Raw genomic sequence first — 57,671 nt, 5'->3', positions numbered from 1 at the left:
CAATAAATTCGGTTAGAAAGGGTGGGGTGACTGCGCCCTTCCCTGCGACAGTTTCACGCCAACGGACAGCACCAACAACGCCATCAATTTCTAATAGGGATTCAAAAGGTATGGGTGTAGACATAAAATTCTCCTAAAGTCTTGAATGAGTATACTTTGATGTTATTGACTACAGAGGTTAGCGCACGATCTAGGACTAAGGCAACCGCTTATTTTGTTTTTATTGGCTAAAGCGGGGCTGACTTAAAAGGAAGTGACTTGGGTCATTTATTAATGGCAAATGATTCAAAGATAATGCTATGCTAATATTTGGAATTGTAATTTTTTTTAGACAAGTATCAGGGTTATCTTAAAAATGAGTAAAAAACCAATTGTAGCAACAATGATAGGGGATCCAGCTGGAATTGGCCCCGAAGTGACGGCGAAGTCTTGGGCGACCGGTGAATTACACCAATACTGCAAACCGGTGTTGGTAGGCAGTGTCGAGGTAATGGAGCAGGCCGTTAAGGTTTGTGAGTTAGAGTTGAGGGTGAATAAAATATCATCTGTCAGTGATCTTAATGATGACCCCGCCATTATCGATATTATTGATTCGGGCAAATTTGATATGAACAGCTTTCAAATGGGAATAGATAATGCGTCTTGTGGCCAAATTAGTGCTGATTGGTTAGATGAAATGGACGCGTTGGCCCGTGCTGGTGAGGTCGATGCAAGCGTTATGGCACCGATAAGTTCAGTGTCGATGAAAATGGCTGGTGTGCTTGATAAGGTTATTAACATGGAGCCAGGGCACAGCTATTTGTTTCTAATCAGCGGGCCGTTAAGGGTCATGCATTTAACGGATCACTTGCCTCTTCGTCAGGTGTGCGAATTAATTACCGCGGAGTTAGTCAGTAAAGCGATCAGCCAGTTAAATGATGCACTCATTAGTTGGGGTATCAGCAAGCCAAGAATTGCGGTGGCTGGGTTAAATCCACACGCTAGCGGCAAAGAAGAAGATGAAGAAATACGCCCCGGTGTAGAAACTGCAAAGCAACTCGGCATCAATGTAGATGGGCCGCTTCCGCCGGATTCGGTTTTTCGCCAATGTATAGAAGGTAAATACGACGTGGTGTTGGCGATGTTCCACGATCAAGGTCATATTGCAGTAAAAACATGGGGCTTTTCTGGTAATTGCGCGTTGATTATGGGGCCGCCGTATTTGCATATGTCTGTTGCCCATGGCACCGCATATGATTTAGTTGGAACGGGTAAGGCAGATCATACGATGATGTTAGAAGCGATCAAATTGACCGGGAATTTAGCCGCTGAACAGGGCTTTTTTGAATAAAGCGAGGTTACCAGATGGGATCACAAGCGGAGCTAAATAAGATCGATTCGGAGGGCAACCATGCGCCCTATTCGGTGTATTTGGATGAAGGCATCTATAAGCTAGAGCAAGAAAACCTCTATCGCGGCCCCATCTGGTGTTATATCGGGCTTGATGTTGAGGTGCCGAATGCCGGCGATTATAAATCCACGTTCATTGGCGATACGCCCATTGTATTAACGCGTGGCGAAGATGGAAAGTTAAATGCGTGGGTTAATCGCTGTGCCCATAAGGGCGCATTAGTGTGCCGAGAACGGCATGGGCACTCTGACGATGGTGTGTTTACCTGCGTTTATCATCAGTGGGCCTATGATGCCAAGGGTGACCTCAAAGGCGTTCCTTTCCGTCGAGGCTTGAAGGGGCAAGGCGGCTACACTAAAGATTTTGATATGCAGCAGCATGGATTGCGTCAATTGCGAGTGCAAACCATAGCGCAGATGGTGTTTGCTAGCTTTGATGAAGCAGCGCCCGAACTGGCGAGCTTCTTAGGTGAAAAAATGTGTGCAAATATTAATCGTATTATGCACAAGCCGATAAAAGTGATCGGTTATGCACGTCAATTTATGCAGGGCAACTGGAAAGCCTATTCTGAAAATAGTAGGGATAGCTACCACGGTGGGTTACTGCACCTGTTCTATCCAACATTTGGGATCTATCGCCAAGGTCAAGAAAGTATAGGGATAACCGATAGTGTTGGTTGCCATAATTACTTTAATGTTTCAGCCCCGAAAGGTGATGTTGATTACACTGAGTATCAAAGTGAAGCCAATAGGGAGATGACGGGAACTCATCAATTGCAAGACACTCGAGTTTTGGACTTTATTCCAGAAAGGGATGATCGTGTTGCCCTGAGTATTCAGTCGTTATTCCCATCGGTGGTCTTACAGCAAATACAAAATACCTTAGCGACTCGCCAAGTATTACCTAAATCGGTTAATGAAACAGAATTGGTTTGGACATATTTTGGCTATGAAGACGATGATGAGGCGATGACCACCCACCGTCTGCGTAATATAAATTTGGTGGGCCCTGCAGGGTTTATTTCTATGGAGGATGGCGAAGCCGTAGAAATAGTGCAGCAAGGCGTGCACCGCGATGAAAGTGAGAAGTCACTGATCGAGATGGGTGGAACCGATGTCAGAGATATGGTGTCACCAATGGGAATGGATGAAAATGCAGTGCGTGGGTTTTGGAAGGGTTACCGTCAAATAATGGCGGATTGATAAAATACTTTAATGAGGTGAGAGATGATTGATATGGATAAACTGGTGGATCTTGATAAATCCACTCAGTCCAAACAGGTGTTTTGGGATCAAGATATTTATGATCGTGAATTAGAGCGAATTTTTGGTCGTTGTTGGTTATTTTTAGCGCATGAAAGCCAGCTTGAAAAGCCGGGCGATTTTTTCAGTACAAAAATGGGTGAAGACGGTGTGATCGTGGTCAGGCACACAGACGGCTCATTAAAAGCGTTTGTTAACTCCTGTACGCACCGAGGCAATAGTGTTTGTAGTGCGGATAGTGGTAATACAAGGTCATTTGTTTGTAACTACCATGGCTGGGTATATGGTACAGATGGGGCGCTAGTTGATGTGCCGTTAAAAGAGAAGTGTTATCACGATGATATAGACATGTCAGCAATGGGCTTGCCTTCGGTTCGTGTAGAAAGCTACCGTGGTTTTGTGTTTGGTTGTTTTGACGAAAGCGCACCTCCACTCGCCGATTTCTTAGGTGACTGGGGCTGGTACTTAGATACTTGGATGGTGGGTGCTGGCGATGGTGTTGAACTGATTGGGCCACCGATGAAATCAATCCTTAAATGTAACTGGAAAGTACCCGCAGAGAATTTTGTGGGTGATGGTTACCACGTCGGGTGGACGCATGCCTCTGCGCTAGAAATGTTAGGCGGTGAGTTGGGTGGCTTGGCAGGGAATCGTGCTGATATGCCGTTTGATGACTTAGGTATCCAAGTAACAATGCGCCATGGCCATGGCTTTGGAGTTATTGATAACGCAGCGATTGCTATTCATAAAAAACGTGATGGGTATGCCAAGTTTATGCAAGAAACAACACCCGGGGTGGCTGAAAAAATGGGTGGGCCAAGGGCTGCTTTATATAACGGTCATTGGAATTGCACGACCTTCCCAAATTGTTCTTTCTTGTATGGCACCAATATTTTTAAAGTATGGCACCCTAGAGGCCCACATGAGATTGAAGTTTGGTCGTGGGTTATTGTGCATAAAGACATGGATGACGAGACCAAAAGAGAAATTGTTAAGGAGGCGGCGAGAAGTTTTGGCACAGCCGGTACGCTAGAAAGTGATGATGGCGACAATATGGTTAACGCCACACACAATAATCAAGGCCGTTATACACGATCCAATACAATGGATTCGCGTATGGGCGTGGGTTACGAAGGTCCGCATCCGGATTACCCAGGTATTGTAGGCTCAAGCTTTGTCGGCGAAACGTCGTATCGAGGGTTTTACCGTTTTTATCAAGAAATCATGTCGGCAGAGAGTTGGGAAGCGATTCGCGCCAAAGACTCGCAGTGGGCGGATTGCTTTCCCAATAAAGACTACTGGAAAGACCGGCTTGCGGCTAAAGCGAAAGCAGGAGAACAGTAATATGCATACTATAGAAGCGCAAGAACGGGTGTCGATGCAATTGCACTATGACGTGACTCAGCATTATTACCAAGAAGCAACGCTGTTACAAAATGGTGATTTTAGTGCTTGGTTAGAGAGCATGGTGGCAACAGATATTCATTATTGGATGCCCGTTGTTGAGCGGCGCTACGTTAAAGACAAGCGGCAAGAGCCCACACCAAACGATATGGCTATTTTTAACGATGACTATGATGAGGTGAAGCAACGTGTGGATCGATTGGGTACAGGCACGGTTTGGATGGAAAATCCACCGTCATCAATTCGATATTTAATTACCAATGTCGAGGCTTTCCATACAGATAAAGCAGATGAATTTGTTGTTTTGAGTAATTTTGCTATCATCAGGAATCGTGCGCAATTAGAGCATTCTGAGCACGTAGGCTGCCGGCGAGATGTATTACGTAAGGTAGATAATGGTTACCAGCTTGCGCGTAGAAAAATTACGTTGGATGCCAGAGTAACGGAAGATAAGAATTTATACATATTCTTTTAAATTTGAATTGTATTGATATTAATTAAACTAGAAAAGAGGATTTAAAAAATGTCTAAAGTAACAGAATTAGGTTACATGGGTTTTAACGTGACGGATCTTGATGCGTGGCGTAAGTTTGCAACAGAATGTGTTGGACTTGAAATTGAAGAAGGCGATCGTGATGACCGTTTCTACTTAAGAATGGATGGTCAGCACCACCGTTTTACTATTCACCAATCAAACGAAGATGATTTGGCATATGCGGGTTGGAGAGTACGTGGTTTTGAAGAATTTAAGGCAATGCAGCAACACTTGAAAGATAACGGTGTTGAGTTTCGTGTTGCTTCAGAAGAAGAATGTGAAGAGCGCTTTGTATTAGGCTTGTTAAAACTTGAAGATCCATCAGGTAACCCGACAGAAATTTTCTACAGTCCTCAAATGGACGTGATGAAGCCTTTTCACCCTGGCCGACCTATGTACGGTAAGTTTTTAACGGGTAACCAAGGTATTGGTCATTTTATTATTCGTTCACTGGATGATGAAGCGACGTATGACTTCTATTCAATGTTGGGACTTGTTGGTTCGGTAGAATATAAAATCAAACTGCCAAACGGCATCATCGCTAAACCGGTCTTTATGCATTGTAATGATCGCCAACATTCATTGGCATTTGGTCTTGGCCCAATGGATAAAAAAATTAACCATATGATGTTGGAATACACAGAGCTTGATGATTTAGGCATTGCACATGACACGGCTCGCAGCAGAGGTATTGACGTTGCGATGCAATTAGGCAAGCACTCTAATGACCAAGCGTACACCTTCTATTTTGCAACGCCATCAGGTTGGCTTCTAGAGTTAGGCCATGGCGCTCGCACAGCGATGCGTGAACAGGAACACTACACGGGTGATATCTTTGGTCATAAGCCTGAAGCAACAGGTTATGGTATGAACATCGATATTTGATTGTAGTCATATTTGATTGATCAAGGGCGCACTTTTAAGTGCGCCCTTTTTTGTTGTATGGTTCAATTAAATCATTTGTTGATATTGGGGAAAGCTTGTGGAGCAAGGGTTACAGTTTGATGTTGAATTAATCAGCCGGTATGACAGGTCTGGGCCGCGTTACACCTCTTATCCTACTGCGCCAAATTTCACGGAGTCGTTTAAAGAAGCCGATTATTGGCAGCAGATTGAGCTGTCTAATAATAGAGGCGGCCCGCTTTCGTTATATTTTCATATACCGTTTTGCGATACGGTATGTTTTTATTGCGCCTGTAACAAAATAATTACTAAAAACAGGCGGCATGCTGACACATACTTAAAGAGTTTGTTCAAAGAAGTAGCCCATCAGGCCGAGTTGTTTGATTCGTCACGGATAGTAGATCAGTTGCACTGGGGAGGCGGCACACCTACTTTTTTAAGTACTGAGCAAATGCGCCAACTGATGGCGGTTACGCGACAACATTTTAACTTGCATACGGATGATAGCGGCGAGTATTCGATCGAAATTGATCCTCGTGAAGCAAACGCAAAGATAATAGCCGAGCTTAGAGAGCTTGGGTTTAACCGTATCAGTCTCGGCGTGCAGGATTTTGATAGCGCTGTGCAAAAAGCAGTGAACCGTATTCAGTCTGAAGAGGAAACGTTTGCTGTATTAGACGCGGCTCGTTCAGAGGGTTTTAAGTCGGTTAGTATGGATCTAATTTATGGCCTACCATTGCAAACAGTCGCATCGTTTGAAAAAACCTTGGATAAGGTGCTTGCGGTTGAGCCAGACCGCTTATCTATTTTTAACTATGCACATATGCCGGCCCTATTTAAGGTGCAGCGGCAAATAAATGAACCAGATTTGCCCAGTGCAGCCAGTAAGCTGGAGATCTTGCAGATGACGACGCAGCGACTTATATCGGCAGGTTATGTTTATGTCGGTATGGATCATTATGCGAAACCAAGTGATGACCTAGTGATCGCGCAACAGCGTGGTGAGTTATATCGTAACTTCCAAGGTTATTCGACACATGCCGATTGTGATTTGATTGGCTTTGGTGTGAGCTCTATAGGTCGGGTAGCGGATGCTTACGTGCAAAATGCCAAGGATCTAGAGTCCTACCAAACAATCGTTGAAAAAGGCTCATTGCCAATTCAAAAGGGCTATGTGTTAAGCCTAGATGATCAAATAAGACGGATGGTTATTAATGAGTTAATCTGCCATTTTGAAGTTGACTTTACGGCGGTTAATAAACGCTATGCCATTGATAGCCATCAATATTTTTCCAAAGAAATCGAGCAGCTGAAAACAATGGCGGTAGATGGCTTGCTGGAATGTAGGCAAGAAGGCGTACGTGTTAAGCCGATTGGGAGAATGTTAATTCGAAATATCTGTATGGTGTTTGACGCGCATTTAGCTCAAAAAAACACGCAGTACTCAAAAGTTATTTAGGCCCTTTGCCCAGTGATTCTATGCACGCGGAGAGTCGCTGGGTTTTGCTTTATGTTGGATTGCTTAGAGTGGAAATTTGCAATAAAAAGGCATCGATAAAGTAGAGGGAATTACCGCTTGATCGCAATTGATCACGCGTTCGAGTTTTAAGCAAATGGCTTTTCCTGATCCTTAATAATTTAATAGGGTGTCACACATACGTTGAAATGCAGGGGTTAACATCTCGCGATATTTCTCTTCAATATCAACATCTATCATGGCTTTATTCATGCAATGCATCCAAGCATCGGCGGCTTGTTGGTCAATTTTAAAGGGTTTGTGTTGACTGCTGATGCAAGGGCTTCCATGTTTCATAATAAACAATGGTGGGCCGCCTAACCAGCCGGATAAGTAGTCAAATAAACCGGCACGAATATCGGATAAGTCTTCTTTATGCATGGCTCGTACGGTTTTCGCTTGAGCTTCTTGGTCCATTAATTCGTAAAACCGTTCGACGAGCCTGCGAACACCCTCTTCGCCGCCAATCCAGTCGTACATAGTGCCTTGTTTGTTTTCTGCTTGGGTTGCTGTAGACACTTTTTTTACCAATAGTTATTGTGTTGACTAACTTTCTCACTTATTTCCACTTTGTGCCATGATTTAAATCAAGGGTGGCTACTTTTGTGGCTATTTTTGGGGTAGCCGTTGACGGGGTTATTGATTAATAATAAATTTAACCAGCAAACTAAACGACAAGGAACTTAACGTGATGCAAGATATTCCAATGCCAGACGAGCGAGGTTATTTCGGTGAATACGGTGGTCAAATTATACCCCCGGAACTAGTGTTGATAATGGATGAGATAAAAGACGCTTATTTAGAGATCTCGCAAACGAAGGAATTCCAAGATGAGTTAAATGATCTGTATGCCAATTATGTTGGCCGTCCTAGCCCTATCTACTATGCCAAGCGGTTAAGTGAGCAATTGGGCGGCGCTAAAATTTTCCTTAAGCGTGAAGATCTAAACCATACGGGTGCGCATAAAATTAACCATTGCCTCGGTGAGGCGCTGTTGGCTAAACACATGGGGAAAACCAAGGTGTTGGCCGAAACAGGGGCGGGTCAACATGGGGTTGCGCTTGCGACCGCCTGTGCCTTAGTCGGTATTGATTGTGAAATCCATATGGGTGAAGTGGATATCGCTAAAGAACACCCAAATGTTACCAAGATGAAAATTCTAGGTTGTAAGCTGATTCCAGTGAGCCGTGGCACAAAAACGTTGAAGGATGCGGTAGATAGCGCATTTGAAGAATACTTAAAGGACCCCGTTAATTTTATTTATGCGATTGGTTCGGTGGTGGGGCCGCACCCATTTCCGATGATGGTGCGTGACTTTCAAAGTATCGTTGGCGAAGAAGCCCGAGCGCAGTTTCTTGAACAACAAGGAAAACTACCGGATGTGATAACAGCCTGTGTGGGTGGTGGCTCAAATGCGATAGGGCTGTTCACAGCATTTTTGGATGACGAATCAGTGGAAATGGTTGGGGTAGAGCCGGCGGGGCGTGGATTAGAGACGGGTGACCATGCGGCGACCATGAGTAAGGGCGTTAAAGGGGCTCTGCATGGGTTTGAGTGTTACAACCTACAAGATGAGTCGGGTGAGCCGTTGCCGGTTTATTCTATTGCTTCAGGCCTAGATTACCCCGGCGTAGGCCCGCAGCATTGCTTGTTAAAAGACCTAGGTCGTGTGGAATACATTGCAGTAGATGATGATGAATGTGTTGATGCGTTTATGACCTTGTCTCGCGTTGAGGGGATCATTCCTGCCTTAGAAAGTGCGCACGCAGTGGCCTATGCGATGAAAAGGTCGACAAGGATGAGCCCTAGCGAGTCAATTTTGGTCAACCTATCGGGTCGAGGTGATAAGGACGCGGACTTTATTGCCGATAAGCTGGGTTTGTAAGTATTGAGTTTTCCCCATAGGAGTCTATGGGGCATTTAATGCGGCTCTGGGAGCTTCTTTTTTTGCGTCCCTTAAAAGGAACTTAACCAGATAAGCAGTGTTGTCGAAGGTCAATGGCATTCAACAAAATACTTTAGTAAGGCAATTCCAGTGCGTTGCAAAGGTAATCCATCAGCTCACTGGCAATCTTAAAGCGGTGATGAATCGTTTTTACAAGATCGGGGCTTAACACTTCATCACGGCTTAATGGGTGGATCGCAATAAAGTCTTTTCGTTTTAAATCGTCAATCATTGGGTGATCTTTCGCATAACCACGCGGGTAGGTTTTCAACGAATCGCCAGCAAGCGTGTAGTAACGACTGAAGGTTTTATTGCGTGTGATGTTTTTCCAACCGTTTGGGCTGTCGCTGATCATTTCTCTGATGTTGCTGAGGGCTTTGCTGTCGGGGCGCCAAATGCCGGCACCTACAAAGCACTCGTCAGGGGCGATATGTAGATAGAACCCCGGTGCGTGTACGTCTTTGCCGGCAACGTGTCTAAACTGAATGCCAATATTGGTTTTATAGGGTGTTTTATCCTTGCTAAAACGCGCATCGCGATAGATTCGCATCAGCGATCCGCCTGTTTTTTTTGGAACGGCGGTAAAGTGCTGTGAGAGCGATTTGATATTAGGCTCCATGGCGTCAATAAAATCGAGCGCCGGTAGCCGAACAGTGTCTTCATACAGGGGCTTGCGCTCATTAAACCAAGGCCTGTTATTGTTATTGGATAATTGCTGGAGAAAATCAAACGTTTGTTGATTAAAAAAACGGGTACTCATAGGATTAACGGTCCTCAAATTTGATTTAAAACACAGCTTGTTTGTTTAGGTTGAATATAATAACCTTATTATTAATTAATGGTATTTGAATAAAAGGGGTTGCATGACAAGTTTTAACGTAAAGATAAGCGAGCAGGAGTTTGAGTTTCAGTGTGAGGAAGGCGATACGATTTTACGTGCTGCATTGCGCGCTGGACTAGGTATGCCTTACGAATGCAATTCGGGTGGTTGCGGTTGTTGTAAGATTGAAGTGTTGGACGGTAATGTGGACGATATTTGGGAAGGGGCGCCTGGACTATCCCCTCGTGATATCAAAAAAGGACGTAAATTAAGCTGTCAGTGCATTCCAACCGAAGACTGTGAAATAAAGGTTCGTTTAAGCCCTGAGGCGATGCCCGTGCATAAGCCAATTAAGTCTGTAGCCGTTTTATATGAAATAAATATGTTGACCGATGACATGGCTGAATTTCGTTTCAAAACAGAGCACGCAGCGCGTTTTGAGGCAGGACAGTTCGCCTTATTAGACTTCCCTGGCATTACCGGCTCACGTGGTTACTCAATGTGTAACTTGCCTAATGAAGAAGGCGAATGGCATTTTATTATCAAAAAGATGCCAGGTGGCAGCGCAACCGGGGTTCTATTTGAAGAATACGAAGTAGGTGCTGAAATTGTGATTGATGGGCCTTATGGCTTGGCGTATTTGAGACCTGAAATTCCTAGAGATATTGTTTGTGTTGGTGGTGGTTCTGGTTTGTCACCTGAAATGTCAATTATTAAAGCAGCGGCGAAAGATTCTCGCCTGAATGATAGAAATATCTATTTGTTCTATGGAGGCCGTGCTCCGAAGGATATCTGCCCTCCTGCACTGATTGAGGCAGATGCAGATTTAAAAGGCAGGGTTCAGAATTTCAATGCAGTATCAGATAAAGAAGCCGCTGAAGCCGCTGGTTGGGATGGAGATATTGGTTTTATTCACGAATTATTAGGCAAGACGCTGGGTGATAAGTTGCCAGAGCACGAATTCTATTTTTGTGGCCCACCTCCGATGACTGATGCGTTAACGCGTATGTTGATGATGGAGTACAAAGTTCCATTTGATCAAATCCACTACGATCGTTTTTATTAAGCTTAAGCAGAGCAAAGTGAATAACCGGCGGCTTGCCGCCGGTACTGAATATTATGGTCTGTGATCATAAGAAATATTTTTTATTAATGAATAAATAAAGAGCTAAAACTATGAGCAATATAATTTTATGTAAAACAGAAGAGGTTAAAGACGAAGCACCTATTTCTGTAGCACCAGATGGTTTCCCAGCACTAGCAGTTTATGTGTTTGAAGATGAGTATTTTGTCACCGATAATTTATGTACACATGGCATGGCGATGTTAACCGATGGCTACCAAGATGGTGATGAGGTCGAGTGCCCATTCCATGGTGGTGCATTTTCAATAAAATCAGGTGAGGCGACATCATTCCCTTGCCAAATACCGATTAAAACATACCCGGTTACCATTGAAGACGGCAATGTTTGCATTCCCGCTGCTGAATAAGTAAGAGCATTTAAAATGCAACAAGGCATAGATTTTTATTTTGACATGATGAGCCCGTTTAGTTATTTGGCGCATACTCAATTACCTGATTTGGCGAGGAAGTATGGTTTGACGGTGAATTATTTGCCGATGGATATTCCACAGGCAAAGGTTGCCGCGGGTAATTATGGGCCGTCAAATCGAGAGGTGCCAGCTAAAATAAAAATCATGATGGCCGATATAAAGCGCTGGGCTGCCCACTATAAAGTTCCCTTCACGTTCCCGCCAAACTTAGACGTTGAGCCTTGGAACGTCGCTGTGCTTTATGCCAATGATAAAGACCAGGCAGAAGCGTATGTAGATGCAGCATATGCAAAAATTTGGGGTGAAGGTTGTGACCCAACAGATATGGCTGAGTTATCACAGGTGGCAAAGGCTTTAGGTTGGGATGCTGATGAATTTATTGCTTATGTGCAATCAAATGAGGGCAGAACTCGTTTTCGCAAAGCGTGCGTTGAAGCGCATCAAAGCGGCGTATTCGGCGCACCTATTATGATGCTGGATGACCAGGCGTGGTGGGGTAATGACCGTTTTGCATTTATTGAAGAGTATCTACAGCAACGATAAGTTTAGATGCTAAGCGGCCAGAGCTTTTATCATTTTGATATGAGAAATATTGGCTTCTTCAAATGGCTTCCCTATTATTTGGAAGCCATTTTTTTCATAAAATGGGCGGGCATCAGCTTGAGCGTGGCAAAATAACTGTTTAAGTTTGAGATCGACGGCCAGTTTTGTGAGGTGTTTTAGCAGTTCAGCCCCTAGTCCTTGTCGACGATATGCCTTTAGCACAGCCATTCTGCCAAACTTACCGTTGTTGGCCAATCTTGCCGTGGCGATTGGTTTGTCATTGACATCAAAAATAACAAGGTGCTGACAGCTATTATCGCGGTCGTCTAATTCCAATGTGCTGGGAACGTTTTGCTCCGTGATAAAAACAGAGAGTCGGACAGGCGTGCAAAATTCCTTAAGTTCATCCCAAGAGCCTGTTTTTAATCTAAAGCTTAGCACTATGGGATGGCAACCTCGTTGAGTAATGTGCTGGATGCCCCTTGGTTTGCAGCAACATTATTTTGAAGCTGTAACCGGTGCTCGGTGATGGAAGGCAGTAAGGCTTGTATGTCTTCTGGGTAAACACTGTCACGGCCATCAATTAGCGCCCATGCCTTTGCAGCTTGGATTAAGGCAATGCCCGCTCTAGGCGATAAGCCTTGAGTGAACAAGGGCGAACTTCGTGAAAATTCAAGTAGCGCTTGTACGTAGGCAATGAGTGGTTCGGCAGCATTAATATCTAGCACCTGCTGTTGTAGAGAAACCAGCTGATCAGAGCTGATAACGGGTTTGCTAGACTCGAGCTGGCGACGAGTATTTGTGCCATTAAGTAATTTTTTCTCCGACTCGGTATCAGGATAACCGATGGAGAGGCGCATTAAGAATCGATCTAGTTGAGATTCCGGTAGAGGAAAGGTGCCGACTTGATAGCCAGGGTTTTGAGTGGCCATCACAATGAAAGGGTTTGTCATTGGGTGTGTTTTTTTCTCAATGGTTACTTGGTGCTCTTCCATTGCCTCAAGTAAGGCGCTTTGCGTTTTTGGTGTCGCACGATTAATTTCATCGGCCAATATGAAATTAGAAAAAATGGGTCCAGAGTGGAATTCAAAGGTGTTGTTATCGCGGTCAAAAACACTAGAGCCCACAATGTCGGCGGGTAATAAGTCACTGGTAAATTGAATGCGTTGGAAATCGAGGCCAAGTAACGTCGCGAAAGTATGAGCCAGCGTGGTTTTGCCAACGCCAGGAATATCTTCTATTAATAAATGGCCCTTAGCTAGAATGCAGGCAAGTGCTAATTTTATGGTTTTTTCTTTGCCCAGGATAATGGAATTTGCCTGCTCTAAAAAAGTCTCAATGGGATGATGCATGATGTCTATTAACGGTAAGGGTTGATTGACTAAAGAACTCATTCTAGCAAATAGATTTAGTGAGTGTTTTGAAGCGAATAACTAAATTCGTCGAATGGTGTTAAAATTAACGGCTTACATTTAATCGTTAGAGCTATGCAACATCCCCAAAAATTTGATGTCATCGTCGTTGGTGGCGGGCACGCAGGAACAGAAGCGGCGTTGGCGGCTGCGCGCACGGGCGTTAAGACTCTGTTGTTAACCCAAAATATTGAAACCCTGGGGCAGATGAGTTGCAACCCGGCGATTGGTGGCATTGGCAAAGGGCACTTAGTTAAAGAAGTGGATGCGTTGGGCGGGCTCATGGCGAAAGCGACGGACAAAGCCGGTATCCAATTTCGTACGCTAAACTCGAGCAAAGGCCCGGCGGTACGAGCAACGCGAGCACAAGCCGACCGCGTGTTATATAAGCAAGCCGTTAGAGAGGTTTTAGAAAACCAGTCAAACCTTAGTCTGTTTCAGCAAACGGTTTCAGACCTTGTGGTTGAGAATGGTTGTGTGCGGGGTGTAGTGACCCAGATGGGCCTTGAATTTATGGCGCCGACCGTTGTTTTAACGGTCGGTACGTTTTTGGGTGGCAGAATTCATATTGGCTTAGAGAATTACGAAGGCGGTCGTGCCGGTGACGCGCCATCTAATGCGTTATCTCAGCGCTTACGCGCCCTGCCCTTTAATGTGGACAGATTGAAAACTGGGACGCCGCCGCGAATAGATGGACGTAGTATCGATTTTAGCGTGATGGAAAAACAGCCTGGCGATACGCCATTGCCGGTATTCTCCTTTATGGGCTCTGTAGAGGATCATCCAAAACAAATCGCTTGCTATATCACCAGAACCAACGAGCAAGGGCACGATATTATTCGTTCGGGCTTAGATCGTTCACCCATGTATACGGGCGTTATTGAAGGTGTTGGGCCGCGTTACTGCCCATCTATTGAAGATAAGGTGATGCGTTTTTCGGACAAGGATTCACACCAAATTTTTGTCGAGCCAGAAGGCTTGACCACCACCGAGGTTTATCCAAACGGCATATCCACAAGCTTGCCGTTCGATATTCAATACGCCTTTATTAGAACGATTAAAGGCTTCGAAAACGCGCATATTGTGCGCCCAGGCTATGCAATTGAATATGATTTTTTTGACCCTAGGGACTTAAAGTCATCGTTAGAGACCAAACACATGCCCGGTCTATTTTTCGCGGGGCAAATCAATGGCACGACAGGCTATGAAGAGGCGGCGGCGCAAGGTCTTATTGCGGGTTTAAACGCGGCGCGTCAATCGCAAGATTTGGAACCGTGGTGTCCTCGCCGAAACGAGGCCTATATAGGTGTAATGATTGACGACTTGGTGACTAACGGTACGTTAGAACCTTACCGTATGTTTACCAGTCGCGCAGAATATCGGCTATTGCTAAGGGAAGATAATGCGGACTTACGGTTGACCGAAATAGCTTACAAAATGGGCCTTGTGAGTGAGGCGCAGTGGCAGAAATTTAGTGTAAAACGAGAGGCGATAGAAGCAGAGCAGGCGCGTCTGGGCTCAGCATGGTTGCAGCCAAATACAGAGGCGACAAAGCAGGCGGATGGCTTTTTGAAAAAGCCGTTACAGCGAGAGGCAAAACTTTTGGACTTATTACGTCGCCCCGAGGTGAAGTATGAAAATATTGCTAATTTATCGGGTTTTGAAAGCCCAGTTGATGACGGCGTGGTGCGTGAGCAAGTTGAAATTCAAGCAAAATATGCAGGATATATCGATCGTCAGCAAACAGAAATTGCGCGAGCGCTGCGTTATGAAGAATTTGCCCTGCCAGCGCAGATGAATTATCAGCAGGTTCCTGGCTTATCCTCTGAAGTCATCGAAAAATTAGCCAGGCATCAACCAGAAACATTGGGCCAGGCAGGTCGAATACAGGGTGTAACACCGGCAGCCATCTCGCTGCTGTTGGTGTATTTGAAGAAGAAAAGTGCGTAGTCAGTGATGTTTAATGAATCGCATAGGGCCCAATTAGAGCGAGGCCTGAAAGAAATGGGGCTTGATTTGCCGCCAGAAAGTACGGGCGAATTGATTGATTTCCTTCGTATGATGGTGAAATGGAATCGCGTATACAATTTATCGGCGATAAAAGAGCCGGAGCAAATGGTGAGCCTGCATTTACTGGATAGCTTGGCGGTGCTTCCTTATTTATTTGGTAAAAGCTGCATAGATGTGGGTACCGGCGCTGGCTTGCCAGGCATACCATTAGCGATTGCGAGGCCGGATATGCGCTTTGCTTTATTGGACAGTAACTCTAAAAAAACGCGCTTCATTCAACAGGCTTGTATAGAGTTAGGGCTGAAAAATGTCTCCCCTCTGCATGAGCGTGTGGAAACGTATCAGCCAGAGCAAAAATTTGATACGGTAACGGCGCGGGCGTTTACGGCGATGCCTGATCTGCTGTCAAAAACACGACATTTATTGACAAGCGGTGGTAAATTGTTGGCAATGAAATCAAAAGAAACGGATGCCTTAGAGCGCGATGACTTCCAGTTTGATGGTGTGCAGTCGCTGATGATACCTGAGCTTGAGGCAGAGCGAAATCTAGTTATTTACACGGCGATTTAACAGTAAGAAAATTACAAATAAAGGATAGTTTTAGTGGCAAGAATAATAGCGGTTGCTAATCAAAAAGGCGGTGTTGGTAAAACAACAACGAGTATAAACTTGGCTGCATCAACGGCCGAGCTAGGCAGGCGCGTATTGTTGGTCGATATGGATCCTCAGGGTAATGCGACGATGGGTTCCGGTGTGGATAAGAAGGATGTTGAGCTGTCTTGCTACGATGTGCTGTTGGAGGATTGCGACCCTTTTCGGGCAGTAGTCAGTTCGGATAATATTAAGCATGATGTGTTGCCTAGCAATATGGATCTTGCTGGTGCCGAGGTGCATTTGTTAGAGGCCGATAACCGGGAAAGTCGATTGAAAAAAGCAATTGGCGAGCTGGCAGGCGAATATGATTATGTCTTTATTGACTGCCCTCCTTCAATGAATATGTTAACCATCAATGCGCTCGTCGCAGCGGATAGCGTATTAGTGCCCATGCAGTGCGAGTACTTCGCTCTAGAAGGATTGTCATCTTTAATGGATACGCTTAAGCAAGTTCAGGAAAGCGTAAATAAGAAATTGGGCCTAGAGGGCTTGTTAAGAACGATGTTTGATGGCCGTAGTCGCTTGACGCGTGATGTCAGCGAGCAACTGATGACGCATTTTGCGGATAGAGTGTTTGAAACGGTCGTACCAAGAAATATAAGGCTTGCCGAGGCTCCAAGTTTTGGCTTACCCGCGATTATTTACGATAAAAGCTCCCGAGGTGCACAGGCTTACATGGCCTTGGCGCGTGAGTTAGATGAAAAATATTATCAGGGTTAATAAATCATGGTTATAAAGAAAAGAGGCTTGGGTCGAGGTTTAGATGCGCTACTGAGTCAATCAAAGGCTGTTGACACTTTTAAAGAAGCAAATAAGTTGCCTATAGATTTGTTGCAAAGAGGGAAATATCAGCCAAGAACCGAATTTGATTCGGTGCAGTTGCAAGAATTGGCCGACTCAATTAGTGCGCAAGGGATTATTCAGCCCATCATTGTGCGCCCTATTGGCGATAATAATTACGAAATTTTAGCGGGTGAGCGTCGTTGGCGTGCAGCGCAATTAGCCGGCTTGCAAGAGGTCGGTGTGGTTATCAATGATGTGGATGACCGTGCGGCAATTGCCATTTCCTTGATTGAGAATATTCAGCGGGAAGATCTAAATACACTCGATGAATCGGAAGCATTGCAGCGCTTAATTAGTGAGTTTGAGATGACTCACCAGCAAGCAGCAGATGCCGTGGGTCGCTCGCGAGCAGCCGTTAGTAATTTACTACGTATGTTGGATTTGGGCCCGGAAGCGAAAGAGTTTTTGAGGGCTGGGGCGCTTGAAATGGGTCATGGTCGGGCGTTATTAGCCTTGGACGAAGCACAACAGGTTGCGGTTGCAAAGAAGGTGGCGGCACGTGGCTTATCAGTACGCGCAACGGAAGCGTTGGTAAAACAGGTGTTAAAGGGCTCGGTTGGAAAGCGCGCCACGTTGATGAAGGACCCTGATATAGAACGCTTGCAGCAAAATATTTCAGAAAAGCTCGGTGCACAAGTGAGCATCAGTCATTCTAGTAAAGGGGATGGCAAGATAGTTATACAATATTCTTCGTTAGATGAGTTGGAAGGTGTATTAGAGCATTTCAAATAGACTTGACTGTGCAGTGCAGCAAATTTATAATGATCGCGATAAATGAGCTGAAGGTAGTAAAATGAGAGCTCAAACATTAGTGGTTGGTTACCAAGTTGCGCTGGTTCTAATGGTCGCGACAGCGACAACGATTTTTTATTCAGAACAGCATAATTTTAAAGCGATACTTTATGGTGGGTTTATATCAGTGATGACATCCATCGTGATGGCGTTCAGGTTAAATCAAGCAGTAAAAAAAGTTCAGCAAGGAAATCAACGGGGAAGTTTGTATATTTATTTAGGCGTGATAGAGCGGTTATTTGTCGCAGTCGCGCTTTTTAGCTTAGGTTTTATGTGGTTAGAGCTAAGCATGCTTTATACGGTGGTAGGATTAATAGCGGGCCAAGTCGGATTTATGATTGGCGGATTTAGAGTAAAAGAATAAGAGAGAAACTATGTCAGGCGAGAACCTAACATCATCAGAATATATTAAGCATCACCTTACCAATCTCACTTATGGTCAGCACCCAGATGGTAGTTGGGGCATAGCGCATGGTTCAGCGGCTGCAAAAGAAATGGGTTTTTGGGCATTGAACATCGATACGCTAGCCGTTTCTATTATGTTAGGTTGCGTATTTCTGTATTTCTTCAAAAAAGCAGCGACAGCGCCTACAACAGGCGTACCAAGTGGCTTGCAGAACTTTGTTGAAATGATTCTAGAGTTTGTTGATGACAGTGTGAAAGACAGCTTTAATGGCAGAAACCCATTGATAGCGCCTTTGTCGTTAACAATTTTTGTGTGGATCGTACTCATGAATACGATGGATTTAGTGCCGGTGGATTACATTCCACACTTGGGGCAAATGATTGGTATTCCTTACCTTAAGGTAGTGCCCACAACGGATCCAAACATGACCTTTGCGTTGGCATTTGGTGTGTTCTTCTTGATTATTTTCTACAGTATTAAGGTAAAGGGGCCAGGCGGGTTCTTTGCAGAGCTGGCGTTTCACCCCTTCCCTAAATTCTTGATGCCATTTAATTTGTTCTTGGAACTCGTTAGTTTGATTTCAAAGCCAATTTCACTGGCGCTACGGTTGTTTGGCAATATGTACGCAGGTGAGATGATCTTTATTCTTATTGCAATGTTGCCACTTGGTACGCAGTGGGCATTGTCGGTGCCTTGGGCGATATTCCATATTTTAATCGTTATATTGCAAGCTTTTATATTCATGACGCTTACTATCGTGTACCTCAGTATGGCGCACGAAGAAAGCCATTAAATTTTTATTAATTAGTAAACTCAACAGGAGATAACAATGGAAGACTTAGGTTTAATTTATTTAGCAGGTGCGTTATTAATGGGTATGGGCGCGATTGGTGCGGCTATTGGTATTGGCATGTTGGGTGGTCGCTTTATGGAAGGCGCAGCTCGTCAACCAGAATTGATTCCTTTATTACGTACGCAGTTCTTCATCATCATGGGCCTTATCGATGCGGTTCCAATGATTGCTGTGGGTATTGCTATGTACATCTTATTTGCGGTCGTTGGATAATAAAACGAAGATTAACCCTAACTTAAGGTTTAATAATGAATATTAATGCAACCCTAATAGGCCAAACGATAGCATTCTTTATGTTTGTTTGGTTCTGCATGAAATATGTGTGGCCGCCGCTAATGGCAGCCATGGAAGAACGAAAAAGCAAAATCGCTGAAGGTTTAGCCGCTGGTGAACGTGGTCAAAAGGAACATGAATTAGCAGAGAAACGCGCTAAAGAAGTGTTGCAAGAAGCTCGTGCGGAAGCGTCAGATATCATTAACTTAGCCAATGTACGTGCTGGCGAAATGGTTGAAGAAGCAAAAAGCAAAGCTGTTGATGAAGCCGCTAAAGTGAAAAAAGGTGCAGAAGCTGAGATTGAGCAGGAAGTAGCTAGTGCACGTGAGGTTCTTCGTGAACAGGTGTCAGTTTTAGCCGTATCAGCGGCAGAACAAATCATCAAGAGCGAAATTGATGCGTCTAAACACAAAGCTATCATTGATGATATCAGTGGCAAGTTAGGTGCAGCTTAATGGCTGAGTTAGCAGCGCTTGCAAGGCCCTATGCAGAAGCTGCTTTCTTAATGGCGGAAGAAAAAGACCAGCTTGAGAAATGGTCAGAGATGCTGGATTTTGTAAATCAAGTTACGTCAAATGAACTGATCGAGAAAATCACCAATAACCCAAAAGTGTCAAAAAAGGCGCTAGAAGGCGGCATAGTTGACATTTGCCAAGGGCAGATGGATGAGCAGGGCTTGAACTTGGTTAAGTTGCTTATCAAAAATAACCGCTTGCAATTAGCAGGTGAGATTGCTCAGCAATTCGAGGTTAAAAAAGCTGAAAAAAGTGGAATACTCGATGTCGTAGTAACGTCAGCTTTTCCAATGTCAGACCATGATAGAGACGAGCTAGCCGGTTCGTTGTCGGGCACATTCGGTAAACAAGTAAAAATAAGTGTTGAAGAGGACGCGAGCTTAATTGGCGGCATGGTTATACGTGCTGGTGATAAAGTTATTGACGGCTCTTTGAGTGGACAGATTCAACAATTAGCTAAACAGCTAAAATAGCAAAGGTAAAAACGATGCAACTAAATCCATCCGAGATAAGTGATCTTATCAAGAAAAAAATCGAAAACTTCGATGCAGACGTAGAAGCGAAAACAGAAGGTACTATCGTTTCATTAACAGACGGCATTGCTCGAGTGCACGGCTTGTCAGATGCTATGCAAGGTGAAATGTTAGAGTTCCCAGGTGGAACTTTTGGTATGGCACTTAACTTAGAAAGAGATTCCGTTGGTGTTGTTATTATGGGCTCTTATTTACACCTTTCCGAAGGTGATAGCGTCAAATGTACAGGGCGTATTTTAGAAGTTCCAACAGGTGAAGCGCTGTTAGGTCGAGTCGTTGATGCGTTAGGCGCACCGATTGATGGTAAAGGCGCAATTGATGCTGAATCATCATCTCCTGTTGAAAGAATCGCACCGGGCGTTATTGCCCGTCAATCAGTTGATGAGCCAGTACAAACAGGCCTGAAATCAATTGATGCGATGATTCCTTTAGGCCGTGGTCAACGTGAGTTGATTATTGGTGATAGACAAACCGGTAAAACAGCGATTGCGATTGACGCCATCATCAACCAAAAAGGTACAGGCGTTAAATGTATCTACGTGGCGATTGGTCAAAAACAATCTTCTGTTTCAAACGTTGTAAGAAAGCTTGAAGAGCACGGCGCGATGGCTCACACCATTGTTGTGTGTGCTGGCGCGGCTGATTCTCCAGCGCTACAATTTATCGCTCCATACGCTGGTTGTGCGATGGGTGAGTACTTCCGTGATAAAGGTGAAGACGCGTTAATCATTTATGATGATTTAACAAAGCAAGCATGGGCATACCGTCAAATATCATTACTATTGCGCCGTCCTCCAGGTCGTGAAGCATACCCGGGTGATGTGTTTTATCTTCACTCAAGATTGCTAGAACGTGCTGCGCGTATTAACGTTGCTGAAGTTGAAAAACTGACCAACGGTAAAGTTAAAGGCAAAACAGGTTCTTTAACGGCCTTGCCAATTATTGAAACGCAAGCAGGTGACGTATCAGCGTTTATCCCAACTAACGTAATTTCTATTACTGATGGGCAAATCTTCTTAGAAACAGATTTGTTTAACGCCGGTATTCGCCCTGCTGTAAACGCAGGTTTATCAGTGTCACGAGTGGGTGGTGCTGCACAAACGAAATCAGTTAAAAAGCTGGGTGGTGGTACACGTCTTGATTTGGCTCAATATCGTGAATTAGCAGCGTTTGCTCAGTTTGCATCTGATTTGGATGCCGCAACGAAAGCACAGATTGATCGTGGTATTCGGGTGACTGAATTGATGAAACAAAATCAATATGCACCATTAAGTGTGCCGCAGATGTCAATTTCATTATTTTCTGCCAACGAAGGCTTTTTAGACGGCATTGAAGTTGAAAAAGTGCTGGATTTCGAAGCAGCTTTGCATAGCTTCATGGAAAGAGAGAAGGCTGATCTTGTTGCATCAATTGGCGATGAAGGTAACTATAACGACGACATCATTGCTGAATTGAGATCTTCTATCGAAGAGTTTGTAAAAACACAAACCTGGTAAGCGAGAAAAGCTATGGCAGTCGGAAAAGAGATAAAAACCAAAATCGCGAGTGTACAAAGTACACAGAAGATTACGCGTGCGATGGAAATGGTCGCTGCAAGTAAAATGCGTAAGACACAAGAACGCGTTTTGGCTGCTCGTCCATATGCTAAAAAAATGGGTCAGGTTATTCGTCATTTGGCGCAAGCTAGATCGGAGTATAAGCACCCTTATTTAGCAGACAGAGAGTGTAAACGAGTTGGCATTATTCTCATCAGCAGTGATCGGGGCTTATGCGGTGGTTTGAACTCTAATTTGTTTCGTAAATTTGTAGGCCAGCTTAAACAGTGGGATGCAGAAGGAACAGAAGTTGTTATGGCTTCTATCGGTTCAAAAGGCGAAGGCTTTTTAGGTCGATTAGGTGGCAATGTACTGGGTTCTGTCACTCATTTAGGTGAAACGCCGTCAATTGAAGAAATTATTGGCGTTGTTAAAACCATGCTCAATGAGTATGACGAAGGTAAGATTGATCGTTTTTACATAGCCCATAACGATTATGTAAATACGATGACTCAAATACCAGAAGTGACGCAGTTGTTACCTGTTTACACAGAAGAGTTAGACGAGCATTTAACGCATCATTGGGATTATATTTATGAGCCTGATGCGAAAGAAGTATTGGATCAATTATTGATCAGATACATCGAGTCTCTTGTTTACCAAGGGGTGCTTGAAAACAATGCTTGTGAGCAAGCGGCACGAATGGTTGCTATGAAGAGTGCGTCTGACAACGCAGGTACGCTAATTGATGAATTGCAGTTGATATATAACAAAGCAAGGCAAGCATCAATTACACAAGAACTATCGGAGATCGTTGCTGGCGCAGCAGCGGTTTAAAGAATATTTCCCTCTTTGAGGGTAATAAAAGAATTTAAATTAAGACTATTGAGGAACTGATATGAGCTCAGGTGTTATCGTTCAAATTATTGGCGCGGTTGTTGACGTGGAATACCCACGTGATTCAATCCCTAAAGTATACGATGCTCTTCTTGTAAAAGAAGTTGGCTTAACGCTAGAAGTACAACAGCAAATTGGCGACGGCGTTGTTCGTTGTATTGCGATGGGTACAACAGACGGCGTGAAAAGAGGGTTAGCTGTAGACAATACAGGTGAAGCGATTCAAGTACCTGTTGGTACTAAAACACTAGGGCGTATCATGAACGTTCTTGGTGAGCCAATCGATGAAAAAGGTCCTATTGGTGAGGAAGAGCGCTGGGGTATTCACCGTACTGCGCCTACTTATGAAGAACAAGCTGCTTCTAGTGAAATTCTTGAAACAGGCATTAAAGTGATTGATCTAGTTTGCCCATTCGCTAAGGGTGGCAAAGTTGGTTTATTCGGTGGTGCTGGTGTGGGCAAAACAGTAAACATGATGGAGCTTATCCGTAATATCGCGATTGAGCACAGTGGTTACTCTGTATTCGCTGGTGTGGGTGAGCGTACTCGTGAAGGTAACGATTTCTATCACGAAATGACTGAGTCAAACGTTATCGACAAAGTGTCGTTGGTTTACGGACAGATGAATGAGCCCCCAGGAAACAGACTACGTGTTGCCTTAACTGGTTTAACAATGGCGGAAAAATTCCGTGCAGATGGCAGTGACGTATTGTTGTTTATTGATAACATTTACCGTTATACGCTTGCTGGAACGGAAGTATCTGCGCTATTAGGCCGTATGCCTTCAGCTGTGGGTTACCAACCTAATCTTGCGGAAGAAATGGGTGTGTTCCAAGAACGTATTACATCAACACGTGAAGGTTCTATTACATCAATTCAAGCTGTTTATGTTCCTGCGGATGATTTGACCGATCCATCGCCTGCTACAACATTTGCTCACTTGGATGCGACCGTTGTGTTGTCACGTCAAATTGCTGAGCTAGGTATTTATCCTGCGATTGATCCTTTGGATTCGAGCAGTCGTCAGCTAGATCCTCTAGTGATTGGTGATGAGCATTATAATATCGCTCGTGGTGTGCAAGGCACGCTACAGCGTTATAAAGAACTGCGCGATATTATTGCTATTTTGGGTATGGATGAGTTGTCTGAAGAAGATAAATTATCTGTTGCTCGTGCACGTAAAATCCAACGTTTCTTGTCTCAACCATTCTTCGTTGCTGAGGTATTTACAGGGTCTCCAGGTAAATATGTATCTCTTAAAGATACTATTATTGGCTTTAAAGGAATTCTTAATGGTGAATATGATCATATTCCTGAACAAGCATTCTATATGGCCGGTACGATTGACGAAGTACTAGAAAGACACTCAAAAGAAGCAGCATAAGTTAAGGGTCTAAAATGAGCATGACAATCCATGTAGACATCGTAAGTGCTGAAGCTTCAATATACTCTGGGCTTGCAGAAATGGTTTTTGCGCCGGGTGTGATGGGGGAACTTGGTATTGCACCACGCCACGCACCGCTTGTTACGCGCTTAAAGCCAGGTGAAGTTCGAGTTAATACCGGTAAAGAAGAGTTGGATTTCTTTATTTCAGGTGGAATACTTGAAGTGCAACCGCACATAGTTACAGTATTAGCAGATACTGCGATTAGAGCCGATGACCTTGATGAAGCGAAAGCACTAGAAGCTAAAAAACGTGCAGAAGAGGCGTTGGCTGATAAATCATCAGATATTGACTTTGCAAAGGCACAAGCAGAATTAGCGGAAGCCGCTGCACAATTACAAGCGATAAGTCGTTTAAGAAAAACGCGATAAAGCTAGTTGTTGAAAAAATTAAAAACCCGCTCATTAGGCGGGTTTTTTTATACCTGTTAAACTAGTAAAAACTAAAATAAGCACAAAAATGAATATAAAAACAATCATACTTGCCGCTGGTAAAGGCACGCGGATGAAGTCAACCAAAGCTAAGGTGCTACATAAAATAGCCGGGAAACCGATGCTGCAACACGTCGTTGAATCAGTAGCAGACTTAAACAGTAATACTGTTGTGGTTTACGGCCATGATGGTGAGCAAGTCAAGCAAGCACATTCACAGTTTGATATCACATGGGTTGAACAAGTAGAGCAATTAGGCACGGGACACGCGGTAAAACAGGCAGCTGATTATATTCATCACGATGATATTGTCTTAATTTTATACGGCGATGTTCCGCTTCTGAAGAAGAAAACACTGGCTGAAATGATAGAAAATATCGATAACAGCGCTATGTCACTGCTAACTGTAACCCTTGATGATCCAACAGGGTATGGGCGAATTGTCAGGGTGGGTGACAAGGTCACTAAAATAGTAGAGCAAAAAGACGCCTCCGCAGCCGAACTGTTAATTGATGAAGTAAATACGGGTATCATGGCGGTAAATGGCGAGTTATTGCTAGGCTGGCTGGATAAGCTAAACAATAACAATGCGCAAGCTGAATACTATTTAACAGATATTATCGAAATGGCTGTTAACGATGGTATTTACATTAATACTATACAGCCAGAAAATGAATTTGAAGTGCAAGGTGTTAATTCTAAAGTACAGCTTAATGAACTGGAAAGGCACTACCAGCTTATTAAGGCTGATGAATTGATGGATTTAGGCGTAACGCTGGCAGATAAGGCAAGAATTGACGTTCGTGGTGAATTAAATTTAACGGGGACAGACATTTATATTGATATAAATAATGTATTTGAAGGCTGTGTAAGCATTGGTAGTGATGTTCATATTGGGCCAAATTGTGTGATACAAAATGCAGTAATTGGCGATGGAGTTGTGATTAAAGCGAACTCTGTTTTAGAAGATTGCGTGGTTGGTAAAGGCAGTACAATTGGGCCTTTTGCGAGACTTAGGCCGGGTGCGGAACTTGCGAAAAACGTTCATATTGGAAACTTTGTTGAGGTCAAAAAAACAACCGTAGGTGATGGCTCTAAAATTAATCACTTGAGTTATATAGGTGATGCGCAGGTCGGTAAAAATGTGAATATTGGTGCTGGCACCATCACTTGTAATTATGACGGCGTTAATAAACATAAAACCGACATCGAAGACGGTGCATTTATTGGTTCAGGAACACAATTAGTTGCGCCTATTACCATTGGCTCTGGGGCAACATTAGGCGCAGGTACAACGCTATCAAAGAACGCTCCAGCCGATGCGCTAACGGTTACTCGAGCGAAACAAATAACATTAAATGGCTGGAAGAAGCCAACGAAGGGTTAAAAAGGACTTATATGTGCGGAATAGTTGGTGCAGTAGCGCAAAGAGATATTACAGATGTTCTTGTAAAGGGCTTACAAAGGCTAGAGTATCGAGGCTATGACTCGGCTGGTGTCGCAGTCATTTCAGAAAATAATGCTGAAATAGCGAGGCGTCGAACAGAAGGCAAGGTCAACAACCTTGAGAAGTTGATTGAACAAAAACCCCTATCCGGCTTTTGTGGTATCGCGCATACACGTTGGGCAACACACGGCGTGCCCTCGGAAGTTAATGCGCACCCGCACGTGTGTGAAAACATAGCGTTAGTCCATAACGGTATTATTGAAAATCACGAGTTGCTGCGTAAGCAACAATTGGAACGCGGACATTCGTTTGACTCAGAAACAGATAGCGAAGTGATCGTCCATGCGGTATATGACGCGTACAAAAATAACAACGATTTACTGGCGGCGGTCCAAGATACGGTAAAGTTATTGGATGGTGCCTATGCATTGGGTGTAGTAGAAAATGGAAATACAGACCGCCTGATTGCGGTGAGAAAGGGCAGCCCCTTAGTTATTGGTATTGGTGATAAGGAACACTTTATCGCCTCGGATGTATTTGCGTTATTAGGTGAGGCAGAACGGTTTATCTATTTAGAAGATGGTGATGTGGCAGATATTAGTCATGCGAATGTCACTATATACAATGCCGTCGGCAAAAAGGTCACGCGTAAAATCAATAAAACGAAATTACAAGCTGATATAACGGGTCTGGGTGAATATGATCATTATATGCAAAAAGAAATTTTTGAGCAGGCAGCTGTACTTAAACATACGTTAGATGGTCGTATTGCAAATGGCCGTGTATTAACAAGTTGTTTTGGAGAAGAGGCAGAAGAGGCATTTAAAAGTATTCAGGAAGTGCAAATAGTGGCTTGTGGAACCAGTTATCACGCAGGACTAGTTGCAAAGTATTGGTTTGAATCTGTCGCAGGCTTACCATGTCATATTGAGGTGGCGAGTGAGTTTAGGTATCGCCCACATATCGTCAACCATAAAACATTGTTTGTAACGATTTCACAATCAGGTGAAACAGCCGATACCTTAGCCGCACTTCAGGCATCGGCCGAACTGGGTTACGCGCATACTTTAACAATCTGTAACGTGCCGGAAAGTTCGTTGGTTCGAGAGTCGGAGTGGGCACTAATGACGAAAGCGGGGCCAGAAATTGGCGTTGCCTCCACCAAGGCCTTTACGACACAATTAACGGCGCTTTTACTACTGGTGATTGCGTTGGGTAAGCACCATAAAATTGATGACAAGAAACAAGTTGAGATTGTCAAACAGTTGGAAGTATTACCTGAGCAAGTTGCCGAAGTACTGCGACTGGAACCAGAAATCATTGAGTTCGCAAAAAAGTTTGGCGATAAAAATAACGCGCTGTTTTTAGGCCGTGGTGAACAATACCCGGTTGCAATGGAGGGCGCTCTAAAGCTAAAAGAAATCTCATATATTCATGCAGAAGCCTATCCTGCAGGCGAGTTAAAACACGGGCCGTTAGCGTTGGTCGATGAGCAAATGCCGGTGGTCGCAGTAGCGCCGAATAATGATTTACTCGAAAAACTTAAATCGAACCTGCAAGAGGTGCAAGCTCGAGGTGGTGAACTTTTTGTGTTTGCCGACGTACACGCTGCCTTTGAAGAAGCTGAAGGTTTAAGGATTATCCGAGTTTCAGAAATAAGTGAAATAGTGGCGCCGATTATCTATACAGTGCCACTTCAACTACTGGCTTATCATGTGGCTTTATTGAAGGGTACGGATGTTGACCAGCCTCGAAACTTAGCTAAATCAGTGACAGTTGAATAAGTTATAAGCCCCTCCTTACCAAACTTGCTTTAAAAAAGTGCAAGTTTAAAATGATTTAAGTCAATTTTTTGAACAAATTCTGTTACGGCTTCTCCTGAACTGGGTGTAGCTTTCTTGCAACACTAATGTAAAAAGGTGTGTACAAAATCTAACAGGGGGAAGTTTATGAAAAAACCATTTATAAAATCAGGCGTCGGTGCTGCTCTAGGTACCGCGCTTTTATTATCGCAAGCCGGTACGGCGCAAGCGTTTAGTTTCCATCATGGAGACATTCGTGGGTCGCTTGATACCGATATAACATACGCTATTGCGGCGCGTACAGAAGATGCGGACCATGACAAAATGGGCGCGCACGGAAATAGAATTTCTAAAGATGCAGGTGATATATTCAGTAACGCTATTCGTGGCTCTAGTACTCTAAGTGTAGAGTATGGCGACTATGGCATGCTGGCGCGGGGCAACTATTTTTACGATCATGTTTATGATAATAAAGATTTAGCTGATCAAGCGCATGATAAATTAGCTAGAGATTTTTCACTCACAGATTTAATGGTCTATGGCTATTTCGGTGATAATGATCAAGTCAATATAAGGCTTGGTAAGCAAGTTATTAGTTGGGGTGAAAATACCTTTATTCAAGGTTCAATTAATGACATTAATACCGTTGACTTAAATAAATTAAGACAGCCAGGTCGAGCGCTTAAAGATGCTTTTATTGGTACAAATGCTGCCTACATTTCATGGAATATAGGTGATGAGTGGACCGTTGAGTCTTTTTATCTGTTTGAGTTTGACCAAATTCAGTTAGATCCAGCGGGTTCATTCTTTACCACTTTGGATGCTGTAGGTGCAGGCGGTGGATTTGATACTGCAGGAGATGGAGCTGTGGGTGGAATTGCATCAGGAGCAGCAACGCTTCCATTTGGTGCGCCTGGAGGTGCTTGTATTGCGCCTGATGGGCTTGATGATTGTGGTTTGGTTGGCGGTTCCCTAGTTAGGGTAGGTGATAAATTTGCCGAAGGTGGCCAGTATGGTTTGGCTATAAGGAAATTCATTCCAGGCCTGTTCAACGGTAGTGAAATAGCTTTCTATTACCAAAACCTTCATGACCATGTGCCAATGATTTCAACCTATTACAATACAGGCACTTTCTTTTTGGAGTATAAGGAGAATATCGAACGCTATGGTGTTTCCTTTAATACTAATGTCGAAGGCTGGGTAATTGCGGGTGAATACCACGTAAGAAAAGATGCGCCTATTCAAATGACAGGACCTGTTTTAAATGGTCTAGGTGCAGGGCCATTTTTTAATGTGAATTGTGGAACATGTGTTCAAGGTGATGCAATAAAAGGTTATGACGAAGTTGACCGACATCAATTACAAATGACCTTTCAGCGTATTTGGGGTGTTGGCTTCATGGGTGCCGATGCGAATAGCACCTTAGCAGAAGTCGCTTATGGCTGGATTGATGGCTTACCTAAAAAGAATGAAGCACTGGTTGGGCCGTTTAGAACAGTTTTTAATCCGCAGGTTACTGAACACTTCTGGGGCTTCCAAGTGAAACAATCACTTACATATGAAGCAGCTTTGTTTAATGTGGCGTCAGTTTCACCTTTTGTGGCGTTTAAATATGATGTGGAAGGTGTGTCTAACGAGATCGTTCCTTTGTTTGTGGATGATAGAAAAGCATTAACACTGGGTGTGAATTTTGGTTACGGTGGTGGCACGTGGGTAGGTGGCGTCAGCTGGACCATGTTTGACGGTGCAGAGGCGATGGCTAACCAAGCGGGTGGTCGTCTAAATGGCCGTTCTGATCGTGACTTTGTTCAAGCTAACATAAGTTACTCTTTCTAAGAGTCGCTTAGCATTGACAATATAAAAAGTAGTTTAAGGAGATAATAATGAATTTATTAAGTTTTAACGTAAAAAAAGCTTCAGCGCTTGTTCTGTCTGCAGCTTTATTACCCAGCATTGCTTTTGCACAACTAGATGCAACTGAGCAGGCTAAGGTAGGCATAGAAGGGACTGAATTGACGCCAATGGGTGCGATTCGTGCAGGAAATGCTGATGGCACTATCCCAGCGTGGAGCAGTGTGCCGATGAAAGGCGCAGACGCAACAGAGAGCAATAGTCTGGCAGACCCTTTTGCGGATGAAAAGCCGTTGTTTACCATCACAGCGTCTAACTATACGGAATATGCGGATAAGTTATCGCCGGGTCAAATTGGTTTGTTTAAGCAGTACCCTGATACCTACAAAATGAATGTATACCCAAGTCATAGAACGGGTGCATACGATTCTTGGGTATATGATGCGACTTTAGCGCAAGCGAAAAATGTACAGATGTGCGATGAGTTTGGCACAGAAAGTAGGGTTTGTTTGAAGGATGAAATCGCTGGTGGCGGTATTCCTTTTCCAATTCCTAAAACAGGTGCAGAAGCAGCGTATAACCACTATTTTGCATTTAAAGGTATTTCTGTCGATCAAATGATCAATGGTGCGTTAATTGATTCTAACGGTAACCGTACTGACGTAATTATGCGTCAGCGCCAAATCTTTCCGTATTGGTTCCCTGCAGACTCTAAAGTTAGAAGCATTAAGTGGTTTAACCGTGAAGGTGTTGCGGCTCTTTGTGATTCATGGCAGGTTGAAAAGCCACCTCGCTCATCAGGTTTGATTTTCGGTGGTTGTAACTCTATCCAAAACTTTGACTTCCAAACTTACCTGTATATCCCAGGTCAACGTCGTGTGCGTAAAGCACCTGAAATTGGTTTCCACGATAGCCCTTCGTTTGCTTCGGATGGTCAGCGTACGGTAGCGAGTCGTTGGATGCATTATTTTGGCGGCAAGAACACAAGGTTTGACTTTAAAGCGCCAGTCAGAAAAGAAATGTTTGTGCCTTATAACAACTATAAGTTGACCAATAAAGACACAGAATTTGATGCAATTTTTGGCGAAGATCACGTTAATCAAGACATGATTCGTTATGAATTACACCGTGTTTGGGCTGTGGATTCAACGCTAAAATCAGGGCAACGTCATCTTTATAAACGTCATACATCTTATTTTGATGAAGACACTTGGGTTGGTCTAGGCTTTGAAGCTTATGATGCAAAAGACCGTTTATGGAGAGTTGGTGAGCAATATAACGTCTTCTTCCCAGGCGCAAACATCACTACACCGGTTGGTGATATGCAGCAGGATTTGATTAATGGTCGTTATACAACTTTCCCTTACTGGATGTTCCAAGCGGGTGAAGAAATGGGCTTTGGCGCACCAAAAATCACTTCTAAAGAAGCAGATATTGGTTTCAATATCGATATCTTTACGCCTCAAGGCTTAAGAAAATTTGGTCGTAGATAAGATCAAACGTCATATTAAGTAATTAGATTAAGGCCGGGGCTAGCTCATGTTAGCCTCGGTTTTTTTTTTAAATTCATAGGGAATAACACGATGTTCAGAATTATTTTTTGCTTATCTTTGATGATGGGAAGTTCTGCCTTTGCAGAAACATTGCCTCGGCCTGCGTTAGAGCTGCCTTTATCAACGAAAGCAATTTTCCTCGACTTAGAGGTGCATGAAGCTAAGGTTTATGCAGTGGGTGAGAGGGGTATCATACTCAGCTCGAGCGATAATGGTGATTCATGGCAACAGATTAAATCACCAGTCGATGTCACCTTAACGGGGATATCATTTGCTTCGAAAACGGAAGGTTGGATTGTCGGCCATGAGTCGACCATTTTACATAGCACTGACGGTGGGGCGACTTGGGTTGTCGATAATTATAAGCCAGAAGAAGAACGCTTTTATATGTCGGTAAACTTTGTTAGCCCGCAAGTTGGTTATGTACTAGGAACCGATGGTGAGTTGTGGATAACTGAAAATGCTGGTGAGTCTTGGAACGTCACTTTACTGGCGGTGGAAGATTGGTACCAGAACCATTTATTTGCACTCGAGAAGGTCGGCAATGCTTCACTTGTTGTGGCAGAGCGTGGCGGTGTTTTTTATTCAAAAGATGGAATGAGCGATTGGCAAGTTGTGCCTTCTCCTTACGAGGGATCTTTCTTTGGCGTTTCTAGTGTGGCCGAGCAATTTATAGCGTTCGGCATGAGCGGTAATTTATATCAGATTAATTCTGAATCACTAGAATGGAGCAAGATTGATACGCAAACAGATCAATTCTTACTCGACTCCGCAACAACAGCTGATGCGAAAAGTGTATTAATTGTAGGACGTGGTGGCATTATCCTAGCGGTTGATGAGAAGGGGCAATTGATTAAAAAGATAGAGAATAAGAGCCGTGTGGACTATACCGCGGTAGCGATTCAAGGCGATAACGCCTATCTATCGTCGATGGCAGGTGGAATCACAAAAATTTCAATTAGTGAGCTAATGGAATAAGGTAAAGGTAGCAATAAATGACTATGAAACATGAATCAAATTTTGTGCACAAGGTATCTGACTTTATGGCAGATGCGCTGTTAAAGCACCGCTTATTATTTTTAATCATTGGATTATTGATAACAGTATTTTTAACATATCAAGGCGTTAATCAGCAGCTTTCTCCTGGGTTTGACAAGGCTATTCCATTGTCTCATCCGTACATGAAGACGTTTACAGAACACCGTGATGAATTCGGTGGTGCTAACCGCGTAACAATCTTTGTAGAAAACAAGGAGGGCGACATGTTTACCCCCGAGTTTTTTACAGTATTGGAAAAGATCACATCAGAAGTGTTGGTGATGGATGGAGTCGATGCGCGTACTGTAACGTCATTGTTTACCCCCAATGTTAACTATGTGGCGGTTAGTGAAGAAGGCTTTACGGGATCAAAGATTGTCCCGGCCGACTTTATTGCAACGCCTGAACGAATTGAAGAGGTTAAAAGTAATCTGTTTAAATCGTCTGAAATAGGCAAGACGGTTGCCAAAGATCTGTCGGGTGCGCTAGTGATTGCGGATCTGGTTGAGCTTGACCCGGTAACCAAGCAGAAAATCGATTATGAAGTGTTTGCTGAGAGGTTAAGCAAAATTAGAGATACCTATGAAACGAACGGTATCTCAATTCATATTATTGGTTTCGCGCCTTTTATTGGCGATGTGATTGATGGTGCTGAAGGGGTTGTTGGATTTTTTGTCATCACCTTAATTATTACATTTGTATTGTTGATTTTTTTCGCAGGCTCTATAAAACTTGCACTGGCAGTTATTGCGACTGCGTTAATTTCGGTGAGTTGGCAATTAGGCTTGGTTAAACTACTGGGCTTTGGGGTTGACCCAATGTCTATCTTGGTGCCCTTTTTGATTTTAGCAATTGGTGTGAGTCACGCTATTCAGATGACGAATGTTTGGCGTATCGGTATCGTCAGTGGTGAGAACTCAGTAGGTGCAGCGCGTCAGGCGTTTTACAAGCTTTTTATACCAGGCGCAACGGCGCTGATATCGGACGCCGTTGGTTTTGGCGTTATTGTGTTGATTGATATTCCTATTATTAGGGAGCTGGGAATTATTGCCAGTATCGGGGTGGCAGTGATGTTGCTGACGAATAAAATCATTTTACCGATACTGTTGTCCTACATTAAGTTGAATGATAGTGAAGTTAAGAGAGCGCAAGATAGTATAAAAGGGACTGACCATGCTTTTTGGAAAAGTTTGGCGACTTTAACGAATAGAAAAAGCGCGGCAATCGTGCTGTCGCTTGCGGTTGGTTTAGGCGTCTATGCCATGTCGGTACAAGATCAGTTGATTGTTGGTGACGTAGAGGCAGGTGCGCCAGAGTTTTGGCCGGATGCACGCTACAATCAGGACGCCAACGCAATTCAATCGAACTTTTCGGTGGGCCTTGATGAAATGGTCATATTGGCAAAGTCAGATATCAAAGGTGCTTGTGTAAACTTTGGTGTTATGCAAACAATTGATGACTTTGTTTGGCAACTTCAAAATGTTGAAGGCGTTCAATCAGTTAAAGCCCTATCCCAAGTTATTCGTGAACGAAATGTTGGTAACTATGAAGCCAATCCCAAATTTTTGGGCATTCCTCGAAATGAGAAGATGATTTCAGCCAATATTTACAGGGTGGAAATGTCACAGGCGCTTTTCTCAAATGACTGTACGGTTATGCCGGTTACGATTTATTTAACGGACCATAGGGCTGAAACCTTAGACCGTGTTATGGCAGCGGTTAATGTATTTGAAGAGCAGAATAAAAACGAGAGTGTTACTTTTGTACCTGCAATGGGCAATGCCGGCATTATGGCGGCAACTAACGAGATTGTTGCAAAAGCGCAAACAAGAATTGAACTGATTCTTTTTGCTGCGGTTGGTTTGTTTTGCTTCTTAACGTTTATGTCTATCAGGGCGACCATCTGTATCGTCGTACCATTAGCTTTGGTTGCTTACTTGGCAAACGCCGTTATGGTGTACTTAGGCATAGGCTTGAAAGTATCAACCTTGCCCGTTTTAGCAATGGGCGTGGGTGTTGGTGTCGATTACGGTATCTATCTGTTTGCTCGCATGCGTGCACATATGGGCGCGGGGCAGACGTTACTGCAGTCGTATTATGAGTCGTTAAGAGAAGTGGGAACGGGTGTTGTATTTACATCAGTGACCATGACACTTGGTGTTGCTACATGGTACTTTTCTGACCTCAAGTTCCAAGCAGATATGGGCATATTGCTGGCCTATATGTTTTTTGTGAACATGTTGGGAGCGATTATTTTAATACCAGCGTTGGCAAGTTTTCTTTACCCGCAAAAAACTAAGGAAATTAGCTAGACCAAATATCTTTTCAGCCCACGCAGTTATCGAGCGCAATCAGCTCGTTGACTGCGTGGACCGGATTTGAGCTTGATAACGGAACAGTTGGAAGGGTTTAAGCGTTGACCAAAATCTATATTTTCTGATGCAAGATGACCGCCAAATGACGGTCATCGTTGAATGTATTTTTAATGAGTGTAGTGGCTCTGAACGTAGTGGTTAGAACGGAAGGTTGGCGCTAATAGTGGTTTGCTGGACGATACGTTTAAATGCCTTTGACAACCGATGGTTTTTAGCCTATTCGTCGTCTAAGAGCCCATCAAAGAAGAACTTTGTTAGGTTATTAAAGGCGACTTTCTTTTCGATTTGTATCCAATGACCGCAATGGTCGAAGACATGTAATTGTGCCTGAGGGATTCTTTCAATCAGGTGATAGGCATTATTAAGGGGGATAAAGAAATCTTCCCGTGCATGGGTGATGAGCATTTGGTGAGGGATATTGTTCAATGCTTCATCTGATAAGACAAAGGCGTCGATACCTTTTTTTGTTCCACCGCTGAACATCGCTTCAAATTGGACGCGAACCTCATCTTTCATCACATTTTCGAATCGCTGCGCGGCAATTTTCGCAATATCCGCACCTAATAAACTAGGGTCGTATAGGAACTTGGTGATCAAATATTCCAAGGCGTCTTGAGAAGGGTTCTTGTAGAACTCCCAACCTTTGGTTAACCCTTCGGTCGGTTTAAATGGAGCGCCAACCGGGCCCATAAGAACTGCTTTTTTGAAGCGCTCAGGGTGTCTGCTAAGCAGGTGTAAAGTCACGCCGCCGCCCATGGAATTACCCACAATATGAGCTTGCTCGATACCTTTCGCATCTAATAAATCAATTTGTTGTTGCACCCAAATATCAATCCATTCACTAGTGCCACTTGGAGGTGAATTATGTTGGCTGAGGCCAAAACCCGCGATATCTGGAGCAAGGCAATGATAATTTTCAGCTAAGAAAGGTAGCGCAAACTGCCAGTTAGACATGGCGTTGGCACCGGGGCCAGAGCCATGCAGTAATAAAATAGCGGTATCGTTATCTTCTCCTGCTTCATTTAAAAAAGTTTGAAAAGAGCCTGTTTGAATATTAGATTTTTGCATGGTTTTCCTGATGATTAGGCTGTTGTAAGGGCCGTTATTAAAATGGCCAAGAGAGCAATTAAGGATGATAAGTAACTTTTATTGAAAATCATACTTAAATATTAGGAAAAGTGATTATTGTCTTAAAATGATTTAATCTAACTACTGACTGTTATAAATAAAAGTTTATAATTAAATTTAATGAGTAATTTGAGTAAAGGAAAGACAATGTTTCCAGCTGTAAACGCCCCAGAGAATATTAAGAGAAAGGTTAGTATCGTTACCCGCTTCACGACGATACCGATATTGTTATTTGCAACCACGCCAGTCGTGGCGCACTTTTTAGGAGGTGGGCATTGGTATTGGTTAACAGTGGGGGCATTTGTTATTTGTATGATTCTAGACCCTATCGTGGGTGATGATCCTATTAACGCACCAGCTGAAATGGAACAAGAACTGGAGCAAAGTCTGTTTTATCGCGTGATGTTATGGGCGTATATACCGGTGCAATTTTTGATTACATTATTTTGTTATTCATTAATAACGAATACGCCGATGGATATGTTCACGGTATTGGGTATTACTTATCAGCCACTAACCCAAGGTGAAATTATTGGTTTGGCTTTGTCGCTGGGTTTGGTAACAGGCTTTGGCGCTACGCCAGGTCATGAGCTTTGTCACCACGGTAATCAGTTTGACCGATTTATGGGGCAAGCACTAATGACTCCGATTAGTATGGCCGACTTTTATGTGTATCATAATTTCCACCACCACTTAACTGTTGCTACACCAGAAGATCATGCGACAGCACCCTATGGTGAGAATTTCTGGCGCTTTGCTTTGCGCAGTACGATTAGAAAATCAATTTGTGCTTGGCAGGTTGAAGCAAAACGTTTAACTCGAAAGGGTCTAAGCTGGCTAAACTTCGATAACAAAATGATTAAGATTACGTTAGCGCAAGTGGCTTGGTTCTCTTTCTTGGTCTACCTTTTTGGCTGGTTAAGTTTGCCGCTATTTATTTTGCAGTACCTATTTCCAAGGATGTTGTTGGCGACGGCAGATTTTGCGGAGCATTATGGTTTAATGCGTAAACAAAACGCGGACGGTACTTATGAAAAAATTCGCCCTGAACATGCCTGGGATGACAGCATGATTATTAGCAGCTTTTTTATGTGTCAAATAGATCGGCATTCAGATCACCACGCTAACGTTGGACGCCCTTATCAGGTGTTGAGAGTGATGGATAAAGCACCGCGTTTGCCCCTTGGCTACCTGAATATTTTATTTGTAGCGTTGGTGCCGTCTTTATGGCGAAAAATGATGCACCCAATTATCGAGGAGTTTTATGATACGGCGGATATTATTCCTTATGCCCTGCCAAACACCTTGCCAGAAAGGTTTGTGGAAAGGGCTGTTATTGCAGATATTAAATAACTGAATGCTATCTAGTTTAGAGCGAAAAATACCACCACCAGTTGTAGCATTAGTAATGGCCGCTCTTATGTGGCTGTTGGCTAGCAAACTTGGGACGCCAGCTGTTGAGGTGCCCTATAAGTCAATTGTTTGCGGTGTGTTTGTAGCACTGGGTTTATTGGTGGACTTCGCTGCGCTGTGGTTGTTTATGCAAGCAAAAACGACGGTTAACCCGATCAAGCCAAATAATGCATCAAGCCTGGTAACAAGTGGAATTTACCAATACACAAGAAATCCAATGTATGTTGGAAACTTAATTTTTTTGATAGCGTGGCTGGTTTGGCTTGGTTCGCCGTATGGTTTTATTTGCTTAGTAATATATGTAGCTTATATGAACCAGTTCCAAATTAAGCCAGAAGAGAGAGCCTTAACAACACTGTTTGAGAATGAATACAGCCTTTTTTGTTCGCAAGTAAGGCGATGGATTTAATGATAAAACTGACCTAAGTCATTGAAATGAAGAAAGTAAATGCTTAGGCTGAGGGAAATAACTGAAGGAGTCAAAATGACAACAGAAATTGATTATAACCACCTTATTCAATCGGATAAAGTACATGGGTCTTTGTATACTTCGGATGAAATATACGCAGATGAGTTGGAAAAGATTTTTCATAAGAGCTGGGTGTATGTCGGCCATGAAAGTGAAATAAAAGAAAGGGGCGATTACTTAGTTCGAGAAATTGGCCGTTCATCCGTGATCATGGTTCGTGATAAAGATGGTTCTATAAAGGTGCATGCTAACCGCTGTATGCACCGAGGCAATATGCTGTGTAATGAAGCAGAGGGTAATAAGCGTAACTTTACTTGCCCGTATCATGGTTGGGTGTTTGGTTTAGATGGTACCTTGATGGACGTAGCTTACCCCGGTGGCTTTGAGAAGCCGTTAGCGGAGCTGGGTCTGCAAACATTGGTGAGTGATAGTTATCGTGGTTTTGTTTTTGCCTCGTTTGTCCAACCAGAACTCAGTTTTGATGATTACCTCGGTAATGCAAAATCGTTAATTGACCGTTCTTGTGAAATGTCGCCAACTGGGAAAATTGATTTGCGAGGTGGTTGGGTTCGTCAGCACTTTGACGCGAACTGGAAGATGCTGCCTGAAAATGACACTGATGGCTATCACGTTAATTATGTGCATCAATCTTTTGTTATGGCAATTGACTCTCAGTATGGAGAGTTTGTCGGTGCCGAGGATAGTATTCAGGGCGTTATAAAAGACTGGGGTAATGGGCATACTGAAATTGACTTCTCAGCGGGTTATGCGAAAACACTGGACTGGTTAGGCTCAACACCTGAGAAGGTTAAATCATACGTCGATAGTATGCGAGAGGCTTATGGGCAGGAAAAGGCGGATAAAATTTTATACGCTGGTCCACCGCACGCCTGTATTTTTCCTAATCTGTTTTTGGGTGAGATGAATATTGTTATTTTTCAACCAACAGGCACGAATTCAGCGGTTCAGTGGAGTACGCCAATGTTTCTTGATGGCGCTCCAGAATTAGACTTTAAATTACTGAGACAAAGTGAGGGTGCCTTAGGTCCAGCAGCTTTCTTGCTAGCGGATGATGCAAGCATTGCAGAAAGAGCGCAAATAGCGTTGTTGTCGGGTGATCCTTGGTGCGATTTAAGCCGAGGCTTAAATCGCGAAACGAGTGATAAAGATGGTGTCATCACGTCTCATATGACAGATGAAACATCTAATCGAGGGTTTTGGTTTCACTACCGTGACGTAATGACAGGAGTGAAGTAATGGGAAACGTATCACTATCGTCTTGTAAGGACGGGGAGAAAACAATGGGAAGCGTATCACATGATATTGCGTTAGAGCTTGAAGCATTTATAGTTCGCGAGGCTAGGTTAGCGGATGAGTCTCAATACCAAGAGTGGGAAGACCTTTGGGCTGATGATGCAGTGTATTGGGTGCCGCTTAAAGAAGGTGACGATCCAGCTAAAAAAGTATCTCATTTGTACGATAACCGTACTCGGATTGCTACACGAATTCGCCAACTCAAAACAGGCTATCGGTATAGTCAATTGCCTGTATCGGGTTTACGCCGAGTCATTTCTAATTATGAGTATTCAGAAGAAGCGGATGGGCGATATAAAGTTGAAGCTAACTTTTATTTACCGGAGTTTTCTGCTCAAGCAACCAATACATTTAGAATTTGGTCAGGTCGCTTAGTTTATATTTTAAGCCGACGAGATGACGCTTTCCAAATGCACATGAAGAAAATCATTCTTGTGAATGGATTGCAGCCAATCCCAACCTTGTCGTTTCTAATTTAGTCGGATGAAAAGGACACCTTTATCAGCTGTTACAGGCTTGGGTATGACCGAGTTAAGCCGTGAATACTCGGCGACATCTTGGCAATTAGCGGTAGAAGCTATTGGCTTGGCAATTGATGATGCAGGTTTAAAGCATTCAGATATCGATGGTTTGCTTATCAATAAAAGCCCTATTGAAGATTTATCGGCAATGCCGATGGATCTTCAAGATTATGCCGGATTAAAAAACTTGGGCTTGTTGAATGTGGTCGAGGCAGAAGGCAGTTCGATGATTCAAACGCTGCAGCAAGCAACCATGGCTATTCAGTCAGGCTTGGCCACGAAAGTAGTTTGTGTTTTTGCAGATACACCTATACAGCCGGATAGCTCAGCAGCGGAATCGTTTGCTATTGCCATGCCGATGATGGGTAAGTTAGGCATCGAAATAGCGAATGGCTTTTACAGTGCAATAGCCGCCTATGCGATGGCGGCTCAGCGATACTTAGCGGTGTATGGCCGAACAACAGACGACTTAGCGTTAGTAGCAATGGCAAATCGTGAGTGGGCAAAATTGAATCCTCTTGCGAAAATCAAAAAACCAATGACGATGGAAGACCATCATGCATCACCTTGGTTAGTAGAGCCGTTGCGAATGTTGGATTGTGCATACCCTGTTAATGGTTCAATTGCTGTGGTGGTGAGTGATGCTGCATCAGCGGCCGATCAACCGGAGCCAGCGGCGTTTATTTATGGTATGGGGCAAGGTCACAAGGGAAATACCAACCGCAGAGGCTTTCAACCAGAGATAGAAACAGGGGCTAAAAAAGCCGCAGAAACAGCCTATAAAATGGCAGGTGTTTCAGCCAATGATATTGATGCCTGTGAATTTTATGATGCGTTTAGTATTTCAACGCTGATAAACCTCGAGATGTGTGGTTTTTGTGAGCCAGGCACAGCAGCTGAGTTCATTGTCGAAAAAGGCATAGGCCCAGGTGGTCAATTACCTGTGAATACAGGTGGCGGGCATTTATCTGGCTATTATATGCAGGGTGCTACAGCTGTATCAGAAGCTATTATGCAATTGCGAAATAAGGCGGGCGAACGGCAATTAAGTAAACTAGATAATGTACTAGTTACCGGATACGGTGGACGAATGCAGTATCACGCAGCATTAATAATGGGGCAATAGAGGGCGTTATGGAATATCCAAAAGAAGGTGTGATTTGGCCAACCATTATTGATGTTGCAAAGCCATTCTATGATGGGATGGAACAACACAAGGTGTTGATTCAACAGTGTCAGGCTTGCCAGACTTTTCTCCCGCCAGCGCAGGTTGTGTGCGACGAGTGTGGGTCTAATAAACTTGAATGGCTGGCATCGAAAGGCAGGGGTGTGATTTATAGCTATGTTGTTTTTCATCGTAGTTTTCACCCTTATTTCAATGACAAAATCCCCTACACGGTTGCTTTAATTGAATTGGAAGAAGGGCCCCGGGTTATGGGACATATAGAAGTAAAAGAGAACCAAGAATACAAGGTCGGTTCAGCAGTCGTAGCAAGCTTTAAAACAATAGATAAAAAAAATGAGCTGCTATTTTTTAAATTAAAAGACGGGGAAGAGTAAATGACAGCATTGGTTAGGGATTTTTTGCTGCGTGCAGCAAAAGCGATGCCCAAAAAGATTGCGTTTTATGAAGGAGACCGTTCAATAGATTGGGCTACGCTAAATCAAAGGGCTAATCTCTTTGCAAAAGCATTACAAAAAGAAGGTATTGGTAAAGGTGATGTCGTTGGCATACTTTCACATGAGCATATAGAAATATATGAAGCTTTCCATGGGTGCCTTAAATTAGGCGCGCCTCGTGTCGGTATCAACTGGCGTTTCTCTCCTAAAGAAATGCTGTATGTGATCAAAGACTCAAATGCAAAAGTTGTGCTAGTGCAAGCAAATTGTGTTGAGTTAATGGGTGATCTGCCCGAAAAATTAGCATCCGAAGGCATCATTCTGATCGGCTATGGTGGCGAGCACGAGCTGCCCTATGATTATGAAAAGCTGCTAAGTAGTAGCGATATAGATGTGACCTTACCAGAAATACATAATGATGATTTAGCGGCGATTAGCTATACATCAGGGACTACGGGTTCGCCTAAAGGCGTTTTATTATCCCAGGTCGCATTACGCGAAGCGATGATGAATACAGTGTTGAACTTAGGTTTGGCACCTAATGATGTTTGGTATGCGCCAACGTCTTCTGCGTGGATAACATTCGTGTTAATTACGATGAATACGGTTAATGGAATGACCTCAGTGTTACCCGAAGGTGACTTCGACCCTGATGAATACTTTGCACATATTAACAAGCATAAAGTAACGGTTACTATTATGGTGCCGATAATGATGCGCCGCCTTATTCAATTAAAAGAAGAAAAAGGGATTGAACTACCCTCGTTGCGTTTGATTACCTATGGGTCTTCTCCTAGCACCCCTGAGCTTATTCGTAGAGCAACCGAGGCGTTTGGCTGTGATATGTCACAGTTATATGGCGTGACCGAAGCAACAGGCGGTTGGATATGTGTGATGTCACCGGAAGATACTAGAAGGGGGTTGGCTGGTGAAGAACACTTGCTGCGTTCTTGTGGCAGACCAACGCTACACTTTGATGTTGAGATACGTGATGATAAGGATGTTGTTTGTCCACCAGACACCATAGGTGAAATCTGGCTAAGGTCAGACTCTGTGATGACGGGTTACTTAGGGCTGGAAGAGCAAACTAATGCAGCACTACAAGGTGGTTGGTTATGTACCAATGACCTCGGCTATATTGATGAGGAAGGCTTCCTCTATTTAACGGATAGAAAAAATAATCTTATTATCACCGGCTCTGCTAACGTTTTCCCTAGTATGGTTGAAAATGTATTGGATGAGCATGAAAATATTACGGAGGTAGCAGTCGTTGGCGTGCCGCACCCAGAGTGGGATGAAGCGGTTGTAGCGGTTATTATTGCAAAGAATGCGGATGCATTTGACTCCGATGAGGTTATCGCTTTTAGCAAAACACGCATGGCTAAATTTGAAGTGCCAAAGGCACTAGTACTCGTAGATGATTTGCCAAAAGGTTTAACGGGTAAAGTGCTCAAAAAAGATATTCAAGCAATGTTTAAGGACGGTCGCTTGTCAGTGCCTTGGGATTTCCCAAGCCAATAAAGAACGATTACCCTTTAATTAGAGTGAAGGGCGGCTTTAGATACTGGCTGTCGCCCTCCTACTTTAGCATCAGCCTGAATATCGGGGTATTGAGTAGTAGAAGATTGTTGGTCGGTAAAAAGAGGGTAGCAGCAATAAAAAAGTCCGTAGTAGATACTCACCTTCTAATATAAATTGCGTACCCACTACCATGAGAATTCCAAAGCCTAGCTCAGGTGTAATGAGGCAGATAGCCGGCAACCTATTGATTCATTGTGTATATGTCACTATTAGGGCCCACCCCGTGAGCCCGATTGGTAGAAAACGTGCCCCATATTTCCAACGGGAAAAGTAGCCAGTAAAGCACCTGCGAAAGCGAGAAGGAGTAAAAACACACAGATTTATTTTTTCGTGGATACAGCAATACCGGCAGCGAAGAACACACAAGAAAGGTTAAGAACGGCAATCAGTCATTGACTGAGCGATAACAGTTAATTTCGTGTTGGGCACATCGTCACGTAGCACTAGCAAAATAACTTAGCTATTAGGTCCGTGGCGTGAAAAATGTAGTAGCGGCTTAACCAGTATTAAACATAGGGTTTTACCACCCCTCCCTCCACACGTATTGAAGCACCAATGTTGGTGATGACAAAGCCAATGCTTGGCTAGAACTGGAGACAAAGGCAATTTTATCTTTTAATCGTAAATCCATTATTTGTTTGCAAAAGCTGCCGCCGCCACCTTTGCGGTTTTTATGGTGTTGGTCAGGCTATCTGGGTCAGCTAAGGTTGGTTCAACTATTATGCTATTTATGTCGCTAAAGCCAATAAACCTAAGTGCCGTCTCGAGATAAGGTTTTTGGAAGTCCATGCTCCTTGCCTCGTCGTTATCGTACTCGACACCACGTGAATAAATGGCAGTAACGGGTTTGCCAGTGAGCAAACCTTGAAAGCCAGTTTCCGGTGAGAAACTAAACGTAAGCCCTGGTTGTGTAATAACATCAATAAAATGCTTTAGTTTGTATGGAATTGAAAAATTCCACATGGGCACGCTAAATAAATAGCGGTCAGCGGCTTTAAACTGGTCGGCAATAGAAACAATTTCTTGCCAAGCAGCAGCTTCAGCGTCACTAGGATTTTGGCCGTGTAAAAAATTGTACTTGGCATTCAGGTGGTCACCATCGAATTCGGGCAAGTTCATATCCCAAACATTCAGCGTGGTGACGGTATTGTCTGTGGAAGCGGCTTTAAATACATCGATATAGGTATTTGCTATATCGGTAGAGTTTGAGCGGTCGCTACGTGGAGAAGCTTGGATATAAAGTAGTCTACTCATTGTTTCTTCCTAACTTATTTAGTTGACACTTACCGTAACATCGAATAGCCAAGCTGTGAATTTTTCATTCATTGGTGGTGTCGGATAGTGCCTATTGTCGGGCGGATCTTGTGTGAATTATTTGAGCCCTATGGTAAAAAAATAAGCCAAGAGGTGAGCGTTTAAGAAAAGCATGTTGACGGCTTAAATTCACCATATGTGACAAGATGCATAACATAAGCAAATTCTTATAGACAGGTTTCGAATACTCTGCTTCACTAACTAACATTCGTTATGTAATGAAGGTGAAGATGACGGTATTAATATATCTCGTCAAAATTGATTAATTGAAATGGGGAATAGAAGATGGGAAATGTAGATGTTATGGCAATACCGCCACTTGGCTCGCATGAACTTGGAACGGATGCTATTCCGTCTGATCATTATTCATCGCAAGCCTTTTTTGAGCAGGAAAAAGAGCAGATATTCAAGAAAACATGGTTAATGGCGGGCAGGGAAAGCGACGTTGCCGAGCATGGTGATTTTTTTACTTTTTTTATTGATGCCTTAGAAACATCAATCATTATTACTAGAGATAAGCATGGGCAGGTAAACGCTTTTTACAATGCGTGTACCCACCGTGGTGCACATGTTTTGAACGAGCCTTGTGGCAAAGCAAAATTCATGACCTGTGGTTTTCATGGTTGGGTATTTGATTCAGAAGGAAAATTAGCAGATGTGCCGGGCGAAGAACTTTTTAGCGATCTTGATAAAAGCAAATTAGGCCTTAAGAAAGTGTCTGTCGATGTGTGGGGCGGATTTGTGTTTATTAACTTAGACCTAGAGCCCAGCGTTTCATTGAGAAAGTACCTAGAACCGCTTAATGATTCATTTGACAAGTATCTAGGCAATAAAGATTGGACTTGGAGTTATGGTTGGCGAGCTAAATTTAATGCCAACTGGAAATTATTAGTTGATGCGCAAATTGAAGGCTACCACGTTGACCAAACACACCGAAACACAATCGCCGGTGCAATTCCTGGGACGCACGCACCTTCTGATGTTTACCCCGATAGTATCGGCATTCCTGGAAGAGTTTGTGCATATCGCCCAGAACAGATGGCTGGAATACAAACTGATGTGGCGCTACTAGCAGCTAAACACGGGGCGACATCCTTATACACAAAATCAGAAAATGAGTTTACTGCAAATGATGGTGAGGGTGTTTTAAATGAAGACCACCCATTATGGATTTTTGATGCTTACTTATTATTCCCCAACGTTGTGTTATTTATCCAGAAAGGACAAATTTTAGTTCAAAGAACACTCCCAATTGCTCCAGGAGAATGTTTTTGGGAGGTTGATTTCTTTCACACGGGGGAAGTGGAGGACTTTGGGCAACAGTTTAACTCTGAACAAGGCCGAATCCAGATTCGAGATGTGCTAACTGAAGATTTATACACCGCGGAAGGAATTCAAATGAATTTTAATGCAGGTGTTATTAAAGAGGTTTATATCAATAAGCAGGAAAACGTTATACGTGCTTATTATCATCGCCTAATGAGCGCAATGAAAGGAACGGGAGAGTTGAAATGAGCGAAGCTATAGCACGTCCAGATACCAGTGAGATCGAAGCGGAAATTAACCAGTGGGCTTTGGAAACGACCGAAGATAGATTGGTTAAACGTATGAACAGCACAATGGATGAGATCAATTCTTTTCATTATGCAATGTTGCCAAAACTGCCGGCTATTATTGAATACTTAAACCAATTCAAATTATCTGATTTGACCGGCGAAGATCTGAAGTTATCTAGAGCGGCTCTTGCCATGTGCGAGGTTGATAATGCGGTGTACAAATGGAAAGCACCGGTTTTAGGCACAGGCATTGACCTGCTTAGAATGGTTAAAAAAACAGGTTTTAGCGACAGGACTATCTTATGACTGGGCGTTTAGCGGGGAAGGTCGCTCTCATCACAGGAACGGCTGGTGGCCAAGGTCGGGCGGCAGCAGAAATGTTTGCCGCACAAGGCGCCAAAATTGTTGGTTGCGACGTGAAACAAGCCGAGAGTGAAGAAACAGTTCAGCGAGTTATTGATGCGGGCGGTGAAATGGTCAGCCGTATCGTTGATCTTGGCGATGAAGATGAAGTCAAAAGCTGGGTTGATTTTGCAGTAGAAACCTACGGTGACTTCGATATTTTATACAACAACGCCTCAGCGGTGCGCTACGGCAAGATTGATGAGTTCTCAACCGAAGATTGGCATTGGCTAGTACGCAATGAACTAGATTTGGTGTATTACGCCATCAAGCACGCCTTCCCCATTATGAAACGGCGTGGTGGAGGCTCAATTATTAATACGGCGTCTGCTGCGGGTGTTATCGGTTCGACCTTTGCGGGGCATATTCATCAATTTGCACACTCAATGACCAAAGGTGGCGTGATTGCGATGACAAGAACGCTGGCGGCTGAATTCGCTGATGCCAAAATTCGCGTCAACAGTATTTCCCCTGGCTTGATTGAAACACCGGCGTTTGCTGTCTTCCCAGATAAAGAGGTCTTAAAACAAATGATTGAGGACATCATGAAATTGCAGTTGATGGATGTTTTAGGTCAGCCAGAAGATATTGCCTACTGCGCACTGTATCTCGCGTCGGAAGAGTCTCGCTTCGCAACAGGGCAAAACTTTTGTATCGATGGCGGCCTAACAGCCATCTAATTTAATAATCACATAAGGAAAGAGAACATGATTAAGCTTTATCACATACAAGCAGAAGGCGATCCATTTGGTGGTTCTCGTAATGGCTGTAAAGCCGTCATTGCGCTAGAAGAAATGGGGGTTGAGTACGAAATCAACGCGCTAGACCGGATGGCTGACTGCCGACCTGCCGATGCGCCTTACCGACAAATAAACCCGAATGGTGTGACGCCAACAATAGATGACAATGGCTTTGTTCTTTGGGAATCCGGGGCTATTCTTCAATACCTTGCGGAGGCAAACCCTGCAACGGGTTTATTACCAACAGACCCAAAAGAACGGGCAAAAGTGCAGCAATGGGTGGCGTGGGAAGGAGCAAGTTTTGCACCGGCGCTATTAAATTTCTTTTTTGCGATGACAGCGCCTGAGCCTGATGAGGCAACGGTCGCCAGCACCAAAGAGGCTTTTTTAGGCACGTTAAATATTCTTAATAAGCAATTAGCGGGGCAAGATTATATTGCGGGTGATTATTCCATTGCAGATATCGCGAATGGCGGGATTACTTCACTGTCATTTCTTCTTGGTCTGGACCTAATGCCCTACCCCAATATTTTAAGTTGGTTAGCTCGTTTGCGCGAAAAACCATCATGGCAAGCGGCAGCAGCAGTCATGTCAGATATGGATGCAGGCAAAGAGCAAATAGGTTAATGCAAATACGGTGGTAGTAACTGAAGAGAGACCTTAAGGAGGGTGAGAGATGAGTAAGTTTGATTACAATGAATTGATAGATAACGAAACAATGCTTCAATCACGAAGCATCTTTTGGGATCCTGATATTTATCAAGATGAGTTAAAACAGATATTTAATCGTTGCTGGCTTTTTTTAGGGCACGATAGCCAAATACCCGAAGCGGGTGATTTTTTGCGTACCTATATGGGCGAGGATGACGTTATTGTTGTTCGTGGCGAAGACAATGAAGTAAGAGCCTTTCTTAACGCATGCAGTCACCGTGGTAATAAAGTTTGCCAAGCCGAATGGGGTAAAACTAAAGCCTTCACCTGTTCATACCATGGTTGGGCATTTGACAATATGGGTGAGTTAGCGGCTGTTCCGCTCGAAGAAGAAGTATATGACAACTTTGACCGCAGCAAATTGGGCTTAGTGCCGGTTGCTCGTGTGCAGAATTACAAGGGCATGATCTTTGGCACCTTTGCAGAAGAAGGCCCCGACCTTGTCGAATATTTGGGCGATATGACCTATTACCTAGATGTGATACTTGATGCTTCTCCCGAGGGGATGGAGCTTATTGGCACGCCCTTCCGCGTAGAAATTCCAGGCAACTGGAAACTACCGGTTGAAAATGCAATTGGTGATGGCTATCACGTCGCTTGGGCACATGCCGGTGCCATGCGCGTAGTGGGTACGATCGGTCAAGGTCGTGCAGAAACAGTGCTCGGCATTGGTAAAGACAACACCGGTTATGACGACTCAGGGCAAATGCACGTTGCAATACCACCGCATACCGTTTTATCAACGCTCGATGGGCAATCGGGTTATGCCTTGTACGATAACCCTGAGCCCTGCATTGAGCACCTTGAAAAATTTAGACCCAGCGCTATTGAGCGTTTAGGCGAAGTTCGCGGTAAGCAACTATTGGGCTCAGAAATGCATATGGGTGTTTTCCCTAACCTACAAATTATTCAAGGGTTAAATCTACTTCGCGTTATTCACCCCAAGGGCCCGGGCTCTTTTGAAGTGGCGACCTACTCTATGGCAGATAAGAACACCCCTGCCCACGTAAAAGAAATTATTGTTAAACACGTGGGTCAAACGTTTGGTTCAGCAGGGATTTTAGAAGGCGATGATGGCGACTTTACTGAAGCGATTACGCATTCACCAAACGGTTATGCAACTCGTCAAATGAAAGGCTGGCTTGGGATGGCGGCAGGTCGAACAATGGATTGGGAAGGCCCGGGTGATGCTTCTCCGGGTATTGTTAATGAGCTTTGCCAGCGTGAATTTTATGCGCAGTGGCAACGAACCATGTTGGCTGAGACCACAAGCGAAATTTTACCTGAGAAGATTGAACAGAAGGAGGCGGCTAATGGCTAAGAAAAAAATAGCAGCAGTTGGCAAAGATACGAGCATGGAAACAGCTTATCGAATCGAACGGTTTTTAGCGGCTGAAGCGAGAGTTTTAGACGAGGAACGTTACGACGATTGGTTGTCGATGTTGGATGAAAGTATCACTTATAAAATGCCTATCCCGATGAATACCTACCGGCGTAACAGGCCCGGTAGTAGCACAATCTGCGAAACAATGATTTATGACGAAAGCTTTGAGAAGCTAAAGCAAAGAGCGGCGCGTGAAGATACCGGTATGGTTTGGCTTAATGACCCAGCCACTAGGCACATTCGCACAATAACGAATATTGAATCTTTTTGTACCGATGAGGAAGGTGTTTACGATGTTCGAAGTAAATTTACCTTATTGCGCTCAAGGCGAGATAAAGATCATATAAGTCATAGCGGTACGCGGCAAGATTTTGTGCGGGACAGCGAAGAGGGGTTGAAGCTTATTTCGAGAATGGTTTTCCTTCCAGAGCGGGTGATTGTTGATAAAAACTTAAATATGTTCTTTTAACGATAAGAACAAACAGAAATTTACAGGCAAGGGGAAAAAATGACAGCACGAATGGAAGGACATCACGCCATAGTAACCGGTTCATCATCTGGCATGGGCCGTGCAACAGCAATTCGTTTAGCATCTGAGGGAGCGAGTGTGTGCCTTGCAGATATTAATAAAGAAGGTAATGCAGAAACGCTGGAGCTCATTAAGCAACAGGGCGGGCAAGCGATTGCCGAATATTGTGACGTGTCCGACGAAGCCTTAGTGAAGAAAATGACCGAAGCGGCTGAGGCTGTATTTGGGCCGGTTTCTATCCTATTTAATAACGCAGGGTTTGAAGACGGTGATGCCTCTACCGACGAACTGGATGTGGATGCTTGGGATAAAATTCAAAATATTAATAGCCGTGGCGTATTTCTAGCGGCCAAATACGCACTAAAAAGTATGATCGCAGGTGGTAAAGGCGGTTCAATCACGACCACATCTTCAATTGGTGGGCTGATTGGTACACCGGGTGGTTTGCATTCTTACTGTGCTTCAAAGGGAGCGGTTATCTCATTAACGAAAGCGTGGGCGGTGACTTATGCGCCGCACAATATTCGTGCTAACGCCATTTGTCCGGGCTTAGTATTAACGCCGATGGTGAAGCGGATTGGACCAGAGTTTATTGAGGCGGCTTCCAGCATGACGCCTCTAGGTCGTGGTGCGGAGCCAGAAGAAATAGCTAATTTAGTGTCCTTTCTTTCTAGTGACGAATCAAGGTTTATCACGGGTGCGATTATTCCCATTGATGGCGGCTACACGGCGCAATGAGTCAGTTTCCAGCGTTTTCATTAGAGCTATTTCGCTTAGATGGGCAGGTCGCGCTTGTTACTGGTTCGGGCTCAGGTTTAGGTAATGTATTTGCTCGCGCTTTGGCCGTGGCGGGTGCAACGGTTGTTTCAGCAGATATTGATGCCGTATCGGCTGAAAGCACGGCTGAAGAGATTCGCAATGCCGGTGGTAAGGCAACTTCGCTTATAGTTGATGTTAGTAATCCCGACTCTGTTTCGGCGATGGTCAACGGCACGATTAAGGAGCACGGGCGCTTAGATATTCTGATAAATAATGCCGGTATTGCAAGTCCTGCGCATCGCGTGCATGAGATGTTGGTCAGTGACTGGGATCGAGTTGATGCTATTAATACTCGCGGTGTTTTCTTATGCGCTAAAGCCGTTTTACCGCAAATGATGGAGCAGAAAAAAGGCTCCATTATTAATATTTCATCTATAGCTGGCTTAGCTGGCGTGTCAAATGACTTGTCAGCCATTGCTGCAAACTATTCCGCATCTAAAGGCGCGGTGGCAACATTTACTAAACAAATAGCGGTGGAGTATGGCCGTGATGGTATCCGTTGCAATGCGATAGCACCGGGTTGGCATTTAGGCACGCAGTTAGGTAAAGAAGCACTACCGTCATCAGAGGCAGAAATTAATGCATTGCTAGCTAAGCTACAAGAATTAACACCGATGAATAGAACGGGCGATCCAGAAGAGCTGGCTGGACTGCTAGTGTATTTAGCCAGTGACGCTGCATCATTTATGACGGGGCAGGTGATAGCACATGATGGCGGTTGGACGGCTTGGTAAGTAACTTAAGGGGGAGGTATATTTAGGAAGGAGCTAACTTAGTATTTTATTAAAAAGGTTGTAAATAATAAATAAGGAGAATTATAAATGAAATGGAAATTATTTCTTAAATCAAACGCCGGTATTGCGCTCGGCTGTGCGGTGTTACTGTCACAATCGACAGGGGCCTATGCGTTTAAATTTTATTCAGGGCAGCTTAAAGGCTCATTTGATACAGATATAACGTACGGTATTTCAGCGAGAACTGAAAATGCTGATAAAGCAAATTTAGGATCATCTTACGGTAATAGATCTTTTCAAGATAAGGGAGACATTTTTAGTAATGCTATTCGTGGCTCAAGCACGCTCACATTGGATTATAAAAATGTAGGCCTATTGGTACGCGGGAATTATTTTCATGATTTTGAATATGCGGATTTAAAGTTAGCTTCAGATGCTGAGGATAAGCTTGTGTCAGATGTGACACTAACCGATGCCTTTGTTTATGGTTATTTTGGTGATAATGAGCAATTCAATATTAGGCTTGGGCAACAAGTGATCAGTTGGGGAGAAAATACTTTTATTCAAGGTGCGCTTAATGACATAAATACCGTAGATGTAAATAAATTAAGGCAACCTGGGCTTGCTTTGAAGGATGCCTTTATTGGTAGTAATGCATTTTATGTGTCGTGGAATTCTGATAATAATTGGACAATTGAGTCGTTCTATTTGTTTGATTTTGACAGAATCGAACTGGATCCAGCTGGAAGTTTTTTTGCAACGCTTGATGCTATTGGTGAGGGGGGCGGTTACGATCATGCCGGTAACGGGGTAATTGATGGTGCTTGTATATCACCTGATGGAGTGCCTTGTGATATAGGTCTTGTTAGGACCAGTAATGAGCAGCCAGGGGGCGGTCAGTATGGGCTTGCTGTTCGGAAGTTTTTCCCAGGCTTGTTCAATGGAACAGAGTTTGCGCTTTACTATCAAAACTTGCATGACCATGTGCCCATTATCTCCAGTTATTTTGGGACAGGACAATTCTTTTTGGAATACCCTGACAATATTGAACGATTTGGAGCGTCATTTAACACGAATATAGCAAGTTGGGCGATTGGTGGTGAATACAGTCTACGTAAAGATTCGCCTATTCAGCTGACGGAGTCTATTCTTAATGGTTTTGGTTTACCTGTTGGTGCTTGTGCTACTACAGCATGTGCGCCAGGACAAAAGATTCAGGGTTATGACGTTGTTGATAGGCACCAAATTCAAGTAACTTTTCAACGTGTTTGGGGTGTTAATCACATGATTGGTGCAGACGATAGCTCAACTCTGATTGAAGTTGCATATGGTTGGGTTGACGGTATACCAAAAGACAGGGATTTAGGCTTCGGGGCTAGGTCGCTATTTAACCCCCATGTGACTGATAATTTCTCAGGGTTTCAACTACTGCATAACTTAACGTATAACGCAGCGCTCTTTAAAGTTGTGAATGTACTTCCTTACATCGCTTTTAAGTACGATGTGGATGGCATCTCAAATGAAATTGCACCTGTATTTGTTGAGGATAGAAAGGCCTTAACGTTAGGTGTTAATTTTAGCTATGGCAGTGAGACGATCACGGGTGGCATTAGCTGGACAGCATTTTATGGAGAAAAGCATCTACTGAATCAAGGTGGAGGTCGCTTAAATGATTCAACTGATAGAGATTTTGTGCAGGCCAATATTAGCTACTCTTTTTAAGTGGCAGCACACTAACGTAATACCATTAAAATTCAAGGAAATAGAATGATAATATTAAATAAAAAGAACCTGAGCTTGATAGTTGTTTGTTTGTCGGTTCTCTTATCACCGGTGCTAGCACTGGCAAAACTAGACTCGGAAAGCTTAAAAAAGTTAGGTGTCGAAGGAACAGAGCTCACTCCAATGGGGGCGATTCGTGCAGGTAATGCGGAAGGTACTATCCCTGAGTGGAGTAGTCAGCCAATTAAAGGAGTTGAAGGTGGAAATGGAGAGTCACTAGCCGATCCTTTTGTAAATGAAAAACCTTTATTTACGATTACTGCGGCTAACTATACTGATCATCAAGACAAGTTGACGCCGGGGCAGATTGCAATGTTTAAGCAGTATCCCGATAGTTTTAAGATGAATATCTTTCCCACGCATAGGACTGGTTCGTATGACCAATGGGTTTATGACGCAACCTTGGAGCAAGCCAAAAAAGTAAAAGTATGCCCTGAATACCAAACAGAAGGAAAGATTTGCCTAGTTGATCAGGTAGATGGTGGTGGTATTCCTTTTCCGATCCCTGAGACAGGTGAGGAAGCGGTTTGGAATCATTTGTTAGCTTTTCGAGAAGTGTCGATGGATGCAATGGTGAATGGTGCGCTGATTGACTCTAACGGACATAGAACAGATGTTATCACGCGCCTTCGTCATCTTTGGCCTTGGTGGGCAAAGGGCTCAAGCAAGCTTAAGCAGGAAGAATACTTAAACCTTCATGGCGGTTCTATTTACTGTGGTTCGCAATTAATCGAAACCCCTCCTCGTTCTGCAGGTCTAGTTTTTGGCGCATGTTTATACGCAGCTGATATCAGTACGCATGCTTACCTTTATATTCCTGGTCAACGTCGAGTGAGGAAAGCGCCTGAAATTGGTTTTCATGATAGCTCTGCTTTTGGGGCGGATGGTCAAGTAACATCAGAAGATCGCTGGATGATGTGGTTTGGTGGTTTACATCCAAGACACAGCTTTTCAAAACCAGTTAAGAAAGAAATTTATGTTCCATATAACAACTATAAGCTAACAAACGCAGAAACAAGCTTTGATGAGATCTTTGGTGAAGAACATTTAAACCAAGACTTGGTGCGTTATGAGTTACATAGGGTTTGGGTGGTTGAGAAAAACATCAAGGAAGGTTTTCGAGATTTATATGAAAGGCAAGTCGCGTACTTTGATGAAGACACGTGGTTAGGTTTAGCAAGTGAAGCATATGATGGGAAAGGAAGGCTTTGGCGTGTAGCTGAACAACATAATGTTTTCTTCTACGGCCCTAATATCAGTAGAGCGATAGGTGATGTCCATGTTGACTTAATCAATGGACGATATGCCACGTACCCTTATTGGCAGCACCAAGCTGGAAAAGAGATGGGCTTTGGAGCTCCAAAGTTTACTATATCTGGGGATGAAGATCTGAGTTTCAGTGTTGACGTCTTTACACCGCAAGGTTTACGGAAGTTTGGTCGCCGATAAAACGGATTAGTTAAGGTTATATAAACACACCGCACTTATATGTCAAATAAGTGCGGTGTATTTTGAATAAGCTAAAGAAATGCTAGAAAAAGCGTTAGGGTTTTTGTTCAACAGACTGCTAAATTGGGCGGTTTTTTAATGTTTGGCAACGTTGAATGAATTTCATTTTTACGTAATACAGCTTCAAGTATCTAATACTCTTTTCCCTTTATCATTTTCTATAAGCTAACTTGGCATAGGCTAAGGCTATTTCCTCGTTAGGTATAATGAGTTTATAACAAGTGTGTTGACCTTCAGCCCAAGTAGCTTCGCTGTGAAGTCGTGCTGCCGCTACTGAAGGTTTAGTAAAAATTAGTATTGTTGTTTTTGTCGGAAATTTGCCTTTATGTAATACAAGTTCCCTGTTGTTAATGATGGCTAGCTATCCAAATTGATAAGCCGAGACAGTAGCGCCCATAACAACGTCCGTAAATATATTTTCACCTTTATCATAACCTGCGGCACCTGCGGCAACCATAAGAGGTATTAGATGTTCTTCACGTGGGTGACAGGTGATTGCCGACGGTGCGCTTTGCCAGTTTGTTAACTGTTCATTTCGTTCCTGACTAGCTTGAGTGCAAGCGTCAGTAAGCCAGGCATCAAAATGTTGTGCATGGTTCCCAGAATCAGAGCCTTGCATCAGGATTTGCATGTTATGGAAGCTCATACCGCTACCTAGAATGAGTACATTTTCATTTCTTAGAGACTGAAGTGCGGCCCCCATTTGCAGGTGAAAGTCAGGGTCTAAACTTGAGTGTAATGAAACCTGTACAACAGGAATGTCGGCATCCGGCAACATTACTTTTAAGGGAACAAATGTACCGTGGTCAAAACCGTGGTCAGGATCGAGTTGACTTTTAATTCCTGCTGTTGAAAATAAGGCCTGAATTTCTTTGGCAAGTTCTGGTGAGCCTGGTGCTGGATAGGTGAGCTGGTATGTATGCTCGGGAAAGCCGTAATAATCGTATATAAGCTCTGGTGCGGCATTGCTATTAATATGTACGACATCCATTTCCCAGTGTGCGGAAAATATAATAATAGCTTTCGGTTTTTTGCGCCATGTTAATGGCAGTTCAGTAAGCCATGAGGCCATATTATCCCAAGTGTTTGCTGGTCCACGAGTCCAGTCCATAAAAAAGCACGGGCCGCCGCCATGCGGGATGTAAATAGAGGGGAAAGGATTGTTGGACATAGGATCAAATATTTTTTAAATATGGGCAGATATGATATATCATCTAATGCTTAAGTAAGCTAAAAATTGGAGATTTAGAATGAGTGATTCAAAGGTTAAATTATCGTGTGTTTCGGTCGCATTACATTGGGTTGTAGGTATTACGATGATTATTATGGTGACGGTTGGTGTGTATATGACAGATTTTGAAGAATATGCCTTATATCCAATTCATAAGTCTGTGGGTATGATTATTTTTGTAGTGATATTTATGCGGGTGATTTGGCGAGTAAAACAAGGCTGGCCTGAAGCTGCTAGTACCTACAAATCATGGGAACAAAAGCTTTCTAAATTGGTTCATTGGCTGCTTATTACTGCAACAGTGGTGATGCCTATTTCCGGCATGTTAATGTCTGGTTTGGGCGGATATGGCCTCGCTATTTTTGGCTTAGAGTTTTTAGCCGCAACACCAAATCCTGACGAAGTTGGCAAAATGATAGCGATTAATGGTCCTGCAGCAGGTGCTGCACACGAAACGCATGAAATCGCGGGCAAGGTGATGTTCGTAGCATTTCTCCTACACTTGACGGGTGCGCTAAAGCATCACTTTATGGATAAAGATGGCACTCTGAAAAGAATGCTCGGCAAACGTATTGACTAGTGATTAAAGGGGCGTTTTAGCCCCTTTTTTATGCCTTCTAATTATTTAAAAGTAACAGAGACGGTGACGTGTTGTTGCTCTCCCAGCCCGCTGTAGACAGCGGTTAGCCGTCCTTTTTTTATCGGAATAGGTGAGGTTAAACTACCCAGCGATAAATAAGTACCGGGTTTTAAGGGGTAGTTTAGCGCCAATAGCTCGTCCCGTAACCAACGAATTACATTAACGGGGTTGCCCATTAACGACGAGCAATGCCCTGTTTTTAAATGACTGCGGTCATCATACACAATGCCAACTTGGCAAAGGTTCAAGTGCTCTATGGCGTCCATCGGGATGGGTTCACCCATAACCCCATAACGTGCGCCTGTATTGATCGCCGTGAGCATGTCAGCCGTCAATGGCTTGTCGACTGAAAAAAGCCGGTCTGGAATTTCTATAAAGGGAATGACTTGGTCAATAGAAGCCAATATCTCGTCGTCAGTTTTTGCCTCGTTTATGGCGGCGCTTTTAACGCGCACCAATAGGTCAGCCTCTGCGAACGGGTGGGTGGTTGATTGTGTGTTGATGGTCGCGGGGCTTTGTAGCAGCATTTTGTTTAAAAAGATGCCCAATAGCGGCTTGTTAATGTTCATTTTTTGCTGGATATCGGGGTTTGTTATAGCTGCTTTGTAACCAGCGATGCCCCCCCAGTTTTCTGATAAGGCATAAACCACCTGTTTTTGAATTTCTGTTGCAGACTCGGCTGTTAGTCCGGGAATGGCTTGTGCTTCTGTTGCGTCAAGATAGTGGTGGTAAATATCTAGCGATGTTCGCGGTATAAAATTTTCTTGCCGCACAAAGAATATAGCGATAGCGGCAACAGCAAAAACGAGAAGGGTAAATTTAAATTTCATGGTGTGGGTTATTTAAAAAACTGAGTGAATACGCGAGTTATGTCCTGATGGTCTTGCACGCCTGCGCTTTCGCGTATGCTGTGCATCGCCCACATGGGGCAACCGACATCGACTGTGTTAATGCCCAGCTGGGCAGAGGTCATTGGTCCAATAGTGCTACCGCAACCCAAGTTCGTGCGGTGAGAGTATTGTTGGTAGGGTACGTCGGCTTGTTTGCAAAGCTGTATAAATTTAGCTTGAGAGGCGCTATTAGAGGCGTATCGAATATTCGCGTTTACCTTAATAACCGGGCCCTTATTAACGAGTACTTTATGGTCTGGCTCATAGGCGTTTGGGAAATTTGGCTGATAGGCGTGAGCCATATCAGCGCTGATCATAAAACTATTGGATAAGGCGCGTTTGTAGTCTTCATTAGATACGTTCAGTGAGTCGCTAATACGCTCTAGAACATCGGGCAAGAAACTACCATCGGCGCCTTTGTGGCTATTGCTGCCAATTTCTTCGTGATCAAAAAATGCGCAGACGTTAAATTGATCGGATTGTAATGATGCCTCGGAAATGAGAGCCGATAAAGCGGCATGGCAGGAGGCCAAGTTATCCAGCTGGCTGTTGGCGTAAAATTCGTCATTAAGCCCGTAAAGTGTGCCGGATTGTGTGTCGCAGACGTGTAGCTCCCAAGTGGAAATTTCGTCAACACTCACTTTTAATTCTTCGGCCAACAAATCGACCATCTTCGGTTGGCTCTCACCTTGATTGTCTGCGATAGACAGCAATAGAGGGAGTTCGGTTTGTTTGTTCAGTTTTAGACCGTCAGTATTGACTGATGGATTCATATGAATGGCCAAATTGGGCAGCCGTAAGAAAGGCTTTTTGAAGTGCACAAGTTGTGATGATAATTGATCATTTTT

At 43.7% G+C, this 57,671-nt stretch carries 57 protein-coding genes (2 of these 57 only partly in view); 47 read left to right on the top strand and 10 right to left on the bottom strand.

Features of this window, described 5'->3' with window-relative positions; all coding sequences use genetic code 11:
* Positions 1–124, bottom strand: the start of a protein-coding gene (locus AB1Y31_11070) for a hypothetical protein (GenBank protein ID MEW4983718.1). 272 nt of this gene lie to the left of the window's left edge; 124 of the gene's 396 nt are visible here — the first part of the coding sequence; it begins with the start codon at positions 122–124; its stop codon lies beyond the left edge, outside the window.
* 231 nt (positions 125–355) lie between these two features.
* On the opposite strand from AB1Y31_11070, the gene AB1Y31_11065 reads away from it, so the two are divergent.
* The 6 genes from AB1Y31_11065 to hemN all read left to right on the top strand — a co-directional run bounded on the left by AB1Y31_11065 (position 356) and on the right by hemN (position 6,953).
* Positions 356–1,330: a 4-hydroxythreonine-4-phosphate dehydrogenase PdxA gene (locus AB1Y31_11065; GenBank protein MEW4983717.1), complete on the top strand. Its 975-nt coding sequence runs from the start codon at positions 356–358 to the stop codon at positions 1,328–1,330.
* A 14-nt stretch (positions 1,331–1,344) separates the two neighbouring features.
* On the top strand, positions 1,345–2,592 hold the full coding sequence (locus AB1Y31_11060) for an aromatic ring-hydroxylating dioxygenase subunit alpha (GenBank protein MEW4983716.1): 1,248 nt from the start codon (positions 1,345–1,347) through the stop codon (positions 2,590–2,592).
* 24 nt (positions 2,593–2,616) lie between these two features.
* A complete protein-coding gene (locus AB1Y31_11055) occupies positions 2,617–3,996 on the top strand; it encodes an SRPBCC family protein (GenBank protein MEW4983715.1) in 1,380 nt (459 codons plus the stop codon).
* Between the two features lies 1 nt (position 3,997).
* Positions 3,998–4,531, top strand: a complete 534-nt coding sequence (locus AB1Y31_11050; GenBank protein MEW4983714.1) for a 3-phenylpropionate/cinnamic acid dioxygenase subunit beta — start codon at positions 3,998–4,000, stop codon at positions 4,529–4,531.
* 48 nt (positions 4,532–4,579) lie between these two features.
* Positions 4,580–5,476: a VOC family protein gene (locus AB1Y31_11045; protein MEW4983713.1), complete on the top strand. Its 897-nt coding sequence runs from the start codon at positions 4,580–4,582 to the stop codon at positions 5,474–5,476.
* A gap of 97 nt (positions 5,477–5,573) precedes the next feature.
* Complete coding sequence (gene hemN, locus AB1Y31_11040) at positions 5,574–6,953, top strand: oxygen-independent coproporphyrinogen III oxidase (protein MEW4983712.1); 1,380 nt, start codon at positions 5,574–5,576, stop codon at positions 6,951–6,953.
* Positions 6,954–7,124: 171 nt separating this feature from the next.
* Here the strand turns inward: hemN and AB1Y31_11035 are convergent, their stop codons facing one another.
* Complete coding sequence (locus AB1Y31_11035) at positions 7,125–7,529, bottom strand: group II truncated hemoglobin (protein ID MEW4983711.1); 405 nt, start codon at positions 7,527–7,529, stop codon at positions 7,125–7,127.
* Positions 7,530–7,716: 187 nt separating this feature from the next.
* Here AB1Y31_11035 and trpB point away from each other — a divergent pair, with 187 nt between their 5' ends.
* The gene (gene trpB / locus AB1Y31_11030; protein ID MEW4983710.1) at positions 7,717–8,895 is read left to right on the top strand and encodes a tryptophan synthase subunit beta; all 1,179 of its coding nucleotides are present in this window, start codon (positions 7,717–7,719) and stop codon (positions 8,893–8,895) included.
* 133 nt (positions 8,896–9,028) lie between these two features.
* On the opposite strand, the gene AB1Y31_11025 is transcribed toward trpB, so the two are convergent.
* The gene (locus AB1Y31_11025) at positions 9,029–9,715 is read right to left on the bottom strand and encodes a DUF2461 domain-containing protein (GenBank protein MEW4983709.1); all 687 of its coding nucleotides are present in this window, start codon (positions 9,713–9,715) and stop codon (positions 9,029–9,031) included.
* Positions 9,716–9,818: 103 nt separating this feature from the next.
* Here AB1Y31_11025 and AB1Y31_11020 point away from each other — a divergent pair, with 103 nt between their 5' ends.
* The 3 genes from AB1Y31_11020 (at position 9,819) to AB1Y31_11010 (ending at position 11,872) form a co-directional block, all read left to right on the top strand.
* Positions 9,819–10,841: a 2Fe-2S iron-sulfur cluster-binding protein gene (locus AB1Y31_11020; GenBank protein ID MEW4983708.1), complete on the top strand. Its 1,023-nt coding sequence runs from the start codon at positions 9,819–9,821 to the stop codon at positions 10,839–10,841.
* Between the two features lie 110 nt (positions 10,842–10,951).
* Positions 10,952–11,266, top strand: coding sequence for a non-heme iron oxygenase ferredoxin subunit (locus AB1Y31_11015; protein ID MEW4983707.1), 315 nt, complete (start codon positions 10,952–10,954; stop codon positions 11,264–11,266).
* Between the two features lie 15 nt (positions 11,267–11,281).
* Positions 11,282–11,872: a 2-hydroxychromene-2-carboxylate isomerase gene (locus AB1Y31_11010; GenBank protein MEW4983706.1), complete on the top strand. Its 591-nt coding sequence runs from the start codon at positions 11,282–11,284 to the stop codon at positions 11,870–11,872.
* A 9-nt stretch (positions 11,873–11,881) separates the two neighbouring features.
* On the opposite strand, the gene AB1Y31_11005 is transcribed toward AB1Y31_11010, so the two are convergent.
* Both AB1Y31_11005 and AB1Y31_11000 read right to left on the bottom strand, forming a co-directional pair.
* On the bottom strand, positions 11,882–12,313 hold the full coding sequence (locus AB1Y31_11005) for a GNAT family N-acetyltransferase (GenBank protein MEW4983705.1): 432 nt from the start codon (positions 12,311–12,313) through the stop codon (positions 11,882–11,884).
* The gene (locus tag AB1Y31_11000) at positions 12,313–13,266 is read right to left on the bottom strand and encodes a MoxR family ATPase (GenBank protein MEW4983704.1); all 954 of its coding nucleotides are present in this window, start codon (positions 13,264–13,266) and stop codon (positions 12,313–12,315) included. The genes AB1Y31_11005 and AB1Y31_11000 overlap by 1 nt, the downstream gene beginning before the upstream one ends.
* Before the next feature lie 93 nt (positions 13,267–13,359).
* Between AB1Y31_11000 and mnmG the strand changes: the two genes are divergently transcribed.
* The 19 genes from mnmG to AB1Y31_10905 all read left to right on the top strand — a co-directional run bounded on the left by mnmG (position 13,360) and on the right by AB1Y31_10905 (position 34,473).
* Entirely contained in the window at positions 13,360–15,234 is a 1,875-nt protein-coding gene (mnmG, locus tag AB1Y31_10995) for a tRNA uridine-5-carboxymethylaminomethyl(34) synthesis enzyme MnmG (GenBank protein ID MEW4983703.1), read from the top strand.
* A 6-nt stretch (positions 15,235–15,240) separates the two neighbouring features.
* Positions 15,241–15,864 carry a 16S rRNA (guanine(527)-N(7))-methyltransferase RsmG gene (gene rsmG / locus AB1Y31_10990; GenBank protein ID MEW4983702.1) on the top strand — a complete coding sequence of 208 codons (624 nt, stop codon included), beginning with the start codon at positions 15,241–15,243 and terminating at the stop codon, positions 15,862–15,864.
* A 33-nt stretch (positions 15,865–15,897) separates the two neighbouring features.
* Positions 15,898–16,668: a ParA family protein gene (locus AB1Y31_10985; GenBank protein ID MEW4983701.1), complete on the top strand. Its 771-nt coding sequence runs from the start codon at positions 15,898–15,900 to the stop codon at positions 16,666–16,668.
* Between the two features lie 6 nt (positions 16,669–16,674).
* Positions 16,675–17,523 (top strand): ParB/RepB/Spo0J family partition protein, encoded by an 849-nt coding sequence (locus AB1Y31_10980; protein MEW4983700.1) that lies wholly within the window; start codon positions 16,675–16,677, stop codon positions 17,521–17,523.
* Between the two features lie 61 nt (positions 17,524–17,584).
* The gene (locus AB1Y31_10975) at positions 17,585–17,947 is read left to right on the top strand and encodes an ATP synthase subunit I (GenBank protein MEW4983699.1); all 363 of its coding nucleotides are present in this window, start codon (positions 17,585–17,587) and stop codon (positions 17,945–17,947) included.
* 10 nt (positions 17,948–17,957) lie between these two features.
* Positions 17,958–18,782 carry a F0F1 ATP synthase subunit A gene (gene atpB / locus AB1Y31_10970; protein ID MEW4983698.1) on the top strand — a complete coding sequence of 275 codons (825 nt, stop codon included), beginning with the start codon at positions 17,958–17,960 and terminating at the stop codon, positions 18,780–18,782.
* Positions 18,783–18,818: 36 nt separating this feature from the next.
* Positions 18,819–19,055 carry a F0F1 ATP synthase subunit C gene (gene atpE / locus AB1Y31_10965; GenBank protein ID MEW4983697.1) on the top strand — a complete coding sequence of 79 codons (237 nt, stop codon included), beginning with the start codon at positions 18,819–18,821 and terminating at the stop codon, positions 19,053–19,055.
* A 35-nt stretch (positions 19,056–19,090) separates the two neighbouring features.
* Positions 19,091–19,570 carry a F0F1 ATP synthase subunit B gene (locus tag AB1Y31_10960; protein MEW4983696.1) on the top strand — a complete coding sequence of 160 codons (480 nt, stop codon included), beginning with the start codon at positions 19,091–19,093 and terminating at the stop codon, positions 19,568–19,570.
* Positions 19,570–20,103, top strand: coding sequence for a F0F1 ATP synthase subunit delta (locus AB1Y31_10955; GenBank protein ID MEW4983695.1), 534 nt, complete (start codon positions 19,570–19,572; stop codon positions 20,101–20,103). Before AB1Y31_10960 ends, AB1Y31_10955 begins: the two co-directional genes overlap by 1 nt.
* A 14-nt stretch (positions 20,104–20,117) precedes the next feature.
* On the top strand, positions 20,118–21,659 hold the full coding sequence (gene atpA, locus AB1Y31_10950; protein ID MEW4983694.1) for a F0F1 ATP synthase subunit alpha: 1,542 nt from the start codon (positions 20,118–20,120) through the stop codon (positions 21,657–21,659).
* 12 nt (positions 21,660–21,671) lie between these two features.
* Positions 21,672–22,535 carry a F0F1 ATP synthase subunit gamma gene (gene atpG, locus AB1Y31_10945; protein MEW4983693.1) on the top strand — a complete coding sequence of 288 codons (864 nt, stop codon included), beginning with the start codon at positions 21,672–21,674 and terminating at the stop codon, positions 22,533–22,535.
* A gap of 61 nt (positions 22,536–22,596) precedes the next feature.
* A complete protein-coding gene (atpD, locus tag AB1Y31_10940; GenBank protein MEW4983692.1) occupies positions 22,597–23,979 on the top strand; it encodes a F0F1 ATP synthase subunit beta in 1,383 nt (460 codons plus the stop codon).
* A gap of 14 nt (positions 23,980–23,993) precedes the next feature.
* Positions 23,994–24,410, top strand: a complete 417-nt coding sequence (locus AB1Y31_10935) for a F0F1 ATP synthase subunit epsilon (GenBank protein ID MEW4983691.1) — start codon at positions 23,994–23,996, stop codon at positions 24,408–24,410.
* Positions 24,411–24,498: 88 nt separating this feature from the next.
* Positions 24,499–25,857, top strand: coding sequence for a bifunctional UDP-N-acetylglucosamine diphosphorylase/glucosamine-1-phosphate N-acetyltransferase GlmU (gene glmU, locus AB1Y31_10930; protein MEW4983690.1), 1,359 nt, complete (start codon positions 24,499–24,501; stop codon positions 25,855–25,857).
* An 11-nt stretch (positions 25,858–25,868) separates the two neighbouring features.
* Positions 25,869–27,701, top strand: a complete 1,833-nt coding sequence (gene glmS / locus AB1Y31_10925; GenBank protein ID MEW4983689.1) for a glutamine--fructose-6-phosphate transaminase (isomerizing) — start codon at positions 25,869–25,871, stop codon at positions 27,699–27,701.
* Positions 27,702–27,866: 165 nt separating this feature from the next.
* Entirely contained in the window at positions 27,867–29,555 is a 1,689-nt protein-coding gene (locus AB1Y31_10920) for a DUF1302 family protein (GenBank protein ID MEW4983688.1), read from the top strand.
* Positions 29,556–29,602: 47 nt separating this feature from the next.
* Positions 29,603–31,063 carry a DUF1329 domain-containing protein gene (locus AB1Y31_10915; protein MEW4983687.1) on the top strand — a complete coding sequence of 487 codons (1,461 nt, stop codon included), beginning with the start codon at positions 29,603–29,605 and terminating at the stop codon, positions 31,061–31,063.
* A 90-nt stretch (positions 31,064–31,153) separates the two neighbouring features.
* Complete coding sequence (locus AB1Y31_10910) at positions 31,154–32,101, top strand: YCF48-related protein (protein MEW4983686.1); 948 nt, start codon at positions 31,154–31,156, stop codon at positions 32,099–32,101.
* A gap of 17 nt (positions 32,102–32,118) precedes the next feature.
* Positions 32,119–34,473 carry an MMPL family transporter gene (locus tag AB1Y31_10905; protein MEW4983685.1) on the top strand — a complete coding sequence of 785 codons (2,355 nt, stop codon included), beginning with the start codon at positions 32,119–32,121 and terminating at the stop codon, positions 34,471–34,473.
* A 279-nt stretch (positions 34,474–34,752) separates the two neighbouring features.
* On the opposite strand, the gene AB1Y31_10900 is transcribed toward AB1Y31_10905, so the two are convergent.
* Positions 34,753–35,604: an alpha/beta hydrolase gene (locus AB1Y31_10900; GenBank protein ID MEW4983684.1), complete on the bottom strand. Its 852-nt coding sequence runs from the start codon at positions 35,602–35,604 to the stop codon at positions 34,753–34,755.
* A gap of 207 nt (positions 35,605–35,811) precedes the next feature.
* Here AB1Y31_10900 and AB1Y31_10895 point away from each other — a divergent pair, with 207 nt between their 5' ends.
* From AB1Y31_10895 to AB1Y31_10865, 7 genes are all read left to right on the top strand, one after another.
* Complete coding sequence (locus tag AB1Y31_10895) at positions 35,812–37,017, top strand: alkane 1-monooxygenase (protein ID MEW4983683.1); 1,206 nt, start codon at positions 35,812–35,814, stop codon at positions 37,015–37,017.
* 55 nt (positions 37,018–37,072) lie between these two features.
* Positions 37,073–37,486 (top strand): isoprenylcysteine carboxylmethyltransferase family protein, encoded by a 414-nt coding sequence (locus AB1Y31_10890; protein ID MEW4983682.1) that lies wholly within the window; start codon positions 37,073–37,075, stop codon positions 37,484–37,486.
* A gap of 75 nt (positions 37,487–37,561) precedes the next feature.
* Positions 37,562–38,803: a Rieske 2Fe-2S domain-containing protein gene (locus AB1Y31_10885; GenBank protein ID MEW4983681.1), complete on the top strand. Its 1,242-nt coding sequence runs from the start codon at positions 37,562–37,564 to the stop codon at positions 38,801–38,803.
* On the top strand, positions 38,803–39,339 hold the full coding sequence (locus AB1Y31_10880; protein ID MEW4983680.1) for an aromatic-ring-hydroxylating dioxygenase subunit beta: 537 nt from the start codon (positions 38,803–38,805) through the stop codon (positions 39,337–39,339). Before AB1Y31_10885 ends, AB1Y31_10880 begins: the two co-directional genes overlap by 1 nt.
* Before the next feature lie 4 nt (positions 39,340–39,343).
* Positions 39,344–40,507, top strand: a complete 1,164-nt coding sequence (locus AB1Y31_10875) for a thiolase family protein (protein MEW4983679.1) — start codon at positions 39,344–39,346, stop codon at positions 40,505–40,507.
* Positions 40,508–40,515: 8 nt separating this feature from the next.
* On the top strand, positions 40,516–40,941 hold the full coding sequence (locus AB1Y31_10870) for an OB-fold domain-containing protein (GenBank protein MEW4983678.1): 426 nt from the start codon (positions 40,516–40,518) through the stop codon (positions 40,939–40,941).
* Complete coding sequence (locus tag AB1Y31_10865) at positions 40,942–42,522, top strand: AMP-binding protein (GenBank protein MEW4983677.1); 1,581 nt, start codon at positions 40,942–40,944, stop codon at positions 42,520–42,522.
* Positions 42,523–43,212: 690 nt separating this feature from the next.
* Here AB1Y31_10865 and AB1Y31_10860 read toward each other — a convergent pair.
* Positions 43,213–43,836: an NAD(P)H-dependent oxidoreductase gene (locus AB1Y31_10860; GenBank protein ID MEW4983676.1), complete on the bottom strand. Its 624-nt coding sequence runs from the start codon at positions 43,834–43,836 to the stop codon at positions 43,213–43,215.
* 345 nt (positions 43,837–44,181) lie between these two features.
* Between AB1Y31_10860 and AB1Y31_10855 the strand changes: the two genes are divergently transcribed.
* The 10 genes from AB1Y31_10855 (at position 44,182) to AB1Y31_10810 (ending at position 54,002) form a co-directional block, all read left to right on the top strand.
* Positions 44,182–45,411 carry an aromatic ring-hydroxylating dioxygenase subunit alpha gene (locus AB1Y31_10855; GenBank protein MEW4983675.1) on the top strand — a complete coding sequence of 410 codons (1,230 nt, stop codon included), beginning with the start codon at positions 44,182–44,184 and terminating at the stop codon, positions 45,409–45,411.
* Positions 45,408–45,758: a hypothetical protein gene (locus tag AB1Y31_10850; GenBank protein MEW4983674.1), complete on the top strand. Its 351-nt coding sequence runs from the start codon at positions 45,408–45,410 to the stop codon at positions 45,756–45,758. The genes AB1Y31_10855 and AB1Y31_10850 overlap by 4 nt, the downstream gene beginning before the upstream one ends.
* Positions 45,755–46,534, top strand: a complete 780-nt coding sequence (locus tag AB1Y31_10845; GenBank protein MEW4983673.1) for an SDR family NAD(P)-dependent oxidoreductase — start codon at positions 45,755–45,757, stop codon at positions 46,532–46,534. The genes AB1Y31_10850 and AB1Y31_10845 overlap by 4 nt, the downstream gene beginning before the upstream one ends.
* A gap of 27 nt (positions 46,535–46,561) precedes the next feature.
* Positions 46,562–47,221, top strand: coding sequence for a glutathione S-transferase family protein (locus AB1Y31_10840; protein ID MEW4983672.1), 660 nt, complete (start codon positions 46,562–46,564; stop codon positions 47,219–47,221).
* A gap of 49 nt (positions 47,222–47,270) precedes the next feature.
* On the top strand, positions 47,271–48,626 hold the full coding sequence (locus AB1Y31_10835) for a Rieske 2Fe-2S domain-containing protein (GenBank protein MEW4983671.1): 1,356 nt from the start codon (positions 47,271–47,273) through the stop codon (positions 48,624–48,626).
* Positions 48,619–49,158 (top strand): 3-phenylpropionate/cinnamic acid dioxygenase subunit beta, encoded by a 540-nt coding sequence (locus tag AB1Y31_10830; protein ID MEW4983670.1) that lies wholly within the window; start codon positions 48,619–48,621, stop codon positions 49,156–49,158. The genes AB1Y31_10835 and AB1Y31_10830 overlap by 8 nt, the downstream gene beginning before the upstream one ends.
* A gap of 39 nt (positions 49,159–49,197) precedes the next feature.
* A complete protein-coding gene (locus AB1Y31_10825; GenBank protein ID MEW4983669.1) occupies positions 49,198–49,956 on the top strand; it encodes an SDR family NAD(P)-dependent oxidoreductase in 759 nt (252 codons plus the stop codon).
* Positions 49,953–50,771: an SDR family NAD(P)-dependent oxidoreductase gene (locus AB1Y31_10820; GenBank protein MEW4983668.1), complete on the top strand. Its 819-nt coding sequence runs from the start codon at positions 49,953–49,955 to the stop codon at positions 50,769–50,771. Before AB1Y31_10825 ends, AB1Y31_10820 begins: the two co-directional genes overlap by 4 nt.
* Before the next feature lie 87 nt (positions 50,772–50,858).
* Positions 50,859–52,493, top strand: coding sequence for a DUF1302 family protein (locus AB1Y31_10815; protein MEW4983667.1), 1,635 nt, complete (start codon positions 50,859–50,861; stop codon positions 52,491–52,493).
* A 45-nt stretch (positions 52,494–52,538) separates the two neighbouring features.
* Positions 52,539–54,002 carry a DUF1329 domain-containing protein gene (locus AB1Y31_10810; GenBank protein MEW4983666.1) on the top strand — a complete coding sequence of 488 codons (1,464 nt, stop codon included), beginning with the start codon at positions 52,539–52,541 and terminating at the stop codon, positions 54,000–54,002.
* A gap of 421 nt (positions 54,003–54,423) precedes the next feature.
* Here the strand turns inward: AB1Y31_10810 and AB1Y31_10805 are convergent, their stop codons facing one another.
* Positions 54,424–55,233, bottom strand: coding sequence for a class III extradiol ring-cleavage dioxygenase (locus tag AB1Y31_10805; protein ID MEW4983665.1), 810 nt, complete (start codon positions 55,231–55,233; stop codon positions 54,424–54,426).
* A gap of 79 nt (positions 55,234–55,312) precedes the next feature.
* Here AB1Y31_10805 and AB1Y31_10800 point away from each other — a divergent pair, with 79 nt between their 5' ends.
* Complete coding sequence (locus AB1Y31_10800; GenBank protein ID MEW4983664.1) at positions 55,313–55,873, top strand: cytochrome b; 561 nt, start codon at positions 55,313–55,315, stop codon at positions 55,871–55,873.
* Positions 55,874–55,914: 41 nt separating this feature from the next.
* On the opposite strand, the gene AB1Y31_10795 is transcribed toward AB1Y31_10800, so the two are convergent.
* On the bottom strand, positions 55,915–56,763 hold the full coding sequence (locus tag AB1Y31_10795; GenBank protein ID MEW4983663.1) for a 2-keto-4-pentenoate hydratase: 849 nt from the start codon (positions 56,761–56,763) through the stop codon (positions 55,915–55,917).
* Between the two features lie 8 nt (positions 56,764–56,771).
* On the bottom strand, positions 56,772–57,671 hold the 3' portion of the coding sequence (locus tag AB1Y31_10790; protein ID MEW4983662.1) for a M18 family aminopeptidase. It continues 399 nt past the right edge of the window; 900 of the gene's 1,299 nt are visible here — the last part of the coding sequence; the start codon falls outside the window, past its right edge; its stop codon occupies positions 56,772–56,774.

The organism is Cycloclasticus sp., assembly GCA_040743155.1.
Taxonomy (GTDB): Bacteria; Pseudomonadota; Gammaproteobacteria; order Methylococcales; family Cycloclasticaceae; genus Cycloclasticus.
Note: the sequence above shows the minus strand (reverse complement) of the source record. Positions and strands in the feature narration are given on the sequence as shown.

Excerpts from the sequence above, each read along its gene's own strand:
- AB1Y31_10805 (MEW4983665.1), bottom strand. The coding sequence starts at position 55,233 with ATGTCCAACAATCCTTTCCCCTCTATTTACATCCCGCATGGCGGCGGC.
- AB1Y31_10855 (MEW4983675.1), top strand. The coding sequence starts at position 44,182 with ATGGGAAATGTAGATGTTATGGCAATACCGCCACTTGGCTCGCATGAA.
- atpE (MEW4983697.1), top strand. The coding sequence starts at position 18,819 with ATGGAAGACTTAGGTTTAATTTATTTAGCAGGTGCGTTATTAATGGGT.
- AB1Y31_10975 (MEW4983699.1), top strand. The coding sequence starts at position 17,585 with ATGAGAGCTCAAACATTAGTGGTTGGTTACCAAGTTGCGCTGGTTCTA.
- AB1Y31_11055 (MEW4983715.1), top strand. The coding sequence starts at position 2,617 with ATGATTGATATGGATAAACTGGTGGATCTTGATAAATCCACTCAGTCC.
- AB1Y31_10865 (MEW4983677.1), top strand. The coding sequence starts at position 40,942 with ATGACAGCATTGGTTAGGGATTTTTTGCTGCGTGCAGCAAAAGCGATG.
- AB1Y31_10820 (MEW4983668.1), top strand. The coding sequence starts at position 49,953 with ATGAGTCAGTTTCCAGCGTTTTCATTAGAGCTATTTCGCTTAGATGGG.
- AB1Y31_10800 (MEW4983664.1), top strand. The coding sequence starts at position 55,313 with ATGAGTGATTCAAAGGTTAAATTATCGTGTGTTTCGGTCGCATTACAT.
- AB1Y31_10900 (MEW4983684.1), bottom strand. The coding sequence starts at position 35,604 with ATGCAAAAATCTAATATTCAAACAGGCTCTTTTCAAACTTTTTTAAAT.
- mnmG (MEW4983703.1), top strand. The coding sequence starts at position 13,360 with ATGCAACATCCCCAAAAATTTGATGTCATCGTCGTTGGTGGCGGGCAC.
- AB1Y31_10905 (MEW4983685.1), top strand. The coding sequence starts at position 32,119 with ATGACTATGAAACATGAATCAAATTTTGTGCACAAGGTATCTGACTTT.
- AB1Y31_11015 (MEW4983707.1), top strand. The coding sequence starts at position 10,952 with ATGAGCAATATAATTTTATGTAAAACAGAAGAGGTTAAAGACGAAGCA.
- AB1Y31_11060 (MEW4983716.1), top strand. The coding sequence starts at position 1,345 with ATGGGATCACAAGCGGAGCTAAATAAGATCGATTCGGAGGGCAACCAT.
- AB1Y31_10910 (MEW4983686.1), top strand. The coding sequence starts at position 31,154 with ATGTTCAGAATTATTTTTTGCTTATCTTTGATGATGGGAAGTTCTGCC.
- AB1Y31_10980 (MEW4983700.1), top strand. The coding sequence starts at position 16,675 with ATGGTTATAAAGAAAAGAGGCTTGGGTCGAGGTTTAGATGCGCTACTG.
- AB1Y31_10810 (MEW4983666.1), top strand. The coding sequence starts at position 52,539 with ATGATAATATTAAATAAAAAGAACCTGAGCTTGATAGTTGTTTGTTTG.
- AB1Y31_10870 (MEW4983678.1), top strand. The coding sequence starts at position 40,516 with ATGGAATATCCAAAAGAAGGTGTGATTTGGCCAACCATTATTGATGTT.
- AB1Y31_10835 (MEW4983671.1), top strand. The coding sequence starts at position 47,271 with ATGAGTAAGTTTGATTACAATGAATTGATAGATAACGAAACAATGCTT.
- AB1Y31_11000 (MEW4983704.1), bottom strand. The coding sequence starts at position 13,266 with ATGAGTTCTTTAGTCAATCAACCCTTACCGTTAATAGACATCATGCAT.
- AB1Y31_10890 (MEW4983682.1), top strand. The coding sequence starts at position 37,073 with ATGGCCGCTCTTATGTGGCTGTTGGCTAGCAAACTTGGGACGCCAGCT.
- AB1Y31_10815 (MEW4983667.1), top strand. The coding sequence starts at position 50,859 with ATGAAATGGAAATTATTTCTTAAATCAAACGCCGGTATTGCGCTCGGC.
- AB1Y31_11045 (MEW4983713.1), top strand. The coding sequence starts at position 4,580 with ATGTCTAAAGTAACAGAATTAGGTTACATGGGTTTTAACGTGACGGAT.
- AB1Y31_11050 (MEW4983714.1), top strand. The coding sequence starts at position 3,998 with ATGCATACTATAGAAGCGCAAGAACGGGTGTCGATGCAATTGCACTAT.
- AB1Y31_11025 (MEW4983709.1), bottom strand. The coding sequence starts at position 9,715 with ATGAGTACCCGTTTTTTTAATCAACAAACGTTTGATTTTCTCCAGCAA.
- glmS (MEW4983689.1), top strand. The coding sequence starts at position 25,869 with ATGTGCGGAATAGTTGGTGCAGTAGCGCAAAGAGATATTACAGATGTT.
- AB1Y31_10845 (MEW4983673.1), top strand. The coding sequence starts at position 45,755 with ATGACTGGGCGTTTAGCGGGGAAGGTCGCTCTCATCACAGGAACGGCT.
- AB1Y31_10850 (MEW4983674.1), top strand. The coding sequence starts at position 45,408 with ATGAGCGAAGCTATAGCACGTCCAGATACCAGTGAGATCGAAGCGGAA.
- AB1Y31_11065 (MEW4983717.1), top strand. The coding sequence starts at position 356 with ATGAGTAAAAAACCAATTGTAGCAACAATGATAGGGGATCCAGCTGGA.
- atpA (MEW4983694.1), top strand. The coding sequence starts at position 20,118 with ATGCAACTAAATCCATCCGAGATAAGTGATCTTATCAAGAAAAAAATC.
- AB1Y31_10955 (MEW4983695.1), top strand. The coding sequence starts at position 19,570 with ATGGCTGAGTTAGCAGCGCTTGCAAGGCCCTATGCAGAAGCTGCTTTC.
- AB1Y31_10935 (MEW4983691.1), top strand. The coding sequence starts at position 23,994 with ATGAGCATGACAATCCATGTAGACATCGTAAGTGCTGAAGCTTCAATA.
- atpB (MEW4983698.1), top strand. The coding sequence starts at position 17,958 with ATGTCAGGCGAGAACCTAACATCATCAGAATATATTAAGCATCACCTT.
- AB1Y31_10860 (MEW4983676.1), bottom strand. The coding sequence starts at position 43,836 with ATGAGTAGACTACTTTATATCCAAGCTTCTCCACGTAGCGACCGCTCA.
- AB1Y31_11010 (MEW4983706.1), top strand. The coding sequence starts at position 11,282 with ATGCAACAAGGCATAGATTTTTATTTTGACATGATGAGCCCGTTTAGT.
- rsmG (MEW4983702.1), top strand. The coding sequence starts at position 15,241 with ATGTTTAATGAATCGCATAGGGCCCAATTAGAGCGAGGCCTGAAAGAA.
- trpB (MEW4983710.1), top strand. The coding sequence starts at position 7,717 with ATGCCAGACGAGCGAGGTTATTTCGGTGAATACGGTGGTCAAATTATA.
- atpG (MEW4983693.1), top strand. The coding sequence starts at position 21,672 with ATGGCAGTCGGAAAAGAGATAAAAACCAAAATCGCGAGTGTACAAAGT.
- AB1Y31_10885 (MEW4983681.1), top strand. The coding sequence starts at position 37,562 with ATGACAACAGAAATTGATTATAACCACCTTATTCAATCGGATAAAGTA.
- AB1Y31_10825 (MEW4983669.1), top strand. The coding sequence starts at position 49,198 with ATGACAGCACGAATGGAAGGACATCACGCCATAGTAACCGGTTCATCA.
- AB1Y31_10875 (MEW4983679.1), top strand. The coding sequence starts at position 39,344 with ATGAAAAGGACACCTTTATCAGCTGTTACAGGCTTGGGTATGACCGAG.
- AB1Y31_11020 (MEW4983708.1), top strand. The coding sequence starts at position 9,819 with ATGACAAGTTTTAACGTAAAGATAAGCGAGCAGGAGTTTGAGTTTCAG.
- glmU (MEW4983690.1), top strand. The coding sequence starts at position 24,499 with ATGAATATAAAAACAATCATACTTGCCGCTGGTAAAGGCACGCGGATG.
- AB1Y31_10960 (MEW4983696.1), top strand. The coding sequence starts at position 19,091 with ATGAATATTAATGCAACCCTAATAGGCCAAACGATAGCATTCTTTATG.
- AB1Y31_10840 (MEW4983672.1), top strand. The coding sequence starts at position 46,562 with ATGATTAAGCTTTATCACATACAAGCAGAAGGCGATCCATTTGGTGGT.
- atpD (MEW4983692.1), top strand. The coding sequence starts at position 22,597 with ATGAGCTCAGGTGTTATCGTTCAAATTATTGGCGCGGTTGTTGACGTG.
- AB1Y31_10880 (MEW4983680.1), top strand. The coding sequence starts at position 38,803 with ATGGGAAACGTATCACTATCGTCTTGTAAGGACGGGGAGAAAACAATG.
- AB1Y31_10915 (MEW4983687.1), top strand. The coding sequence starts at position 29,603 with ATGAATTTATTAAGTTTTAACGTAAAAAAAGCTTCAGCGCTTGTTCTG.
- AB1Y31_10830 (MEW4983670.1), top strand. The coding sequence starts at position 48,619 with ATGGCTAAGAAAAAAATAGCAGCAGTTGGCAAAGATACGAGCATGGAA.
- AB1Y31_10795 (MEW4983663.1), bottom strand. The coding sequence starts at position 56,763 with ATGAAATTTAAATTTACCCTTCTCGTTTTTGCTGTTGCCGCTATCGCT.
- AB1Y31_10895 (MEW4983683.1), top strand. The coding sequence starts at position 35,812 with ATGTTTCCAGCTGTAAACGCCCCAGAGAATATTAAGAGAAAGGTTAGT.
- AB1Y31_10920 (MEW4983688.1), top strand. The coding sequence starts at position 27,867 with ATGAAAAAACCATTTATAAAATCAGGCGTCGGTGCTGCTCTAGGTACC.